The sequence below is a fragment of the Pseudoalteromonas sp. BSi20495 genome, from assembly GCF_000241185.1.
Taxonomy (GTDB): Bacteria; Pseudomonadota; Gammaproteobacteria; order Enterobacterales; family Alteromonadaceae; genus Pseudoalteromonas; species Pseudoalteromonas fuliginea.
On sequence record NZ_BADY01000024.1, the window covers coordinates 57,672 to 109,175 of the forward strand.

The following is a 51,504-nucleotide window of genomic DNA, read 5'->3' on the forward strand; positions in this document are numbered from 1 at the left end:
TGCCCGGCATTTCATTACTTAGTAAATACGCTACAAAACGGTTTGGTTTAAGTGCAAATTCGCTATTATTATTAGCAATGGTGAAATCAAGCTGCAGCTGTTTTACATCTTCATTTGGTGCATAAAACACGCGTTTTCCGCCAGCGTTATCAAAATCAAGCTTTGCAGTCACTGTAGGTTTTTCGATGTTTTTATTTTTTATATCAGCAAAGTATTTTTGCGCTTTTTGTTCCATTTCAACAATAGGTAAATTAGAAATAAGCGCAACTTTCATAATATTTGAAGAGTAGTATTTATTATAAAAATCGACGGTTTCCTTATGCAGCGAGCTGCTTTCTTTATCGCCAAGCGTTTCAAGGTTCCCGATTAAAAAACGATTAGCGGGGTGATCGCCCATCATTTTACGCGCGAGTTTAAACTGACCAAAAAAGTCCATTTCGCGGCGCATTGACCACTCTGCGTTCACTGCATTTTTTTCTTTGTCTGTGTATTCTGGGTATAGCTTTGGCGCTTTGAAAAAATCGGCAAAACGATCTAATCCTTCATCAAACGCGTCGTTATTAATTTTAAACATGTAATTGGTAATATCGAGCCACGTATACGCGTTGTGCGCGCCACCATTTTTGGTCATAAAATCAGAATACCCTTTTGTATCTGGGTAACGATCTGTGCCTAAAAACAGCATGTGCTCTAAATAATGCGCCATACCTTGCTGCGACATCGGGTCGTGCAGTAAACCAACACCAACGCTTAGTGCCGCTGCTGATTTTTCAGCCCCCGGATCAGACACTAAAATAACTTCAATGTCGTTTGCCAGCTTAAGTGTTTTATATTCGCGGTTATCGTTAGGACTTACGACTAACGTATCTGATAGTAAAGAGGCCTGAGGCGCCACTGAAACCGAAGCCGTATTTGAACAACCACTTAAAACTGCAAGTGCGATGGCACTAAAACCAATAATCTTTTTCATTTTTGTTTTCCATTAAAAAGTATTGCGCAAAATAGCGTGCGCCAATTCAAAGCAATATAGTTAAGCTAAACTAACATTTTCAATTAATAACTTTCTACAAAATAACGCTATTTTGTGTAACACATTGTGAAAAATGACTTCATAATCGAATATTAGATTGGGAATCTGAAAACCTTGTGAGATTAAAAATCATTCAATATCAAAAGATACACAAACTCTAAATAATAATAAGGAAAAATAATGGAAAAAATCATCATACTTGCCATGTTCACACAAGTTACACTTTCACTGGTTGTTATGCTCATTATGGGTAAAAGGCGCTTTGCAGCAGCTAAAAATAAACAACTAGATTTAAGCGATTTTAAAACAATGCAGTTAGATAAGGCTGGCGACACTATTAGGGTTGCAGATAGGAACTTTTCGAATCAGTTTGAAATACCTGTACTTTTTTACGCGGGATGTTTACTTGCACTACAACTAAGTAGCGCCAGTACACTTGTGGCTATATTGGCCTGTTTATTTGTAGCAACACGAATTGTGCATAGTGTTATTCATTTAGGTAAAAATAACGTACGCGCACGTTTTAACGTGTTTTTACTGGGTTGTATTTGTGTGTTTTCAATTTGGCTTGCGATGGTTTGGCGAATATTATTTTAAATAGCAAAGTTTAATAATAGTAATGTGGACGGCTGGTTTACGCCATCCACATTACCGTTAATTTTAATTATTTAGCACGTTTTAAACGAGGTATCGCAAGTAAGAAAGCACCTAAAAGCCAAATTAACCCGCCGCCAGAGCTACTACCTGAATCTGTTGATGTGTCAGCGTCAATTAACGTATTTGCAGTGACTGTAAGCCCTGCTGAAGAATTCGGGTCATCATCCATTACAGTTACGCTTTGAATAGTCACTAAATTAGCACTGCTAATCGTTACGTCATTGCTTGAACATTGTTCAGCAGTAATATCAACAACTGGAGTTTCACCACAGTGCACCAAAGCTGCAATTTTATCTAAAGTAGATTGACTCGCTGCAGTAATTTGTCCGAACACAGTAAAACCACCATTTTGCGTATCAAGTGCAGCACTGTTATCGGTGATATTGAAAAACCACTGGCTTGTCGCGCTATTAGCATCACCTGATAATTTAGCCATAGCAATTGTACCCTTAACATTAGAAAAAACCGGCTCATTTATTACAGTAGGCTTTGTCGTAATCGCATCTAATGAATCAGAAAATGTAAATCCACCACCTTGAATAACGAAATTACTGACAGAGCGGTGAATCACTGTTTCGTTATATGAATCATCTTGAACATAACTTAAAAAATTTTCGACTGTTTTAGGTGTTTGTTGATCAAAAAGATTAATTTCTATCACACCTTGGCTCGTGTTCATTTCGACAATAGTAGCGGTGCTAGTAAAACTTGCTGCAGCGAGTACTGAGCCAAGTAAAAGTTTTTTCATGTTACATTCCTGTTGTTATATTTTTTAGATAAGTAGTTAATACGTTAACACATTAATACCATAGGCGATTAAAATCGATTCTAAAGTGCGAGTTGATACAAATTAGACCGTGTTGATAACAAATTAATTACATACATCATTATTTATATGCTTTTTAGCTATATAAATTTAATTATTTACAAATAAATCATCTAAAAAGCGTGACTACTTTTTGTTACTTTAAAAAAACACAAACAACAGGATCTAACAATGCCACACACTAAACAAACGATTTGCGACTTTGGTTTACACAAAGGTGAACCATACACAAAACTACCGGCGAGCTTTTTAACATGGATGATAGGTACTAATCACAGCAAGCGGGAATATGCGAATACCGAATTAAGGCGTCGTGAACGTGCTGCCATAAATCAATTAACTGCACCTTCTAAATAAAATGTAAATAAGTACGTTTTTTTAGGATTAAACTAGTTTAAACTACCCGCTCAATAAATTAAGTAGACCTTAATCCATAGGTATTTTATGCGTATTATTATTTTATTCTCAATTATTCTTAGTGTACTTGGTTGCACTTCATCATCAACTAGTAGTCCCTCAACTCAATACTTAACTGTTCTACATACAAATGATAACCATGGACGTTTTTGGCACAATGAAAAAGGCGAATACGGCATGGCTGCACGTAAAACGCTTATTGATTCGCTTCGAGCTGAAGCGAACAAACAAGGTCATGCCGTTTTACTACTCTCTGGTGGTGATATTAATACGGGTATTCCTGAGTCAGACTTACAAAAAGCAGAACCTGACTTTAAAGGAATGTCGCTGATTGGTTACGATGCAATGGCATTGGGTAATCACGAATTCGACAACCCTATTGATGTTTTAAAGCAACAGCAAAAATGGGTGAACTTTCCTTTTTTATCAGCCAATATATTTGAAAAAGAATCAGGCGAGCACGCGTTTGATAGCTATAAAATATTCAAAAAAAATGGCTTAACTATTGCCGTTATTGGATTAACAACAACCGACACAGCTAAAATTGGTAATCCTCAGTATATTGGGCACTTAGAGTTTAAAGACCCTGTTGACGTTACCGCAAAACTAGCTAAAGAAATAAAAGCTAAATACAATCCTGACATTACAATCGCCCTGACTCATATGGGTCATTATGTTGATGCTAGCTTTGGTATTAACGCACCCGGTGATGTAACACTTGCTCGCTCACTTCCTGCAAACACGCTAGATATGATCATTGGTGGCCACTCTCAAGAACCTGTATGTATGAGCGATACAAATGTAAATGACGATAACTTTAAACCAGGTCTTGCCTGTAAACCAGACCAACAAAACGGTACTTACATTATGCAAGCCCATGAATGGGGTAAGTATGTGGGTAAAGCTGAGTTTAAACTTGAAAATGGAAAATTAACGTTACTAGACTACAAATTGATGCCAGTTAATTTGTATGTAGATAAAGTACAAGCTGATGGCTCAACTAAAGAAGTATTAGCGAACGAGTACATTAAACCAGACTCAAAACTTGAATCTTATTTAGCGGTATACCAAGCTAAAGGCGCTAAACAAATTGAAGGTACCATTGGTGAAGTAGATGCTCGTTTAGAAGGTGACAGAAACAAAGTCCGCTATCAGCAAACTAATCTTGCTCGCGTAATTATTCAAGCGCAAATGGATGTAGTGGGTGCAGACTTTGGACTGATAAGTGGTGGTGGCATTCGCAGCTCAATTGATGCTGGTGAAGTAAGCTATAAAGATATTTTAAAAGTACATCCTTTTAAAAATCGCATTACTTATATGGATTGGCAAGGCAGTGATTTATGGGATTATTTAAATACAGTAACGAGCTTCCCACCGGATGCAGGTGCTTATTTGCAATACCATAAACTCTCGTTTGAGCGTAAAGATGGACAGCTAGTTAATGTGCTTATTAATGGCCAGCCTTTTAATAAACATAATACGTATAGAATGAGTCTAAATAGCTATAACGCATCAGGCGGTGATGGCTACCCTGCGCTTACAAATAAAAAGGGGTTTGTTAGTACAGATGAAACAGATGCCCAAGCCCTTCAAGACTTTATATCAAAAAACAGCCCTCTTAAAACGGCTGAGTTTGCTCCTAAGTAAATAAAGATAATAAGAGGAAAATAGCTAAGCTACTTTCCTCTTATTTCGATATTGCCTTTTCTAATATTTGCCAGCCCATAACTATGCAGACGAGAGCGAGAGCCCTCACCATACGCTTTTGGTGGATAATATAATTCTTTCTTTTCAGGACATTCGTTAAGTACTTCATCTAGTGCCGCACGTATTTCACTCAACGTTTTTTCAAGACTATTATTAAAGTTAGGCCTTTTTCTAACCGTGTGACCAAGTTGGACTAACCTATAAAAATACTTGTTAGCAAGCTCTAGCAGCTCCTCTGGTACATCTTTATTATGACTAAGTGCTACATCATCGTTATTTGTACAATACTCTACAAGTGCTAAATAAAAGCACAATGGCTTATTGGCTAAACATATTTTTTGTTCTGGGTTACAACTACTAGATAATGTTTTATCGTTAAGATCAACAATAAGTATCAGCGGCGTAGGCTCTGCAATTGATTGATGCTTTGCATTATTAAACTGCTTATTGCTTTGTTTAATAAACGCAAACTTTACCCAAAAACTAATCAACACACTTAATACCAAAAATATAAAATAATAAATAAAATGACTCAGCGGAAAGTGAATGTGTTTAACACTAAAAACAACTAGTACGAGTCCGTTATTTGTGCTCAAATTACGTATTATTTGGCTTGAGTTTATAGGTGTTGCCATTTCGCTTTTTGGTGCAATAGCAACAACTTTAAGCCCACTCATATTAATGTAGCTATTTAAGATTTTGATATAGCTGTTAACTGCATCTTTATTACCTGAATGCTTAAGCAGCTCATTTGGTAAATCAAGTAATGGTAAATCTAGTGCTATTTGCCTTTCTATCTGCGTTATTTTTTGTTTAGTTACTTGCTGGTTTTTTTGAGTTACAGAAATATAAAAGACAGACGATAAAGTTAAAAACAAGCAAAGTAAAACAAGCAGTTGTTTATATTTACTCATCACTAACTTCCTCTTTTAAGTTTACTGAACTAGTACCGCAACTCCAAAATGGCTGGACGTTTTGATAGTAATGCAAACTTTGATCTTTAGACATATCAAGCAAATTTGCTTGCACTGCACACAATAAATCAGTATTGTTTTGCTGCATTTTTAAGTACCATCTTGTTCCTGAAATGTTATTACTCAATGGTGTAATATAGTTTTTCGAAAAACGTTTTTCGTCGCTCTCTTTCCAAAACGAGGCAATAATATCTACTTTCCCGTCGGCGAGTAAATCACGTAATTCGTTATGAGAGCTAGCATAAGTGATTTTCAAATTAGCTAAATTTATATCCAACTCTTTAAACGTCTGCTTTGGTAAAATATGCCCTGAGCGGCTGGTCGGATAATCAAGCAAACCTATGCGCTTATCTAAAAAGTATTGTTTTGTGATTCGAGGCTTTTCTTTAGAAGATATAAAAAAAGCCGTGTAGTCAGAAAAGCCAACAACAGGCTGGTAGTTATAGGTCGACTCTGCTTTAAAGGCTGCCATAATATTATTTTTAGCCAAAATTAAATCAGCAATACCTTTACCAACAAACTCAAAGCTGTCAGCCGTTCTATACCCCCAATATCCTTTTACAGAGCCATACTGCTTAGACACTACGTTATCAGAACACAAATTTTGTGTTAATAACTTGGCTATTTTTTTTGATTGCGTAAAAACAATCAATTGGCTTTTATTACTTGTTGCTGTTGTTTGACACTCTGTTGAGGTTTCGATCATAACTGGGAAATGCAAATCATCGTTATACACACTAACTTGTCCACAAACCCACGTAACGACCAATAAAACAAACAAAAATGTAACAATTAACGTTTTATGTAACACGATATTTTTCAAATTCAACGCAGTGCCACTCAAAAATAAATCATATATTGTATTTGAACAACTTTACTTACTTATTACAACAAGTAATTTTACCTGTTAATTATAAGTTATTGATTTTAATCACAAGTGAATAAGAAAGTATGAATTTTAATAAGTCCTTCCTATCAACATTAAAAGTGAGGACAATTGACCGCATTAGCTTATAGCAACCCCATGAAATATTCATTTAGGAAGTTCTAATGCATAACAATATAAAATACTCGATATCTTCTGTGCTTTTGATTAGTGCAATATTCACAAGCACTAACTCATACGCTTGGGGTCAAAATGGCCATCGTATTGTAGGGAAGATTGCAGAATCTCATATAAGCGAAACAACAAAAACGGCAATACAACCCTACCTTGATGGTGAGTCACTTGCGCAAATATCAACGTGGCCTGATGAAATGCGCTCTGCTCCTGGCGACTTTTGGCAAAAGAAATCATCTCGTTGGCATTACATTAACGCAGCCCCAGGAAAATCTTTCAGCTTCAATCACGATCACACTAAAAACAAAGAATCTGTAAGTAATATCCTAGAAGGCATTCACTATTCAATGCAAACGCTCACTGATAAAAATAGCACCTTGGATGCTAAACAGTTCAGTTTACGTTTTTTAGTACATTTGGTGGGCGATAGCCATCAGCCCTTTCATGCGGGTCGAGGTGAAGACAGAGGTGGTAACCGTATCAAGGTTTCATTTTTTAACGAAGAAACAAACCTTCACAGCCTTTGGGATACAAAGTTAGTTGAGAACGAGAATTTATCGTTTACTGAGTACGCACAATTTATTGATACAAATAACAGCGAGTTAATTGCTGAGTATTTACAAAGCTCACCTATGACATGGGTTGAAGAATCTCATAATTTAGCCACAAAAATTTATAAATATACTAACAACGAAATTGGTTATAGCTACATATATAACAATACTCCAATTATAAAGACGCGCTTACAACAAGCGGGTATTCGATTAGCTGGACTATTAAACGCCTTATTTGACCCTTCTGCAAAAGAGTTAGAAACGGCACTAAAAGTGACAACTGACAAATAAACAGTATTAAATTTATATAACCTACACACGGGAAATCAACATTATGACTAAGCTTCGCCTTTCGAAATTAACTGGAGCGGTAATTTTAGCTCTAGGTGTTTCTACAAGCGCAATGGCTGCTGATACTTCATCTGCAATGCGTGGTAAAATCACAACGCCTTCAGGTGGCAGTGCTGCAAACGTTAAAATCAAAGTAGTTCACCAACCAACGGGAACTATTAGCGAGCTCACTACAAACGAAAGTGGTACGTTTATCGCTAATGGTTTACGTGTAGGTGGTCCTTACATGGTGATCATCGATTCTGATACGTTTAACGACACAACGGTTGAAAATATCTACTTAAACCTTGGTGAAACTTACCGTTTAAGCTCACAGCTAGCTCCGCTAAACATCGAAAAGATTGAAGTGTCTGGTTATAAGATTGTTCAACAATCAGGTGGCTCAAGCAGCTCTTTTGGATCTGATACCATTGAAAATATGCCAAGCTTTAATCGCGACATTAAAGATATTGCGCGCTTAAACCCACTTGCCAGTATTAATGGTAATGGCGAGCTAACGTTTGCAGGTAGTAACCCTCGTACCAACGGTTTAACCGTTGACGGTATTGGTCAAAATGATGACTTTGGCTTGAACTTTGGTGGCTACCCTACTTCTCAGCCTCCTGTAGCACTTGATGCTATTGAACAAGTCTCTGTTGATGTATCGCCATTTTCGGCTTCTAAAGGTAACTTTGGTGGCGGTACTATTAATGCAGTAACAAAATCTGGTACAAATGAGTTCAAGTTTTCTGGCTTTTACGAAATATCTACTCCTGAGATAGCTGGCGATGTTGATAATATTGTACAAGAAGACGATCTTGATGAGCTAGGTCATAAAACTTACTCTACAAATAAAGTAGAGCCGATTAAAACTGAAGAAAGATTTGGTTTTAACGTTGGTGGAGCGATTATTGCTGATGAACTGTTTTACTTTGTTAACTATGCAGAATGGTCAAGTGAATTAGATCTAGATTACGGCTTTGACGGCTCTGGTGCTTCAAATGAATTTAATACTTCTGAAGCTAACTATAATCGTTTTATCTCTATCTTAAATAATGAATACGGCTTAACTGATTCATTAGCCGGTGCGCCAGAAGATACAAACAAAAACTTGCTTGTTAAATTAAGCTGGAACGCAAGTGATGACCATCGTTTAGATTTCACTTATCAATGGCAAGACGACCAAGATGAGCGTAACTCTAGCACTGGCGGTGATAATATAGCATTAGTTTCAAGCACTTATGCATACGTAACTAAGTTTAATAACTTTTCATCTAAACTTTACTCTGATTGGTCTGAAAACTTTTCAACAGAAATTGGTGTGTCGTATAAAGATGTTACCTCTGATAGCGCAACTCGCTCTAACTTAGGAAGCATTACTGTTGAGGAAGACGGTAGAAATGGTCCTTCTTACAACTTTGGTACAGATCAATACCGCCATGCAAACCGTTCAGAAACACAAAATCTAACTTTTACGTTAGACGCTACGTATTTAATGGATGAGCATGAAATAAACTTTGGGGCTCAGTACGAGTCACTTCGTTTATATAACTTGTTTGCTCAAAACTCTCTTGGAACGTGGAAGTTTGATAGCTTAGAAAATTTTGAAAACCGTGAAATTGGTTCTTATGATTTCTCTTATCAAAATGCTTACACTAATGATTCAGCTGATACAGCATATGATGTAAGACGTAACCAGCTAGCGCTTTACATAGAAGATACTTTTTATGTAGGTGATGATTTAGAAGTTACAGCAGGTGTTCGTTATGAGCGCTTATCATCAGATGATAAACCAACTCTAAATGAAAACTTTGCTAATACGTATGGCTTTACTAATCAAGAAAATCTTGATGGTCTAGACATTATACTTCCTCGTGTTGGCTTTAAGTACTACGTAACAGAAGCGCTTACTATTAATGGTGGTATTGGTCGTTTCCAAGGCGGCATCCCAAATGTTTGGTATAACAATTCATTTCAAAGTGATGGCATTACTTTAGTATCAGCACAAAACGATGTAATTAATGACTACTATGCAAATAACACTGCCGATATTACTCAGGTGCCTGATGAAATAAAAAATACATTAAAGCAAGGTGCTGGTAGCGTTGCGTATATCGACCCTGACTTTAAATTGCCTTCAAGCATTCGTACTCAAATAGGTTTTGAATATGAGTTTGATTCTGAACTATTAGGTGATGGCTTTAAATGGCAAGCAGAAATTGCTTACCATAAAAAAGAGAATGAAGCAGTATGGCATAACTCGTCTATTAACCCAGTAGGCTTAGCAGCCGACGGCGAACGTGTTATCAATCAAAGTATTTACAGTGGCGATAATGTTGACATAGAAATGACGAATTCATCGGATGATGGTCGTTCAATTATTATTTCAACGGGTATTGCTAAACAATGGGACAATGGCCTGTTTGTATCGGCAAGCTATGCTCACCAAGATGTTACAGAATCATCAGCAGGTTCAGCCTCTCAGGCAGAAGGTAACTATAAGCACAATATTACAGTAAATCGTAATGAAGATATTGCAGCACGTGGCTTTTACGAAGTTGAGCACAGCTTTAAAATTAACTTAGCATATAACACTGAGTTTTTTGAAGGCTATGCAACCAAGTTCAATGTTTATTTTGAACGTCGCTCGGGTCGCCCATTTAGTTATACTATGAATATGTATAAAAAAGGTGATTTAGGCGATACAAGCTCTTTATTCTCTAATGGTGCCTACTTACCTTATATTCCTACAGGTGCTGATGATCCGAATGTAAATTGGGCTGATTCTAAAATGACTTGGGCTGAGTTAGAACCGTTATTAGAGCGTGCTGGTATATCTCAACGTGGTGGTATTTTAGGTAAAAACACAGCAACTCAGCCTTGGGTAACAACCATGGATGTAAGCATCAAGCAAGAAATACCTGGCTTTGCACAAGGTCACAGTGGTGAGGTTTACTTTATGATTGATAACTTCGCAAACCTTTTAAACAGTGACTGGGGTATAGAAAAGCGCTTAGGTTACTCTAACCAAACTATTTATGACTTTGGTGGTCTTGATGATCAAGGCAGATATAAAATAGACAACAGTTTTGGCGGTGCGGATGTGCGTAATTACTCGCAAATCAGTTCATCGTCATCAGCTTGGCAGGCTAAAGTTGGTATCAGCTACAAATTTTAAGCCTTAAAAACAATACAAATAACGTGTTAAGTTATTTGTAAATCACAATAAACCCATTGCAATTTGTAATGGGTTTTTTCATATTCCTCCCTATAATTTCACATGTTTGTCATAAAGCCCGCGTAATATACACCCCGATATAGAGTTATTGCTCAAAAAAACACTCAAATAGACAAAAATAGTACTATTTATTAAAAATATATTGCAGTTGTATTTTATTTGTAACGAATAAATGAGGTACACTAGTAACGGATTTTGAATAAATGAACTTCGACTGTTTATTTTTCAAAATTTAAAATAAAAATATAAAAATTTAATTATTAACTACACGGGAAAATTAAATGAAAACTCAATTACGCAAAACAGCTCTTTCACTTGCTATTGCAGCATGTGTTGGTGTAAGTGGCGCAGCAATGGCTAACGAAACGACCTCTGCAATTAAAGGTCAAGTAATGGGGCCTAATGGCAACCCAGCAGCCGGCACTAAAGTAACAATTTTACACGTGCCTTCTGGATCAGTAAAAACAACTGAAGTAAATGACGCTGGTTATTTCACAGCCAAAGGCCTACGTGTTGGCGGTCCTTATAAAGTAATTGTTGATTCTGATGTATATGCAGACCAAGAATTCAATAACATTATTCTTAATATTGGTAACGACTACCCAGTAAACGTTTCTCTTGAGTCACAATCAAGCATGGAACAAATTGTAGTTTCTGGCGCGCCAATTAGCTCTATGTCTGGTGGTACTGGTCCGGCGTCTACATTTACGCTAACTGATCTTGAAAATACGCCAGCTATTAACCGTGATTTAAAAGACATTATCCGTATTGACCCTCGTATCACAATTGATGATAGCCGTGGTTCAATTAACTGTGGTGGTGGTAACCCTCGCTACAACAGCTTAACGCTAGACGGCGTTCGTATGAACGATAACTTCGGCTTAAGCTCAAATGGTTACCCAACTATTCGCGCCCCTTTTTCTTTCGATTCAATTGAACAAGTTTCAGCTGAACTTGCACCGTTTGATGTTCAATACGGTGGTTTTACATCGTGTAACATCAACGCAGTAACCAAATCTGGTGGCAATGATGTTCATGGCGCTGTTTTCTATGATTACACTAGCGACTCTTTCAAGGGTGATAAAATTGAAGGTGATGACGTTGATAACGGTAACTATACTGAAAAACGTTACGGCTTCAACGTAGGTCTTCCACTAATTGAAGATAAACTATTTTTATTCACTTCATATGAAAAACTTGAAGGCGTTCAACAGTTTAACTACGATGGTTTAAGCAGCGGTAGTGTAACTGCTGATGATATTTCTCGAATTCAGAGCATTTCTCAATCTGTTTACGGTTATGATGCCGGTGGTATGCCTTCAAGTATGCCTGTTGAAGATGAAAAAATCTTAGTTAAGCTAGATTGGAACATCAACGAAGATCACCGCGCAAACTTAATCTATAACTACAACGATGGTAATACTGTTTCACAGTCTGATACTGGTTCTAGCCGTGTATCACTATCTAACCACTTTTATGACCAAAGTGCAGAATTCACTTCAATTATTGCATCTGTTTACTCTGATTGGTCAGATGACTTTTCTACTGAAGTTCGCATTGGTAAATCTGAGCTTGATGCAACAGTACAATCACTAGATGCAGCAAGCAGCTTTGGTGAAATGCAAATTCGTACCGACGATGGTGGTACAGTTTATATTGGTCCAGATGACTCACGCCAATCAAATGACTTAGATTACGATACAACTACATTTAAAGTTGCAGGTACTTACTACCTTGATCAACATACAATTACTGCTGGTTATGAGTTCGAAGAGTTAGATGTATTTAACTTATTCGTTCAGCATACTGAAGGTGAATATCGTTTTGACTCAATAAATAATTTTGAGGCAGGTCTTGCCGACCGTATCTACTACAATAATGCGGCAGGTACGAATGATCCAATTGATGCTGCTGCGAGCTTTTCATACGCTCAACATACATTTTACGTGCAAGACGAGTACTCGTTCACTGATTTAGATGCAAACATCACGTTTGGTCTACGTTATGATAAATACACCAGTGATGATGCACCTAACTTAAATCAAAACTTTACTGATCGCTATGGCTACAGCAACCAAAGTACATTTGATGGTATTGATTTAATTCAACCTCGTGTAGGCTTCCAATGGTACGCTACAGACGCACTTGAAGTACGTGCAGGCGTTGGCTTGTTCTCAGGCGGTAATCCTAACGTTTGGTTATCAAATTCATATTCGAATGATGGTATAACAAACATTGGTACATTACTTCGCGATGACGATAATAAAATTGATTTATTCAATACAGCTAATGTAAATGCTGGTAAACCAGGTTTTGAAGTTCCTCAGCAATTATTTGATGAGGTTGGTAATACTGTAATCGGCTCAGGTGATTCAGCAACAAACGCTGTTGACCCAGACTTCGAAATTCCTTCAGAATGGAAGTATTCACTTGGTGCAACATACACAACTGAAAACGAGTATGTTATTTCACTTGATTACTTATACTCTAAGAAAAGAGACGCTGCATTAACGCGTGACATCGCTCTTCAAGATAGCGGCGAAAATACTTTTGACGGTCGCCCTATCTACGAGTCAATTGAAGGTCGCAAGGAGGAATACCTTCTTACAAATGTAACTGGTGATAGCGGTGATTCATCGGTTATTTCATTAGCAGTTAGCAAAATGTTTGATAATGGTGTGAGCGTAAACTTTGGTTATGCATACACAGATTCTGATGATGTTAACCCAATGACTAGCTCTACAGCAGGTTCTAACTACGGTAATATTGCGCTAACAGATCCAGGTAACCCAGGTGTTGCTTCATCTGATTACGAAATCCCACATCGTTTTACTATGACTCTTGGTTATAGTCATGAGTTTGTTGATGGATTTGCTACTCGCTTTAACCTATTCGGTGAAGCATATAAAGGCTTACCTTACAGCTACACATTTGATGGCAGTGATAGCAAATTCGGTGACTCAAACTGGAATGGCAACCGCCAGCTATTGTATGTTCCACTAGAAAACGATCCTAACGTTGTTTACGACATGAGTGCTGCTGATATCAATGAATTCAATGAATTTATTGCATCAAATGGTTTAAAACGTGGTCAAACGACTAGCCGTAACGCAGAGAACTCTGATTGGTTTGTTAAGTTTAACTTTAAAGTGACACAAGAGCTTCCAGGTTTTATGGAAGGTCACAAAGGTGAAGCATTCTTCGTAATTGATAACCTTACAAATCTGTTAAACGATGATTGGGGCGTACTTAAGAAAGGTCCTTTCGTAGGCGCTAGCATGATTTCAACATCAATTGATGAAGAAGGCCGCTACGTATACTCAGACTTTAACAAAAACAACGCAAATACATCAGTACAATCTGATGCGTCTTTATGGCAAATGCGTGTAGGTGTTCGTTACACTTTCTAATTTAGAATTGTAAACAAATACATTTTTTAAAAGCCCACTTTGTGGGCTTTTTTATGCTTTTAATTTATTATTTAACTTTTCAAAAATACTCACTAATACTCCGTATTCTTCGTTGGTTAAAGTGCTCAGTAATTGTTTTTCCCAATTCAGTGCATCGGGCGCTATATTTTCATATAAGCTTTGCCCTGCTTTGCTCAGTACAAGTAAGGCCGCGCGTTTGTCTTGTGCATTTAACTCACTTTTCACTAAACCTTTATCTATTAAAACTTTTACCGCACGCGACACTGTCGACTTATCCATGTTTGCTTGCGTGCATAAATCCTTTGCGTTGCTCTGGCCATACTGCGCTAAATTAGCAAGTATTCGCCACTGGGGAATATTTAAACCGTACTTAGTTTGATAAACCTCGGCAAAGTCGTTACTTACACGTGTTGCAATATTGGTTAATTGATAAGGTAAAAACGTTGCTAAATCAATTTTCATTTTTGGTTATCCCAGCTTTATAAGGTTTACTTTGGTGTTCATTAATATTTACGCATGTGCGTAGTTGCACATTTGATATTAGTCTCACTTGAGAGTATCTTAACTGAAATAAAAATAATATTAAACCAACCCCCCTCTCACAGGAGTCAGTAATGGCGACACAATTAAGTTATATGACAGGTTTTGGTAATGAATTTGAAACACAAGCGCTACCCGGTGCACTGCCAATAGGACAATTTAGCCCACAAAAGGTTAAATACAATTTATACACCGAGCAATTTAGTTCGACTGCATTTACGGCTCCTCGCGCTTCAAATCGTCGCACTTGGTTTTACCGCCTTCGTCCGTCTGTAGTGCAAGGTGATTACCAAGCAATTGATAACGGCCTAATAAGAACAGCCCCAATCACTGAAGCCATAACACCACCAACAATGCTACGTTGGAATCCTATTGATATGCCTTCACAGCCTACTGATTTTATTGATGGCTTGGTAACAATGGCCGCTAATGGCAGTGCCAATGAGCAATCTGGTATTGGCATTCATGTATATGTCGCTAATCAGTCAATGCAAGGGCGTTACTTTTATAATGCCGATGGCGAAATGTTGTTTGTCCCTCAGCAAGGTGAGTTATTAATTCACACCGAGTGCGGTAAGTTAAGCATTAAGCCAGGTGAAATTGCTGTAATTCCCAGAGGAATTAAGTTCTCTGTTGATTTAATTGACGATACAGCCCGTGGTTATATTTGTGAAAATTATGGTCATGCGTTAGAGCTTGCAGAGCGAGGGCCTGTTGGTGCAAACGGTTATGCCAACGACAGAGACTTTCAATACCCCGTTGCTGCCTTTGAAGATAAAGAAGGTGACTTTGAGCTTGTTTCTAAATTTAACGGTAATTTATTTAGCTGTGAAATTAAGCACTCTCCTTTTGATGTGGTTGCATGGACGGGTAACAGCTCCCCCTATAAATACGACTTATCGCGTTTTAATGTAATGAATACAGTGAGCTTTGATCACCCCGACCCATCTATATTCACTGTGCTAACCTCTCCTTCTGCTACTGAGGGTATGGCAAATGTCGATTTTGTGATATTTCCACCACGTTGGATGGTAGCCGAAAATACATTTCGCCCGCCTTATTATCACCGCAATATTATGAGTGAATTTATGGGCTTGATTGAAGGTGTGTATGATGCAAAAGAGCATGGTTTTGTACCTGGTGGCGCAAGTTTACACAATTGTATGTCGCCACATGGACCTGAAGCCGACGTATTTGAAAAAGCCTCAAACGCTGAGCTTACACCACAAAAATACGAAAACACATTGGCCTTTATGTTTGAGTCGCGCTATATAATTTCACCGACAAAATATGCATTAGAAGGTAAAGAGCGCCAACTAAACTACACCGATTGCTGGCGTACTATTAAAAAACAATTTACAGGTTCACAGGATTAATTATGAAATTATACAGCTACTTTCGCTCATCAGCGGCTTATAGAGTGCGTATAGCGCTTAACTTAAAAGCAATCGATCATGAACTTGCTATTGTTAACCTTTTAAAATCGGAGCAGCTTGGGGAAGAATACTTAGCGACTAATCCGCAAGGGTTACTACCTGCACTTGAAACCGATAATGGTGTTTTAGCACAATCGCTTGCAATACTGGAATGGCTAGATGAAACTTATCCGCAATCGCCATTAATTACAGGGACTACGTGGCAAAAGGCGCAAATAAGAAACTTAAGCTTTGCCATTGCTTGCGATATTCATCCTGTTAATAATTTACGCGTGCTGAAGTATTTATCAAACGAATTAGGTGTTGATGACGAGGCTAAAAATAAATGGTATCGACATTGGATAGAAGTTGGTTTCGAAAAAATAGAACTGATGCTAAACGAAAATGATGGCTACTGCTTTGGTGACCAACCAACACTTGCTGACATTTGTTTAGTGCCGCAAGTATTTAATGCAATTCGTTTTAACGTAGATATGAGCGCTTATCCAAAAATTGCAGCCATTTACGAACACTGTAATAAATTAGCTGCATTTAATGACGCTGCACCGCAAAATCAACCCGATGCAAATTAAGCCAATTTAGATTAACTTTGTAGCGCGCTATGAATAACCGTAACGTGCTCAATTAAATCTAAGCCCAGATCAGTTAAATATCCGCCATCTGGGCTATCTATAATCCCTTTTTCAAATAAACGTTGCGCTGCGCTAAGTAAGCTTGGCTCTGCGTCTGAATGTAATTTAATACCTTGCATTTTACTGTCGCGAGGGAATTTTGCTAATAGTGTGAATTCTTCGATCATTGTTTGATTAAATTGCATTGTGTGCACCTTTTTATTGTTCTGTGAATAACTAAGTTTATAATTAAATCACTTTGTGTACTTTACACTAGCACGTTTTTTAGCTTAATGTATTATTTTTACCCCCTATTTAGAGGCCTCTAATGCGTAACTTTTTAATTCTATGTTTTTGTTTTAGCAGCTTATCGTATTCAATACTTAGTGAAGCAACAACGCTTAAAACCCATTCAATTATTGATGCAAACCAGTTTGTAAATGAAGAATCAAACTGTTGGTATGACAACAAACGCTATAGCGAAGGGGCGTTAATACAAATTCACTCATTTACACTTTTATGCGGTGCTAAAACACCCCAGCACAGTAACAGCCAACTCATTTGGCTTAAAATAGATAAACAAGGTAATGCTATTTACCCAACAGCTCCTAAAACAATCACTGTGAATTAGCGCTAAAAGCTGATTTGAGCTACAATGCACGCAGTTTAAATAAGTAGTATGGCTATGGATAATCAACCTAAAAACCCTTTACATGGGGTAACGTTAGAACAAATACTTGTTGAGTTAGAACAGCGACTTGGCTGGAGAACACTTGGCGAGCAAGTAAAAATAAAATGCTTTATTGATCAACCGAGCATTAAATCGAGTTTAAAGTTTTTGCGTAAAACGCCTTGGGCTCGCGATAAAGTGGAAGCACTTTATATTCACACTATAAATAACAAACCTATTCGTAGACCAAAAAGTGCACCAAGAGAAACATCTTCTCAAGCACCAGATACAACAGGGTTTGTTTGGCCATCAATTAAAAAATGATGTAAAAAAGGAGCTGATTTAGCTCCTTTTTTGATTGTAGCAAGCGCGATTTATTGCTCTTTACAAATCACATTTAATGAGGCTGGTTCAATAGTAATAACCAGTTTTTGAGCTGTTTTAACCTCACCGTCAAGTACGTACTTAAGCTCTCCTTCGCCTGTAACCTCGACCCTTTTAGCATTTGTATGGTGCGAATTTATTGCTAAATGTGTTTGCGTTAAACTACTAAACATCAATTCTGCAATACTTAGTACTGTAGTTGAATCTTCATTATTTGGTGTTAACCAATTTACATCGAGTAGTCCGTCACTATGATCAGGTTGCCCGCCACCTTGCGCCAATAACGTTGTAAAAGGCGCAGCATTAGCCACAATAAAGCTATTGGTGCAAATTTCTTGAGGTTCATTGTCATCAAGCTTTACGTTAAGTAACAATGATTTTTGCTCGTTAAAGGCTTGAAAAAATCCGTTCAAATAAGCAAGTTGCCCTGATTTATTTTTGGATTTTCTATCTGCTTTTTCAATCATTGACTGCTCAAAGCCAATACCCGCAAGCAACAATACCAATTCATTATTGCAATAAGCAGTATCTATTAGGCTTGTTTGACCATCTATAATTAAATCACAAGCTTGTTCTACAGGAATAAATTTAGAGCTAATACCCATTAATACATGGGCTAGTGCATTCGCTGTACCCATTGGGATGATACCTAGTTTACATTGTGTATTTACAAGTACGCTTGCAACTTCGGCCACGGTACCATCGCCACCACACGCTATTATAATATCTGGATTTTGCGCAATTGCCTGTTTAGCAAGCTCAATACCATTAACCTCTTTTGAAGTAGTAAGCACTTTCAAATCGTAATAAGCCGATAGCCGCGCAACAATTAAATGCTCTTTTTCTTGCCATAATCGTGTACCAGATACAGGGTTTGCAATTAAAACGGCTTTGTTTTTAATCAGCAGTTCGCCTTTTTTATGGCGTTTAGCAAGATGACGAAGCTGATGCTTATTTAAGTTTGCGGTTTCGCGGGTTTCTTTTATTTGTGCAAGCACTTCATGTACATCTGCATTTTTATTTTGACTCAATAAATAAGCCGCCATAACAAAAACTGAACGCCCACGCCCTAAAGCGCAATGTACAACAACGCGATGATTTTCTTTAATATGGTGATGTATCCAATTAATAGCCTGATTTAACTGCGAATGGGTAGGAATACTATGATCGAGTACCGGAATATTTAAGTAATCAATACTTTCTTGCGTAGAGCTCCATTCGAGGCCGTCAAATTCACACGTTACATCTAAAATAGCCGTGATCCCGTTACTTTTTAATGTATCTATATCTGAGGGGAATAATCGGCAAGCTAAAAATAGATTTTCGTTTATTTGTTGAATGGGCGGTACTTTATCGCGCTTACGTGACCAAGCATTATAGATTTGTACACCAAGCAGAAATGGCACAAACGCCCAGCGTATATAAAAAGGGATCACCCCATTTTCACGTTTTCTAAATATTTTTGCAGTATTAAAAATATATGCGGTACTCACTAATAAAAGTGACAGTGCAGTCCAATAAAAAATAATAGCAAAATAAACAGAGTCCACTTCCCAACCAATAAAAATAAGCAGTAGTGCTAAAAGTGAATAACCAATTGCAGCCCACATAATTTCTCCTTGTTATAAATAATCCCGTTTTTTAATCTTAATTTAAACGGCTGTATAAATTCTTTTGCAAGTATCACGCCATATAAAAAACACTTAAAACTCAAAAATATATCTTAACCAACTGATATTTAAAATAATAAAATACACTCCCTCAAGTATCCTCATTCTTTGTGCACTTTTTACAGACATGTGAATAAATTATACCTACATGTTTAGTTTCAATATCTTAACGGTTGTCGCTTGTATTAACGTATAACTCAGCCAGTATAAATAACTTGAACTCTGGAAAATAAATATGGTTCAATACGTTAGTAATTCTCTTAACCAAAGTTCAAGTTGAATAGCAATTTTTGCCTCCAAATCACCATTTCAACCGTTTACTCAATGATAATAAGAAAACACAGGACCACTGTGGATAACGGTAACCAACGCCCTCTTTTTAGCGCAAAAGAGCAAGGAGATACTAATGGACAAATTTGTGGGCTAAAATAAAAAAGCTAGCCAAGGTATTGGCTAGCTTACTTTTAGTTATCTATTTTTAACGTTACTGGGCTTTATCAAATGGCATCAGTAATGTTTTCATCGCAGGGCGAAGCGCTATTAGTACCGTTTCTTCGGTTAGTTCAGGGTAAAGTAACTTTCTGAGTAATAACCCTGCCATCATCGAAAAAATAACATTAATTCGGCTTTCAAGTTCAAGCTCATCAATGTCTTTGAGCGCACTTCGCTCGCTTGTTAAAAGCTGCCTCATGCGCCCTCTTGCTTGAATATCAGTTTCGCGCAAAAGAGTAGCGACTTTCATATTACGACCTGCTTCTGCCATCATGTCTAAATCAATAACACACGAGCCCGTATCCATGTGTCGTTGCACACCAATATTTAAGCCATCTAAAAGAGCTGCTAAAACATCACCGGGGTGATCTTCAAACTTTTGAAAGATAGAGAACATTTCTTCCATATCTTTTTCAATAATGCTTTCTATAATGGCTTCTTTGCTTTCAAAGTAATTATAAATATGGCCTGCACTCATCCCTGCCGTTTTAGATATTTCTGCCATACCTGCACCGTGGTAACCTTTTCGGCGAAAACACTCTGCAGCAGCCGCTAATATTTGCTCACGCCTAGCCAGTGCTATCGCGGGATCAGTTTGCCTTTTGGTTTTAGGCTTCATGTTCAACTCCACTACCAAGTTATAAGCTCAGTAAAGCAAGAGCTATAAATAGTCTCGCCATATAACTTGTAATGCGGCTTTAAAAAGCCGCATATATTATTTCTCTTCCTGAGTTATTTCACTGGTTACGTTCCATCCGCCACCAAGCGCTTTGTACAAGTTAATTTGACTCGCAAGATAAGCTTGCTGACCCGCAATTAACTGCTGTTGTGCGCCGTACCATGTACGCTGAGCATCAAGTACTTGCAAGTAGCTATCTGCACCTTTTTCGTAACGCATTTTTGATAAATCAAACGTGATTTGTCGGCTACTTATAAGCATATCAAGTGCACTTAATTGCTCTTGGTAGCCCTCTCTATCGGCAAGTGCATCAGCAACTTCGCGAAACGCATTTTGAATTTTCTGCTGATACGTTGCTACCGCAATTTCTTGATCTGCTTTTGCTACATCAAGATTTGCTTGGTTACGTCCCATATTAAAAATAGGTAAGCTAATTGACGGCACAAAACTCCATGTACCCGAGCCTGAATCAAACAAGCCACTTAAATCACTTGAAGCAGAGCCGGCATTGGCTGTTAAGCTAATGCTTGGATAAAAAGCTGCACGTGCAATACCAATATTGGCATTTGCAGCAAGCATTAAATGCTCAGCGGCTTTAATATCAGGGCGCTGCGATAACAAGTCAGACGGTAAACCAACGGGTACTTCTGGCATGCTAATCAAGTTAGTCAAGTCTTTATTTGGCAGTAAATCAGCTGAAACAGATTTACCAACTAATAAATCTAGGGCACTTTTATCACGCTTTAACAAACGCTTGTACGTTGCTATGTCTACTTTTGCTGTAGCAACTGTACTTCTAAGCTGCTCAAGGGTAATTGAAGAAGCTGCACCTAAATCAAAGCTTTTTTGCGTAAGCGATAATGACTCTTGCTGAGAGGTGAGCGTTTCTTTTGCAAGCTCTAGCAGTTGTAAATCCGTCGCGTAATTGAGCCATGCATTTGCCAACTCTGAAATTAACGACACTTGCGTGCTGTATTGGCTAAGCTCTGTAGAGTATAAATTTTGCAGGGCTTGCGCTGATTGGTTACGCACTTTGCCCCAAATATCTAACTCGTAGGAGGTAATACCCACTGTTGCACTGTACTGCGAGCTAATAGTAGCATCGCCAGTCCCCGCTAAATCAGCAGGTAAGCGCTGACGCGTACCTGATGCGTTTAAATCAAGAGACGGATACAAAGCAGAGTCTTCAATTTGATACAAACCACGCACACGCTGCACATTAAGCACTGCAATTTGCATGTCTTTATTATGCTCAAGGCTTTGGCTAATTAACGTTTGTAGTTTTTCATCATTAAAAAACTGCTGCCAATTTAATTGCTGCGCAGCGCTTTGCGCAGTATCTGATGCATAAGCATCAGATACTGGTAGCACAAGGTCTTTTTGCTCTGGCGCTAATTGACAACCGCTTAGCACCAATAAAGCAATTGCACTTAGGCTGAATGTTTTAATGCTCATTCTGCGCTCTCCTTTGTTGTTTCGTTAGTTTTACCAGGAAATATACGGCGAACTAACACAAAGAATAACGGTACAAATACAACAACTAATATTGATGATGCGAGTGTGCCGCCAATAATCGAAATACCTAACGCATTTTGCGCACCAGAACCAGCACTTGAGGCTATTGCTAGTGGTAAAACACCACAAATAAAGGCCATCGAAGTCATGAGTATTGGGCGCAAACGTAAGCGTACAGCTGCAATAGCAGCATCAACTAAACCAAGCCCTTCTTCCATTTTATGAATCGCAAACTCAACAATAAGTATCGCATTTTTAGATGCCAAACCAATGGTGGTCAACAAGCCTACCTGCAAGTAAATATCGTTAGATAAACCACCAGCGAGTGCCGCCATAATCGCACCAAATATACCCAGTGGTACAATCATCATTACCGCAAATGGTACCGACCAACTTTCATAAAGCGCGGCTAAACATAAAAATACAAACAACAGCGATAAGCCATATAATAAGGGTGCTTGACCACTACTTGAGCGCTCTTGGAATGAAATACCGGTCCACTCAGACGAAATACCATTAGGCAGCTGTTTAACTAACCGCTCCATTTCATCCATTGCTTGTCCCGTGCTGTAACCAGGCGCTGCACTACCTTGAATTTCCATTGCTGAAAAACCATTGTAACGCTCTAAGCGTGGTGAACCGTATGTCCAAAACGAGCTAGCAAAAGCTGAAAACGGCACCATGTCGCCATTATCATTGCGCACATACCACTTGTTTAGATCCTCAGGCACCATACGCGATTGCGCATCACCTTGTAGGTATACTTTCTTCACGCGACCACGGTCTATAAAGTCATTTACATAACTACTACCCCAAGCAGTGGCAAGCGTGCTGTTTATATCGCCTTGTGAAACACCAAGTGCTTCAGCTTTAGCTAAATCTACATCAAGTTGAAGTTCTGGCATGTCTTCTTGTCCATTTGGACGTACGCCCGCTAAAATTGGGCTTTGGCTCGCCATACCTAATAATTGGTTTCTTGCCGCTAATAAATCATCATGTCCAAGGCCAACACGGTCTTGTAAAAAGAGAGTAAAGCCATTGGCCGTACCCAGCTCAACAATTGCCGGTGGTGGAAATGCAAAAACAAAGGCTTCTTTTATTGTTGAAAAGTAGCCCATTGCTTTACCTGCAACCGCTTTAACAGATAAATCATCTCGCTGACGCTCATCCCAATGCTTAAAGTTAACAAACGCAATCGCTGAGTTTTGGCCAGAACCTGCAAAACTAAAACCAGTCACGGTAAAAATACCGTTTACTGCTTCGGATTGATCATTTAAGAAATGGTTTTCTACTTTTTTAACAACCTCAAGTGTTTCTTGTGTTGTAGAGCCTGCCGGTAATGACACTTGGTTAAACAAAATACCTTGGTCTTCGTCAGGCAAAAATGCCGTTGGTAAGCTTGAGAATACATAAACCATGCCGCCCACAATCACGCCATAAATAAGCAGATAGCGCTTAGAGTGCGTAAGCATACGGCCCACAAAACTTTGTGCACCTGAGTTTGTTTTATCAAAACCACGGTTAAAGCCTGTAAAAAATCGGCCAAATAACGTGTTATTGTTATGTACATGGCTTGGTTTTAAAAGCGTTGCACACAATGCAGGTGTTAAAATTAGGGCCACTAAAACCGATAACCCCATCGCAGATACCAGTGTTATAGAAAATTGACGATAAATAATCCCAGTAGAGCCGCTAAAGAACGCCATTGGTATAAATACCGCAGAAAGTACCATGGCAATACCGACCAACGCGCCTTTAATTTCATCCATAGATTTACGCGTTGCTTCAAGTGCCGATAGCTTCTCTTCGGTCATTAAGCGCTCAACGTTTTCGACTACAACAATCGCATCATCCACAAGTAAGCCTATGGCAAGTACCATCGCGAACATGGTTAACGTATTGATTGAATAACCAAATACGTACAAAATACCAAACGTACCAAGCAATACCACAGGTACGGCAATGGTCGGAATAAGCGTTGCACGGAAGTTTTGTAAAAACAAATACATGACGACAAACACTAAAATAACCGCTTCAATAAGCGTATGAACTACTTTTTCAATTGATAAAGATACAAATGGTGTGGTGTCATAGGGTACAACTACGTCTAACCCTTCAGGAAAATAAGGTTTTAACTCTTCAATGGCGGCTTTAACGCCTGCCGCTGCATCAAGTGCATTCGCGCCACTGGCCAATTTAATACCTAAACCCGAAGCAGGTTGTCCATCGTAGCGTGCTACAACACGGTAGCTTTCGCCACCCAACTCTACGCGTGCAACATCCTCAAGGCGTACAAAAGAGCCATCAGGATTTGTTTTTACTAAAATATTCTCAAACTGCTCGGCCGTTTGTAAACGACTTTGCGCTGTCACCGTTGCATTAAGTTGCTGACCATCAACGGCAGGCATACCGCCAAGTTGACCAGCAGATACTTGTGCATTTTGCGCGCTAATTGAGGCGCTAATATCCGCTGGCGTTAGTTTGTAATTTTGCAGTTTTGAAGGGTCTAACCAAATTCGCATAGCGTATTGTGAGCCAAATAATTGCACTTCACCTATACCTTCAACACGTGAAATAATATCTTGCACGTTTGATGATACATAATCACCAATATCGATGTTGGTCATACTGCCATCTTTAGACACAAAACCTAATACCATCAAGAAGTTACGAGCAGACTTTGCAACAACGACACCTTGCCTTTGTACTTCTTCAGGTAAAAGTGGTGTTGCAGTCGCTAATTTATTTTGCACTTGAACTTGTGCAATATCAGGGTCTGTTTCGGCACTAAATGAAAGAGTAAGCGTTGCTGAACCGCTCGATTCAGACGTTGATGACATATAAAGTAAGCCATCAAGCCCCTTCATTTTTTGCTCTATAACTTGCGTAACCGTATCTTCAAGCGTGCGTGCAGATGCACCAGGGTACGTTGCCGTAATACTAATTGCTGGCGGTGCAATTGACGGATACTGTGCAATTGGCAAGCTTTGTATAGCCAAAATACCTGCTAGCATAACTACTATTGCCAGTACCCATGCAAAAATGGGCCTGTCGATAAAAAATCGTGACATTACAACTCTCCGTTATTGCGCTTTATCAGCTTTTGTAGATGACTGAATTTCAGAAGGACTCACTGGCGCACCCGGGCGAATTTTTTGTAAGCCTTCTACAATTAATTTATCGCCATCACTTAGGCCATCAGTAACAAGCCAATCTGAACCAACGGTTCTATCCACTTTTAACACGCGACTTTCTACTTTATTGTCTTTACTGACAACCATTGCTGTTGGCTCGCCTTTGTTGTTACGGCTTACACCGCGTTGCGGTACTAAAATCGCATCCGCTTTAACGCCTTCAACAATAGATGCACGTGCATACATGCCTGGTAATAATAGCTTTTCAGGGTTAGGGAATTTAGCGCGCAAAGTTACAGAGCCGGTACTTGGGTCAACAGTCACTTCTGAGAACTGCAACGTTCCTTTGTGAGAATACGCCGAGCCATCTTCCATTATTAATTCAACATCTGTTTGGCTGTTTGCATCAATACCTAAACGGCCAGATGCAATCGCTTTTTTAAGTTGCGTCAACTCATTGCTCGATTGTGTTAAATCAATATAAATTGGGTCTAATTGAGTCACTGTAGCAAGTGCTGTACTTTGATTTGCACTTACTAGTGCACCCACTGTTACGCTTGATTTACTAATTTGGCCACTAATAGGGGAAGATACATGGCTGTAATCAAGGTTAATTTGCGCTGATTTTAACTGGGCTTTAGCCGTTAATAATTCAGCATTTGCTTGTTTGTACGCAGCATCCGCTTCGTCAAAATCTTGTTGACTCACTGCTTTGATTTTTAAGAGTTCGCCGTAACGTGATGCTTTTGATTTAGAGCTGGCGATGCTTGCCTCTGCGCGTGCAACGCTCGCTTCACTTGCTGCAAGGTCTGCTTCAAATGTAGCTGGGTCTATTTGATACAGTGCTTGGCCTTGCTTAACCTCTTTACCTTCGACAAATAAACGAGATTGCACAATACCACTTACTTGTGGGCGAATTTCAGCAATTTGAAATGCACTGATACGCCCAGGAAGTTCTTTTTTGAGAGTAAGCGCTTGGCTTTTTAATGTCAGTACACCCACTGGCACAGCTTGAGGAGCTGAAGCTTGTGATTGCTCAGTTGCTTGGTCACAACCAGTTAAAGCAACAGAACCTACGAGGGCGGACAATACAAATAAAGCGATGCGGGAACGCTGCATGTTAAATACCTTTTAGTTTAGAGTGAACGATCATTCTAAATTAAAACGCGCTGAGAATGAATCTTAATTAGAAGAAATTTACACAAACTTACACTCCTCAGTACAATATACGTCTTAGGTTGCATTTAATGTTAATTAGATGAAAATAGAATCAAGACTGTATGAAAATAAAACAACTGAACATATTGAAATAATATCTCATTTTAGAAACGAAGTGTTTAACAGACACAAAAAAGCCAAGCAAATACAGCTTGGCTATTTATATAAAAACTAAAGCGCACCTTATTTTAAAGGATATTAGCACTGTGCTAAGTAATAACTCTTGAAACTAATAACTGCTCTACCCTAATGCCCTCTACATCAACCACTTCGAATTTAAAGCCTGAAAAAGTTAAATGTTCCGCACGCTTGGGTATTCGCTTCATATTGTAAATTAAAAAGCCTGCAACGGTTTCATAGTGCATTTGCTCAGGAAACTCTTCTATGTCCAGCAGTTTTGCTAAATCGCTAATCGGAGTTAAACCATCAACTAACCAAGAGTCTTGATCGCGTTCTATAATTAATTCATCGCCTTGGTGAGTTATTAAATCCCCCATAAAGCCTTTCATTAAGTCTTTTACCGTAACGATACCGACCGATAAAGCGTATTCATTAACAACAACGGCAAACGGTTTGGCTGCACTTTTAAAGGCATTTAATGCTTCTGATAGGCTTAATGTCTCGGGTAAATAAAAAACATCTTTATCAATCAACTCATCATTTATATTGGCTGCTTCACCTTTTAATACTTGTCGTAAAATATCTTTTGATTCAACAGAGCCATGTAACTTATCTAAGCTCCCTGACACCACTAAAAAGTGATTATGAGGATGATCAATAATTTTAGTCGCAATATCATGACTCGATTCGTTTAAATCAAAATAGACAATTTGGTCGCGTGGCGTCATTACACTTGATAAAAACCGCGCTTCTAAATCAAACACATTGCCTATTAATTCATACTCTTGCTTTTGCAAGCTTCCGTATGCAGCACCTGCATCCATCATCGCAACAATATCTTCAGTTGTTACATTGTCTTCCCGCTCTGCAGGTACTTTAAATAAGCGCAGTACAAAGTTAGTTACACCATTAAAAAACATCACTAACGGGGTTAAGGCAAAGGTCACCCAACGCATTATAGTCACCACTCTCACAGCGACTGCTTCTGGCATGATCATCGCTAAGCGTTTGGGCATTAAATCGGCGAACAATATAAACAAAGACGTAATAGTAAAAAACGAAAATAAAAAGCTAATTTTCTCTACATGTGCGCCTTGATAAAATAGTACCAACACGCTTTCAACATAAGGAGATAAAGCCTGCTCGCCCACAATACCACCCAATATCGCAATCGCGTTGAGTGCTATTTGGATCATGGCAAAAAAAGCCCCTGGATTTTCTTGTAGCTTTAATACCGCTGCTGCTTTTATATTTCCTTCATCTGCCATTACTCGCAGTTTTATTTTACGCGACGCCGCAATTGCTATTTCTGACATAGCAAACAACGCACTGATCAAGATCAATAAGCTAATCCCGATTAAATCACCCATTTAACGCTCCAAAAAAGTTAGTGCTTTTGAAACAAAAGCAGCTGATTATAGTCGGTTTTTTAAACGCAGCAATTTAAATTTAAAAAATATATTAAAGTAATTATATTTCATGGTGTTATATTAATAAAACCACTTATTTTACTGTTCTAATATTTTTAAATGCAGCTTTTAATTGCGTAACTAAGGCAGGATCCATATTAATATTGCAAGCAAAGTACAAAGGGGATTGTGTTGTATTCAAACTGAGAACAGGTTCAAGTAATTTAAGCCTTGGCTCAGCTTGAATTCGATAGTCAAATTGCTTTTTACTAAGCACAACAAAATCTAGAATATCGTCGCGAGTACTAATAAGTTTATCTATTTTGTCTAGGCTATCTATAAGTAATAAATGCTTACTTTCGCTAAAGCCACGCTCTAACAAATAATGATGACTAAAGTTATCACGCAGTACTGCTATTTTATACTTTTTGGCATCATTGAGAGTATTTAACTTTATACCTCTGGACTTAAGCCCATATATAGCAGAGTCAAAGCTTTCTAGCTCGCCTATCCAAGTAAACTTATTCTCTCTATTAGGGAGTCGCACTATCGAAAATATACAGGTGTTTTTATCACGTAATGTTGCGTTGTACGATATGGCCCAACTATAGGCTAACATAGTGTAATTTATACCTGACCCTTCTAGCGCTTTATGAACTTTATCGACAGAGCGGCCAATGAGTTTGTTATCTTCATTGATGTACTGAAAGTCCGGAAATACTTCCGTTACTATTGTAATTTCAGTGGCGTTAACCTTAATACAGATAACGCACAGTAAAAAGATAAACCACTTCATTTAACTGAGCCCCATGATAAGTATATTAATAAATATAGCTGAGGCTCTGCGAACTGCTAGTTTTTAGTAGTGTATAAGCACGACCAATTTACTTGTTCATTGCGTTGATTAAAAAGGCCGATATTTTAGCGCCTTCTCTGAGCGTTGTTTCAGAACTAGACTGGCCGACAAGCGAACTGTCGGTGAATGGCGCTATTTCCATCATATCAGCCCCCGTAATTGGAAACTCATCCGCAATGGCTGATAAAATATCAAGCGCATGCTTTGGTGTTAAACCATTATGTTCTGGCGTACCTGTGGCAGATGCAAACTCGGCATCAAGCGCATCAATATCAAAGCTTACATATACTTCATCAACGTTATCGGCTTTTAATTGTGCAATAGCGTCGGCAGCAACCGCTGCTGCGCCGCGCTCAATGATTTCATGTGCCCAATGTTGCTTAACGCCAAAGGTACTTTCCCAGTGCGCTTTAGGCTTGCCACTAGAGCGTATACCAAATTGTATTAAATGATGCGGTGCCGGTAAAAACTCTAATATATGTGTACACCACGAGCCAAAACATAAATCAATACCTAAGCGCTCCACAAGTAAATCGGTATGCGCGTCAAAATGAATAATAGCCGTGCGCTTACCTTGCTCACGTTTTGCTTTTAAGTACGCTTTAGTAAGTGGGTAACTAATTGAGTGATCGCCACCAATACCAAATAATCCTTTATCTTTAAACGTTGCGTAAAAACTGTCGCAGACATCTTCAGTGATTGATAATGGGCTTACGTAATAATCGTTATCTTCATCACCATATAAAGCTTTTTGGCAATTAGAAATGGTTGCATCATTTAAGTATTTGTCATGAAGTAAATGTGGGATTACACGTACATCGCCTAAATCAAACGAATGACACTGCGGTTGCTGATCAATTAATGCTGAGCGCACAAACAATGGCCCCCAGTTTGCGCCGCGTAAAATTCCACCGCCACAGTCTGAACTAATACCTAACATAACGGCTTTATGTGGTGAGCTTGGTAATTCGTTTAAAGACTCGCGCCACAAGTTATCAACGTTTTCAGTTTGTCCGTAAAGTTTATTACGCAGTGCGGCTTTGCGCTCTTTTGCAGTATTTACTGTGTATACGCCATCGCCCGGTGCGCACAAACAGTGCTCAACTTTGTTTTTAAATGCTTCAAATTGTGTGCTCATAATAAACTCCTTCGGTTTTTATTCTGTACGTAGCTAATTAGTTTTGATTACTTTTGATTAGTTATGCAAAAATCACTAAAAGTGCCTAAACTTCAAATAAATGTCACTTTGCTAAATAAGTCAGTGCTTAATATAAGTAAACACGTTAGTTTTTACGTGTTCACTACAAGATTAAGCCATTGAATTTATTTGATATTAATGAAACCTTGTAATCATCCATTTAATCGTAGTTACGCGCTTGAGTGATACTTATTATGTCTGCTTGAACATGTCAACAGCGCAACAAGGCTACGTATATAAGTACTTGAGTGAATATTCATTGTTGGTGAATAAATCAAATTAGCCCTTAAAATTATTAAGGCTTTATTGGAAGAGTTAAGATAAAACGGACAATCGTCCTGTACTTAATAAACGTTTCTAGCAATGATGCTAGATTGACAACAAATTATTATAAAAGGCTTAGCTATGGAAAAGGTATTTCACTTAGGACTATGTATTGACGATCTTAAAGGTGCAAAACTTGCGATTGTACCGGGCGATCCAGATCGTGCAGCACGTATTTCACAATTCCTAGACAACCCAACCTGCCTTGCTCAAACTCGCGAGTTTCATGTTTATTTAGGTCAATTAAACGGCCACTCTGTGGTTATATGTTCTACAGGTATTGGTGGTCCATCTACGTCGATTGCAGTAGAAGAATTAGCACAACTTGGCGTGCGTAAATTTTTACGTATTGGTACAACCGGTGCAATTCAGCCACACATTAACGAAGGCGAAATTTTAATTAGCCAAGCGTCTGTACGTTTAGACGGTGCAAGCCAACATTTTGCACCACTTAGCTACCCTGCTGTATCTGACTTTTATGCAACACAAGCTATGGTACAAGCATGTAAAAACTTAAATATCGATTTCCATATTGGTATTACTGCATCAAGCGATACATTCTACCCAGGGCAAGAGCGTTACGATACGCACTCTGGTTACGTTCCTAAATCACTACAAGGTAGCTGCGAAGAGTGGCAAAAATTGGGCGTGATGAACTACGAAATGGAATCGGCAACATTATTTACTATGTGTGCAGCCCTTGGATTACAAGCAGCATGTGTAGCAGGCGTACTTGTTAACCGTACTCGCCAAGAAATACCAAATGTAGACCACGGTGAAATTGAGCGTAAATCTGTAGCAGTCGTATTAGAAGCAGCTAAAGTATTACTTGATTAATACAGATTATAGCAGTTAGTGAGTGAGTTATTTAATTCGATAGAGTGACTCGCTTTAATAAAGCACAGCTCCGGCTGTGCTTTATTGTATGCAAGCCACTATTTAAGTGGTGCGCTAATTACTTCTATTGCCGGTAGATTTTTAAAACTTGCAAGTACAGCACGTGCTACACCCGCTTGGTTTTCATGGCCTGCGGTTTCTAAAAGTGTAATTGATTTTACTGTACTTTCGTTAAAGCTAAGCCCCGCTAAAAAGAACTGACTTAGTGCACTTTGTAGTGGCGATAAACTTGGACTGTAAGCTGCATTTTCGGCGTAACTTCCGTAAAAATCACCATCACTAAATGTACTTATTTTTACGGCGCTAAAGTTTTGGCTGTAAGGCACGTACGCATTAAGTGCAAAACGCGCAAGGGTTTCATCAAGGCCATCAAAGCTAAAATTACCTTGCTGTGGTTTTGGGTTAAATAAGCTAAATTCGTTACCTAAATCGGTAGGTCCAAATGAATGCGGCAGTAATTCAGCAAGTTTAAATTGCTGATCAGGAAGTAAAATATCAAACTCTTTCGCATCAGCTAGTTCGTTCATAAACTGGCGACAATACCCACAAGGCGCATCGCTAATCGCAATTTTAACTATTTTTTTAGCGCCGTTTAACCATGCGTTATTTATAGCCGATTGCTCTGCATGAACCACTAAACTCAATGCTTGATGATCAAACTCTACATTTGCACCAAAGTAAAAGTTTACCTCACCCTTTTCATCAAGTGCTTTAACAATTGCGCCTACATGAAAATCTGACACTGGCGCAACGGCATATTCAGAAGCTAAAGGTACTAAACCTTGTAATAATGCATCATCAGACACACTGAGTTGAGCGCATAACGCTTTAATATTACTAGAATTTAATATGCCACGTTGTGATTTTAATTGACTACGTAATGACGCTGTTTGCGCTACGTTTAATGTGATGTGCGAATTTGTAAGTGCTGTATCTTGCTGTACAGTAAAAGTTGCTGAAGCCATAACATTTTTTAATTATTCAATGGCTACGTAGTTTAAAAGTTTAGGATGCGAAATACCAGCCTATTCAACGTAAAAAAAGGGAGCACATCGCGTGCCCCCTTTAATTTTAACTGGTATACCCAACAAAATAATTAATTGGTATACCTAACAAATAGCACGTTAGCCGGTATTACGCATACCTGCAGCTATACCTGTCATCGTGATCATTAACGCATTATCAATGTCACCTTCGTTTCGTTTTTCCTCTGAGCGAGCACGGCGTAAAAGCTCAACCTGTAGTAAGTTAAGTGGATCGGTGTACGGATTACGTAAGCTAATCGACTCCTTAATCCAAGGTTGTTCGGCTAGTAGGCTTTTTTGTGGGCTAAGTGATTGCACCAAGCTAATAGCTTCTTGAAGCTCTTTACGAAGTGTTACACCCAGTGGTTTGTACATATCTTCCACCAGCGCATTGTCGTAATGCTCACTCAACCAGCAATCTGCTTTACTAAATACCATTTCTAGCATTTCTAGGCGCGATCTAAAGAACGGCCACTGTAAGCTCATTTCGTTGAGTGTTTCTGCGCCGTACTTATTAAGCGCAGCTTTTAAGCCTGTTAACGCACCTAACCATGCCGGAAGCATTAAACGGTTTTGACTCCAAGCAAAAATCCATGGAATAGCACGCAGGCTTTCAACACCACCATTAGGATTACGTTTTGCAGGACGCGAGCCAAGCGGTAACTTAGACAACTCAAGCTCAGGTGTTGCCATTCTAAAGTAAGGTACAAAGTTTTCATCGTGGCGAACTACATTACGGTAGTGTTCACACGACTCCTCACTTATTAGCTTCATTACTTCGCGCCACTGCGGTTTTGGCTCCGGCGGCGGTAATAAGTTACTTTGTAGTACCGCGCCTGCGTAAATATTTAAGCTTTGCAGTGCTACATCGGGTAAACCAAATTTAAAGCGGATCATCTCGCCTTGCTCGGTTACACGCAACCCCCCTTTTAACGAACCTGGCGGTTGTGAATGCAGCGCTTGTGCGGCAGGTGCACCGCCACGCCCTACTGTGCCACCTCGTCCGTGGAATAAAATAAGTTCAATACCACGCTCATCAGCAAGTTGTACTAGTTTGTCCATTGCTTCGTACTGGGCCCAACCTGCTGCCATCATGCCGGCATCTTTAGCAGAATCAGAGTAACCAATCATTACATTTTGGGTGTTTTTAATGTGCCCGCGATACCAAACATTATCAAGTAATGTAGTAATTACATCACTGCCTGCGTTTAAATCGTCGAGTGTTTCAAACAACGGTGCTACTGGTAAATCAAAGCTACAGCCGCTTTCTTTTAGCAATAATTGTACTGCTAAAATGTCTGATGCTGTTCGCGCCATCGAAATAATATACAAGCCAAATGTTGCTTCGTCTTGCTTGGCAATAACATCAAAGGTGTCTAGCACTTCTTGAACATCAGGGCTTGGTTGCCAATGTTTTGGAATAAGCGGTCTGCGAGAGTTAAGCTCAGTAAGTAAAAAAGCTTGTTTGTCTTGCTCTTGCCATTGGTTGTAGTCGCCTAAACCTAAATAACGCGTCAGCTCTGAAAACACATCGCTGTGGCGAGACGAATCTTGGCGCACATCGAGTTTAGCTAAACGCAAGCCAAAGCTATTAATACGGTACAGTAAATCAAGCAATAAGCCATCAGCAACGACTTTCATATTACACTTTAATAACGAGCGATAGCAGACCTCTACAGGGTGTTTAAGCTGATTAATATCGGTAATTAAATCTTGTGAATCGCTACGCTTATTTTTAATTTTAGCGCCAAGATGAGCTACTGTTTCTGCAACTTGGTTTTTAAGCTTTTTGATCACCGCTCTGTATGGTTCAAAGTCTTGACCTGCCAACTCAATAAGCTCATCACTGGCATCTGACATAGAGAGTTCAGCGCATAACGTTTTTAAATCTTGAATATATAAGTTAAGCGCCATCCAACGACCATGGTCAAGCACTTCTGCTGTAACCTGCGATGTTACAAATGGATTTCCATCACGGTCTCCACCCATCCACGATGTGAACTCGATTGGGCTGTAATCTATTGGTAACTCTAAGCTCAACTGGTCTTTAACATTGGCTGAAAATTCACGTAAAAAGCGCGGAACAGCGTGCCATAGACTGTTTTCGATTACCGCATAACCCCATTTAGCTTCATCAACTGGCGTTGGGCGAGAGCGACGAATATCGTCGGTATGCCAAGCTTGGCTAATCAGCTGTTCAATACGATTTAAAATATTGTCCCGCTCTTGCACTAAGTTATCTTTTCGCTCTAATGACGCTAAGCAATCACTTAGTTCAACGTGTTTGTTAATAATAGTACGGCGCGTAACCTCGGTTGGGTGAGCGGTCAATACTAAGTTTATGTGGAGTTTTGAGAGTGTTTCGGCCAAATGATTACTATCTAGCTGGCCTTGTTCTGCTTTTGTAACTAACGTTTTTAATGTTTGAGTGAGAGGGTTTTGTTGACCAAGGCCAACGTCATTAAAACGCGAAACGGTATGAAATTGTTCTGCTACATTAGCAAGGTTTAAAAAATGATTAAATGAACGGGCAACCGGCAAAAGCTCTTCATCACTAAGCGCATGTAAAACATCTATTAGCGCTTGTCTGTCGTCTTCATTACCACTGCGAGATGATTTAGATAAAGCCCGAATTTCTTCTACTTTATCTAAAATAGCTTGGCCTTGAGCATCTTTAATTGTTTGTCCTAGAAGTTGCCCTAATAAATTTACATTACCTCGCAAGGCGGCGTATTGTTCACTCATTTCTCATTCTCCTTTATTTCGTAGGGCACTATTAATATCATCATGTAGGGATATTTAATAGATCCATTTGCAATGTCTTGTCGTAAAAAAATATATATAAAATAATCACAAAGCACCCACATGATAATTTTTTACGATGGTAACTGCCCCCTTTGCAGCACCGAAATGCAGCAACTAAAACACGCTGATTCTAAAAATCTAATTACGCTTGAAGATCTTAACGCGAGCGACTTTAGTGAGCGCTACTCGTATATTGATAAAGACCAAGCAATGACTTATCTGCAAGCTCAAAAGCTATCAGGTGAAATGATTTACGGGCTTGATGTAACGTACGAAGCATGGAAATTAGTGGGTAAACACGGCTGGTTGAAAATTTTTCGCTTGCCAATAATTCGCTTTTTCGCTGACTGCGGATACCTGTTATTTGCTAAGTATAGGCACCCCATCAGTCGCTTTTTAATGCCAAATACTCAGTGCAGTAACGGCCAATGTGGACTAAAAGCAAAAGGTGATAAATGAAAACCATTGTTTTATTCGGCGCAAGCAGTGCCATAGCAAATGCATATATAGAACATCTACAAATAAACACGCCTACTCATCAGATCGTTTGTATTAGTTCAAAAAGTATTGAATCTGACTCAAGTGTTGTCCACCTGCATACTGACTACACAAAACAAAGTTTAGCGCGCGTTACTAATTACCTAAAAGCGCAAAATGCCGATATACAACAAGTTATTATATTCAATGGTACACTGCACAACGAAACTCATATGCCCGAAAAAAAGCTGGAGGATTTAGACGCTGATTATTTTAGCCAACTTCTAAATTCAAACACCCTAACTCCCCTACTCTGCTTGCAGAGTATTTTGCCGCTTTTAACACATAAAACGCAGTGTACTATTACAGCACTCAGTGCGCGTGTGGGCAGCATTAACGACAATAAATTAGGCGGTTGGTATACGTATCGCGCCTCCAAGGCTGCGCTTAACATGCTATTTAAAACCGCAGCAATTGAGCTTGCACGCCGAGCTAAAAATACTAAGCTCGTTTTATTTCATCCAGGGACTACTGATACTGGGCTTTCAAAGCCATTTCAAAAAAACGTACCCGCTGGAAAACTGTTTACTGCTGAATTTGTAGCTAAGCAGCTTTTTACACTTACTTTTAATAACCCTCATTTAGAACACAATGGTGAGCCTGCCTACTTAGATTGGCAAGGCGAAACTATACCGTGGTAAGGACCTTTAATGCATTTTACTAAAGAGCGCATAAACGCACTTGAAAAACACACCCGTACTCATTTAATTAATTCGCTTTCGGGTTTTAAAAGCGCCAACTTAATTGGCACGCAAGACTTACTCGGCAATACCAACTTGTCGATTGTAAGTTCGGTTATTCACCTTGGGGCTAACCCACCGTTAGTCGCAATGATTATGCGCCCTCACAGTGTGCCGCGTCATACGTTTGAAAATATTTTACAAACGGGCACTTACACCATTAATCAAGTGAATAAGTCGATTTATAAACAAGCTCATCAAACTTCAGCCCGTTACGATAAAGACAAGTCTGAGTTTGATGCTACAGGCTTAACACCTGAATACTTAAACGACTTTGCAGCCCCTTTTGTAAAAGAAAGCCGCTTAAAGTACTCGGTTAAATTTGTAGAAAACCAACATTTAGCCATCAATGGCACAGAGCTTGTAATCGGTGAAATCACTGATGTGTATTTAGATGAAGTAGCACTTCAAAGTGATGGCTTTTTAGATTTACAGGCTATTGAAACGGTGGCAGTAACCGGGCTTGATAGCTACCACACAAGTAATAAACTCACGCGTTTACCTTACGCTAAAAAATAATATGCCATTTTAAGAGGCTATAAACTAATAGCCTCTTATCGCATAACATTGAATTTTACCTTGGTATTAATCACACTAGCTAAAAATCCAAGGAGAAAAACATGACCACCATAGGTATAGGTACACAATCAAGCGAGCAAGCGCTGGCAAGCCTAAGTAACATGACGCAAACGCTGACCCCTATCGCAGCTGACGAACATTTAGAGCGCATAGCCAAGGCGCAAGCGTATATGCTTGCAAACAACATAGATGCAATTTATTTAAACGCTGGCACCAACCTAACCTACTTTACAGGTATGAAATGGTACGCGAGCGAACGCATGGTTGGCGCAATATTACCCGCCCTTGGTGAAGTACAATACATTGCGCCTTATTTCGAAATTGGTTCACTAAACGGGTTTAAAGTAATAGAGGGGCCTATTCATGGGTGGCAAGAACACGAAAACCCTTATACACTTTTTGTTGAAGTACTAAAAAAACTAAACATTAATGAAAACGCAACCATTGGCATTGATGAAAGCGCACAATTTTTTATATTCGACGGCATTAATAAAGCGCAAACGGGTTTAACACTCATAAATGCACAGCCTGTAACGGCGCATTGCCGCATGCATAAATCAGTTCATGAACTTAGCTTAATGCAACGCGCGATGGACATGACCTTAGCCGTACATCAAGCCACAGCAAGTATGCTTTATGAGGGAATAACCACCACCGAAGTAGAAGCCTTTATTAAGCAAGCACACCAAAAAGTAGGTGCGCCAGGTAACTATTTTTGTATTGTTTTATTTGGTGTTGCAACGTCTTTCCCGCACGGTGTTAAAGATGCCCAAATACTTAAAAAAGGCGATATGGTACTAATTGATACCGGCTGTAAAGTACACGATTACCTATCAGATATAACCCGTACCTATGTATTTGGCGAACCAACAATGCGCCAGCGTATGTTTTGGGATCATGAAAAAGCTGCGCAAATGGCGGCATTTAATGCAGCTAAAATTGGTGCTACGTGCGAAGACGTTGACGCGGGCGCACGTAACTATTTAGCAGCGCAAGGGCTAGGCCCGCAGTACCAAACACCGGGTTGCCCACACCGAACGGGGCACGGCATTGGGCTAGATATTCACGAATGGCCATACTTAGTTGGCGGTGATAAAACCCCACTTGCCCCAGGCATGTGCTTTAGTAACGAGCCAATGTTAGTGATACCCGATGAATTTGGCGTGCGTTTAGAAGATCATTTTTACATGACCGACAACGGCCCTCATTGGTTTACACAACCAAGTTATAGCATTGACGACCCATTTGGGCTTAACGCTTAAAATTGAATACCTTCAAGAGCAGCTGTTTAGCTGCTCTTTTTAGTTTGGTATTGATAAAGTGCAGTTCATCCCAATATCCCCTGTTATACCAAAGCAATCCTCAAAAGGATAAATATGAAAAACTTTAAAATTGATATCGTCTCAGACGTAATGTGCCCTTGGTGTGTAGTGGGTTATAAAAACCTAGAAACTGCACTAGAGCAACTCAAAGACGAAATGAGCGCAGATATTACGTGGCATCCTTTTGAACTAAACCCAGATATGCCAATTGAAGGTCAAGACTTAAACGAACATTTAATGCAAAAGTACAACCTAAGTGAAGAGCAAGGCGACGAAAATCGTAAAAACATGTTCGAAGCCGGTCAGCGTGCTGGGTTTACCTTTAATTTTGATGGCAAACGCATCATGATCAACAGCTTTGATTTGCATCGTTTATTAATGTGGGCACGTGAAGAAGGTAAGCAAACCGAATTAAAACTCGCCTTTTTTGAAGCGCACTTCACAGATTTAAAATACTTAAACCAAGAAGAAGCGTTGCTCGACGTTGTTGAAAAAGTAGGTCTTGATAAAGAAACTGCGCGCGGTATTCTACATTCAGACAAATATGTACAAGACGTACGCCAAGAGCAAGACAACTTCAAACAGATGGGTATTACGTCAGTACCTACGTTTATCATAAACGATAAATATGCACTTACTGGCGGACAACCAAGCGACTCATTCATTCAAGCACTAAAACAAATTAGTGAAGAAGAAGCCAAGCAAGACGCTTAACGAGTAAATTGTTGCTTAACACTTAAAAAAGGCTGCACATTGCAGCTTTTTGTGTGTTTACAATACTACAGCTTATATTTACAATTGACTAATAACTAACGTCTTTAGTAGACACTCAAGGATGATATAAATGAAACAATTTAACCTAGCCATTAGCTTAATTACATTGTGCTTAGCCAGTACAGTTCATGCTAAGTGTGTTCAAAATAACAATACCGTTACGTTTACCGGTTTAGACGATGCTAATGGTACAATTTACGCATCTTTAAGAGATAGTAACAATAAGTGTAATTGTACTGAAGTGCGCTTTAAGCCTGAATATACAAATACAGAAATGGCGTTGAGTATTCTACTCACAGCAAAAATATCTAAAACTAAAGTGAGAGTAGACTTTCTTGAATAAAACTCATGTAACACAGCTTACAGGATATATTTAGAGTAATATTAACCGTATAAAAAGCAGCGCTAAAATTTACACACTATTTAGGCAGTAAGTCTAAGCGTGTAAGTACTGGCGAATTATGCTTAGGATCGCACGTATTAACCCAACCACTAACTTTACTGCTGGCATGATATGCAGCTAGCAATGAAGAATACATCTCCTGAAAGTGTTGATTATTTTTATTTAATACTAAAAAAATTTTTCGCTCGCAATCCTCTTTAGTAGTAATACCTTTATCTAGATAAACAAGAACCCGCCCCCAATCGTGCAAAATTATTTTAGTTACCTTTCCTTCTTCAAAGCTATTATTAGCATTTAAATTAAAAGAAAGTACTATTAAGAGTGTAGCTATAAAATGTTTTGGCATATATTTCTTTATAATAGTTAGCAATAGAATAGATAGTGGATAAAAGCAGTAAATTACTGCTTTTACATTTAGTAGAGCTTTATAGAGAGTAGATACCTATAAAATTCGCACCATAGCAGCTATCATTCTCGTAGTTATGAACTCTAACTTTTCGAGAAGAAGTTACCGCTGCTAGAGCGATAGAAAAAGCTTGATTATGAGATTCTTTAGATTGAGATTTAGCAGCAGGAAATATTATGGAGCCATTAGCGCATGGCCCGGTGCCACCTGATAGTTTAATGTAAAAAACATCCTTATTACTTGCACTACTTGCTACTTCTAAAATTGTAGCTCCCTTTACAAGCTCACCAGCAAAAGCTACTGAAGAAAAAATAAAAAGACCACTAATCGCAAGTGTTTTTGTTAACATTGAATTTCCTTTTTTATTTGTAGAACTGTCTTGTCCTGAAATGTGAAGCTACTTCTTGCATAGATCAAAATTTAACGAATAACCTATTAATATCGCAGCTGGTACTTTCATTATCAAAATTTATAGTCAACGCTTTGTTTGAAGAGCCAGCAAAAAGTGCAACCGACATAAAGTTAGCAATTGCTTCCTTAGTAACACCATTTTTACCTTCCAGCACATAATAATATTTTGGGTTACTGTCATTTTTACATGTTGCGTTATCAGTGTTGAAGGTCAAAACAAGGCCACCATCAGCCAGAGGGTAAACCTTTTCTACTTTGGCTGTATGCCAAGTGGGTGCGGCTATTAAATTTAACGAAATAAAAGCGGTAAAAATGATCAAATACTTTTTCATAAATATCCTTATTTTGGCTCTAAAACAATCAATTTTAATTTACATTCTTTCGAACTTAATCCGCTCCAATCTTGGCTCTCATCAGCATATATTTTTACTTTTGTATTACTATGATAAGCAGCAAGGGCAGTACTATACATGGCACTGTTTTTATCATTTGCTCCATCTAACCAAAAACCGGCAGGGCAAACACTTTGCGTTGATTCATTTTGACTTTTTAAAATAATTTTAAAGGTTCCCTGCACATAATCTCCCCACGAATAAATTTGGCTTATTTGATAGTACCCTCGCGTATCCATCGCTTTTGATGAAAACGTAATAAATAGAAGTAAAGTTAGTATGATTCTCATTTGATTGTCCTTATATAAATAGGGACAACAGTAATGCTCCCATTTATTTTTTTTGATGCCTGAAGTCAAGTTTTATCCCCTATAGCTCTGCACTAGTTCACAAGCAAAAGCTACTGAAAAAATAAAAAGACCAATAATCGAAAGTCTCTTTGACAACATTAAATTCCCTTTTAATTTTAAATAAATTATCTAATAACTGTTAAGTATCTAATAGTCTCTGAAACTGATTGATCTACACACTTTCTCTCAGTTTTGAATACAACTTCTTTTTGTGTAACAAAAGCCATCATAAGGAGGCTCAAATATTCTTTGGCCATAGGACGAGACATTCTAAATGATAAATAATCACCATTAGCACCATGGCAGGAAGGAGGGTTATCAACCCCTCCTTCAGGATATACATACACTAGATTTCCTTGCTCATACATAAGTATCTTTTCAATCTTAGCTGAGGTGTCTGCAACACCATCAAAAGCGAAAATTGTAAACAATAATCCGATTAAATATTTCATGACTTTCCTACTTCTTTTGTATTAGCTTAAAAAACATCTTCTTGTAAAGACACTAAATCGACTTCACATGAACTCTCTTCGCTATGCAATCGGATCTTCTTATTTGCAACATAAGCTGTTGTGATCAAACTCAACATTCTATCAATAATTTTGGGATCGTGTTTTGATGGTGAAATTACACCATATGCGCGTTGTTTCTCAACACAGTTTTCATCAATTAACGTAGCGTCAGAATTTAAAAATACTTTAATATTCTGGGTACTACTAAAATCATACTGTTTAATGCCGGCGACTTTACCAAAACCAATACTGCCCGCTTTAGAAGTTGATGAAAATATAGCGATGACGAGTAAAATAAATACAACTTTCATTTTTATCACTTTATTATTCCTATATATACAGGTGCAGGAGTGCTGCTATAAGTTGCTAACTCTTTACAGCTACCCTCATCAGGATAATAAAAAATTACCTTTTGTTCATTAACTTGGGCATTTTGCAGTAAGCTAGTCCACATTGCGCAAGTTAAAGGCTTAACACCTTTCCAATCGCTATTTAAGTTACAGATATTGGTAAAGTCACCACGCCCAGTATGTAAAATATTAATTCCCCCAGTTGCATACACAAGCACTCTTTGCACATCTACTGTACAGTGGAAGCTCGCTAATACGTTTGTGGAAAAAAACGAAAATATAAATAGACCTAGTATGTAAAAACTTTTCATTGTTATCCTTATTAAAAATCAACTTCAATTAACCTTATATTTAATTACTATACTAGCTATTTATTTTTATAGGTAATTGAAACCTTTTTCCGAAAACAATTAGTTTTAATTTCACTACAAAAAAATAAAGTAATCTTAAATATTAATTTAAGGGTATAAATACTGTAAATTTAACCAGAATTTTCACTTATATTTATAATATTTCATTTGGCTAACTCTACGGAGTAAAGCTGACAAACAGTAGCGCTAGATCCTTGCCATTTTTCATCTGTGTCCAAGCCAATTAATTTAACACTGCTATTTGCGTGATAAGCTGAAAGTAACATACTGTAATTAGCTTCAAAGCCTTGGTTTTCTTTATTTAGATAATAACCGTAATTACATATAGAGCCATTATTTTCAAGTGAGACAAATACATCACCACTTCCGTAATCAGAATAAGAAATAAATCGCTTTATAGTACTTTTAGGCGAAGTTTCATTAGCAATAACTTGCGATGTGAATAATAAAAAAATATAAAGCATCACCGTAGTTGTTATTATTTTCATTTACACTCCCTTCTAATTTAAAACAACTCAAAATTTATAATAATATACTGAATAAGCTGGCAGTCGTTTCAGGGCTAAATCGAAAAATGAGCAGTCAAATACATTTTAATATTTATGCAGTAAGTGCTAAATAGTAATTACAGCATTCACTTGTTTAATTCTCATTTATACACGGCCAACAGTGCAATATTCAGGCATTTTGTTAGCAGCAATTGAGCCAGAAAAAATAACTATTATGACAAAAAGGAAATAAGAAAGAGTTGCTCCCCTTTATTTTATTTCTTGATGTCTGAAGTCAAGATTTGACCCCTTTAATTTTCATAAGGATCAACTTGAATAACCCGGCAATAACCACTGCTATCTGCCGAGGTATAAACCGTTACACCGCGTTTTAATGTCCAAGCAGTCAGCGTCAATGAGGTCATTGCTGTATTTTCTTGCTTAATTTGCATCCACACTCGGCCACTTGTGCAATGTTCAGGTACTTCGTTGGCATTAATACGCACAAGCAACCCTGAACTAATACTGGTAATATTCGTGATTTTTCCACTAACATGGCCTTTTCCAACAGCTGCCATTGCATTAGCAGAAAATAAAACATTAATAAATATAAACACTCTTAAAAACATTTTATTTAAAATCCTTATTAAAAATAACTATCATGGCAAAAGGGAATACCTTTTTACACTATATTCTTGTTAATTTCTTCTTTACTACTTCATTAAGCTTTTTAATTTCATAATCGTTCTTCTTATACAAATCCAGTAAATCATCTGGCAATATTAAACAACTTTTTGTCGCATATATTAAATCATTTAAACTTAGATTTAAAAAAACTAAGATTTCGTTCTCTTTTGAGTATTCAACTACAGTTACTAAATAAGCAATGCCAAATCCATAATCTTTTTTATAAGTTTCGACAAGGTAATCTTTATAACTAAATCTACTAATAAAACTTGTATCGAACATACCGACAACCCACTCTTTATTGGATAATTCATCACTAAAAATAGTACTTTGCCTTGTTACCGTTAAACTATGTTTTTTGTCAATTTTTTCAAAATAACCGTTTCCATCTTCATTTTCAGAGTAAGCTGTTGGTATATACCACCCACACCCTAAACTATCCAAGGCTTTACCATAAGTAGTAAACGAAGAAAATAGAACAGTGAGCAAAGCTAATCGCATTAACTTATTAATTTCCATCTACTATTACCCCTGAATTACATATATTTGTGCATTTGTAATAAAACTTAGCATTTATATTATCATCAATCCCCAAAAAACCTGAAATGACTGGGGCTAAAGACCATGCGGTTCCAGCGGCCCCAAAAGAGGCACCTAATGAACGATATCCTAAATCAGAAAGAGCCAGGCCGGTTACATTTAGACTGTTAGGTAGACTTAACCCTGTATTATTACCAGCTATATATCCCATTGCTTGAACTTTATATAAACTTAGACTATTTATCATACTAGCTTTATAAATATTCAACATATTAGCACTTCGTAGTTTAGTAACGTCAACATTCAAGCTGATTAGCATTTTCCTTAACTCTTCCCTGTTCATGCCATTTATCCGATCAATTTCCTTATCTATAGCTCCAGCATATTGACCTGCTTCTCTTTCATTATTGAAACTGCAGCCTCCTGACAAACACTGATTAAACAAATACTGATAAGTAGCAGTCCTAGCGCCATTGGCAAATTTCCCACCGGAAATAACAGATGCAGTACCACCGATAACGGCTGAAGCAACAGTTCCTTGAACAATTTGACTTGCGGTTAAATCATTGCCTCCGGGTAAGAAACGGCCTCCTGCCCCTTTAGTTACACCCGCAGCAAAAAATCCATGACCAAATTTACCACCTTGTAAATCCGCTATAACCCCACCAGCAACTGCATGGGCAGTGATTTGTCCTGCTATTTGTCCTCCGGTCAGGGAAAGCCCTCCAAAATCATAGGTTGTAGAGCCGACGCCATGTTTTGCTGCTAATAGATTATCACCTGATAAACCTTTAAAATACTGCCCAATCCCATAAAATACTGCAGCAGTAGCGCCAGCCGTTAAACCTGCTTGCAACGCCATGCTAGTACTACCTGTTTTATAATAGGTTAAATGTGATGTAGCAAGTGCGGTAAAACCAATGCTGCATGGCCCGCACACAATAGAAGTAAAAACACCTACAGCTCCAATTGTTAACTGAGTTAATGTTTGGCTGTTTGAAATCCATTTACTAGCTTGGTGAGCAACAAGACCACCAAGAAATCCACCCGCAATAAAACCAGCAATTTTAGTTAGAGCTTTTATAAAATACCCACTCGGGTCGGTATAACTCAACGGATTATTTAAAACATAACTATACGCGTTGTAGTTTTGTAAATTACTCGGCGCTTGTACGACGGGATCTGCTTGCATCATTCGGCCGGTGCCGGCGTCGTAAATACGGCCATTCATGTGGATCACTCGGTTGTCACCATCAAGCATCACTTGTTCGTGACCTGTATAACCACGGGTATTGCTGGTAATGGCATTAAATGCACTTAAACGACTTGGCAGAGCATAATATAACTCAGCTTCAAGTGCAGTGGGGGCAATCTCTGATTGCTGACCAAATACATCGTAGGCAAAGCGCTTAAGTAACTTAAAACTGTCATCAGTAATGGCGGTAATAGAGCCTTGATGATCGGTAAACAGCCACTTTATGCTGGCATTACCATTAGCGTAATAGGTTTGCATGGCGTCATTACCAATATAACGCTTGATATATTGATCATTATTGAGCGTGTGATTAACCGTTAGCTCTAACGCACCTACATAATAAATCGTTTGCTCTGCATCGACACGTTTATAGCGGCGGTTATTAGCATCATAGTTAAAGTAAGCCGATTTACCATTAATACTAATTTCTGTCGCTTTATTACGGCCACTGTAGGTCACTTCTCGCCAGTTAGTGCCGTTTTTCTTCGCCCAAGTTTGGTTACCGTTTTCATCATAACCAAAGGTTTCGGTCATGGTGCCTTTACTGCGGCTGGTTATGCCATGAATCGGTGAATTTGCCGTTTCGTTATAGCGCTGCTCCCAACCGTCTTTAAGCTCTAAATTACCGTTATCAGCATAGCTATAAACATCTTGGCCATCGACCGTAGTAACACGGTTAAGGTTATCGTAAGCAAAGGTTTGTTGTTGCGATGCGCTTAAATGACGAGAGGTTAAATTACCCATACCATCAAAGCTATAACTGTCGGCTTGAATATAGTCGGTGCCTGTACTAATGCCTGATACATGCCCTGCGTCGTCGTAGCTAACGGTCATCAACTCTTGGCCCTTATTGTAGCCAATTACTTGGCCACGATCGTTAAGAGCATTTACTTGGTAATACACTCGGCCAAAGTTTACGCCTTCGCGGGCTTCTTGGCGTTTAAGTACTTGGCCGTTTTGATAAGTGGTGAGTATTCCGCGTGCTTCTGTATATTCACCCGCAGTATTACGGCGATAATCATCAAAACTAAGCAAAGGTCTGCCAAACTCATCGTAGTTTGTTTGTTGTATTACACAACGACTAGTGAGTGGGTCGTTAAGGCGTGTATCTGTGTAACGTAAATCGTTACTACGGGTGTTAAAGGCCACCATACTCGTACAATTAAGGGCACTTTCAACATTGGTTAAACTGGCTACCCCACGGCCAAAGTTATCGTAGTAGTAATTTTTTTGCCATTCATTGCCAATACTCTCAGATACTAAACGATGGGCGTTAGTGCCTGTACCGAACAACCATTGACTAGTTTGCTCACCCGTGACCGTTTGATTTGTTTTTCGACCAAGGATGTCGTAGGTATTAGTTGTAACAACACCTCGCGCATCGGTTTGTGTTTTAAGCTCACCAAAGACGGTATAGGTGTATCGCCAGTTACCACGGTCTTTATCATTCATTGATTGTTTACGACCTAGCGTGTCGTATTCAATTGTTGATAATATTTGATTATCGGCCGATGAATGCACGGTTTTTAAATTACCTAACACATCGTAGGTATAAGTTAATATATTACCTGCGTTATCGGTAACCGAAACTTTTTGCCCAAGTGCGTTATTCACTGTCGTTTTAATTTGCGTACTCTGTGGTATATCGCCAGTTAAGGTGACAGTTTCTGTCAATCCTGACAGCTCATACGTAGTGGTAATATTTGAGTTTGGATCATCAATTTGTGTTGGCCTATCAAACACATCATAGCGGCTGGTAATTGCCTGCATACCTGGTGATGTTTGGCTAAGTGAACGACCGTATTTATCATAGTGGGTAGAGGCGGTTAACCAATCACCCAAGACAGTAATTTTACTGGCCGCGGTGGTGCGCCCAGCTTTATCAATATATTGCTTTTCAACTAACTCACCATTAACCAACTTATTAACTTGTGCAATACAGTTACTGCTATCGCATTCACTCATATACGTACTGGTTTGTGCGCCTGTTGCACTGTAACTCGATACTTTGCTACCAAATACATCATATTGAAAGAACGCTTTGGTGCCATTAACATCGGTTACTTCAGTAGGCTGTCCAAATTCGTTACGAGTATTAACTGTTTGCTCGATGAATAAAGTATTTTCGGTAGATATTGCATAACGCCCTTCATTATCAAAGGTAGAGGTTTTACTGCGTGTTTGATACTTTTGACCCGCTACGCCATCACAACTTGGAGAGTTTGCTGTTTGTATTGCAGTTTCATTACCTAGTGAATCATAGATATGGGTTGTTTTTAGATAGCTATCGCATCCGCTTTGCGGCATAACGATTTCATCTTTAAGCATTCCTTTGTTTTTATGGTTACTTGGGTAGTAAGTAAATTCAGTATTACGGTTGACTGGCGCATGGTCTGGCTGACTATGCGTAACCGTAGTAGCACTAAGGCGACCAAAACGTTTATCAAAATCACTTGTCCCATATGTGTTTACTGTAGCTACAGATGAAAGTGAAACGCCAGAACTAAGCGACTCTAGGAATCCGGTACTTTGCTCATATTTATTTACTGTTAATTCAGATACATTGGCATGTTCATCTTGCACTGTTGTTGTAACGGTACAGTTATAACTGCTCACGGTTAAATCGGTGTCTATACGTGCTGAACACTCTTTAGTATTTGCGTTATACACTTGATAACTAAGTAAGTTGTTTGAATTAGTAGATGTCACATTTGTATAAGTATTAGACGCTGAGCTTAATAATGTTCGGCTGCTGCCAGACACCATATACTTTTCAGTTTTATCTGGCATACCTACAAATGGAAATGCTTGGCGATAATAAGTGTTTGTTTCAAATGTGTAACCGTCTTTTTCGGTTTCAGTCGTGAGCTTTCTAAAGCCCAGCCAACCACGACCACCAAATTGTAACCTAGCACCTGCATATTGATAATCTACTGATAACGTTTCACCAGGTGAAGATGTACTGGGACTGTCTGTAGTTACAGTTTTAACTAGTGGCGATGCACTGATTAGATCGCTAACATTTAGATATTGTTCATCATATAGAGCCCTATCAGCAGCGGCTGATTCGTTTTCGCTTGCCGTTGGGTATTGCTCTGCATTTTCTAAATTATATTTGCTGTATACCTGAGGGTCTGTCATTAACCCATAGTCTATAACCGTTTTACTGTCATAACCTTGGCTTATTTCACTAAGCATACCTTGGCTAAATACTTCGTTTAAGTTGTATTTAACTTCTATTGTATGGCCGTTTTTAAAGAAAATATCAGGCACCGCATCGTGGTTATAATCTGAAAAATAAGCATAATCACCTTTTTCGTAATCAATACCAGCGGTACTGAATCCCAACTCAGTATTACGAACGAAAGATTTAAGTGATGGGTCCCATTGGTATGCAGTCCACGAGCTTGTATCATCTTCTTTAAAGAATAACTCGAGCTTACCATCGCGATTAATATCAATACTAAGAGGCGCAATATGTTCGCTCATACCTCCTAACCTAAACACTTGGGTAAATGTAAGCTCTTGACTACCCTCATTAAGTAGGATTTTCCAGTTGTCGTCGTTTATATCATAAAATAACAAATCAACTAAACCATCGCCGTTAAAATCGTTAGGCTGTAGATGCTTGGCCTTACCGTTTCGGATTATTACTTGCTCTAAGTCGCTGCCATTATTGGTATTTTTATAAGCTAAAATCTGGTCTACTTCACTGTTGCCATCACACTTATGGCTGCTACAGCCTAGTGTTAGTATATCTGCTAAGCCATCAAAGTTCAGATCCAGCATATACCACGGTGTGTCGTCTTCAACTAAGTTACGCTGATAGCTTATTGTTCTACCAATACGCTCATTGTTATGGGTTATTACTCCTAAGCCAACTTTAACCGAATAGCTTTGTGTGTCCTGATCCCAATAACGTGCATAAAGTTTTTCGTCATCACTGCCCTTTTTGTGAATAATATCAGCATAGCCATCACCATCTAAATCGCCAAGCCTAATATCTGTCATGTATCTATCTGTGCCTGTTAATGGCAATGAACTGTAATCTAATGCATTATTACCCTCAGTAAAATTGTATTGATTCCAGTAATAGTCGGTGTCACGCGCATGTTTATCACGCATATTGACCCAAAGCGCTTGTTTACCATCGCTTTGCGGATCAACCGCCATCATTTGTACAATGTCTGCTCCATGGGCCCGATGGATTGTTTTACAAATTTCAGAGTTAGTACCGTCAGTGAATGTTAAACATAATAAGTACTCTTCACCATTAACTCGCTCTAATGTTGCTAGTTCTGGCTTACCGTCACCTTGTGTGTCTATTTGAGTTACGGCTGCAAGTTTGTTGCCAGAGCTTGCATAAAATACACTTTCACGGGCATCAAAATTTAAATTGTTGTTAAAATCATTGTATGTAAATTCAATAGGCTTTTTACAAATATCGCTAGCACACTGCGCAACGCTTTTGAGTAAGCGTACGCCATTCTCAGCACTTTCAAACGTTAAAGCATAATCAAATAATAACTTGTCGTTATGATTGTATACATTAATAGCATTAAGTTGCGCGCGAGATGTAAATTCGCTGCCACCTACGTATGCTTGGCTTCTTATATCACCTGACTCGTATTTAAATTCAATACGGTTACCACTATAGTTAATTTCCTTTAATGCCTTTTCTCCTGCTCCAAACTCATCATGATCAGAATAGCTATAGTAAATTGCAGTATTGTCGTTTTCTAAATTATCGTAAACTTTACGGATATTCCAGGTTAGTATTTCATGCTCTGAAATTGACACTTCAGAGTTTGTTGTACCACCATAATATTTTTTACTGCCATCTTTACCTTCAACAACAAACATTTTTTTGTTGTTTGCTGAGTTATTCACAATAGTAATTAATAGTTGATTGTCTATCTCAGTTTTATAGATAGCGCCTACTTCGCCTTCAGCATAGTTATCATTCGATAAAATAAGTCTTTGCCCATCTAAGCAGTATCTATCTGTATCTGTAAATGTTAACCCCGTAAATTGACCATCTTGCGCCACAGTTTGACGACACCGGCTAATTGAAGAGCCAGCACTGATGCCCCAACCCAGGCCTATTGATGTCTCAGGTGTCTGCGAGTCATATGTAAGAGCAACTTCAGGTTGAACTCCTGCAATCCCCGAAGGTAACGAAATAGGTATTGTATAATTAGCGGTGCCATTTTCTGTTACTCTAAAGCTGCCTAATGTAGGTGAAAGCATGGCTGATGCATTAAGTACATCGTCATCGGGCCAATTTTTAGCAGCTATTGACTCATTCAATGCGACTTGAATTGGGAGCTCTTGTACACTGTTTTCAACTAATATGGACACAGGATCTGAACTGTATGAACATTGTTTTGTGACTTGACCTGTTCTGAGCGTAACTTCAATACATGCTTTAACCCAAAATTGGTACTCGCCATTAGCCAAATTGATAGCATACTTATTACCAGTAACCGACGCTAATAAACGTTCACTTTGCGAGTTTGTTGATTGGCTTAACTCATAGAAAGAAGTATTGGCAGGGTAGTTAAAATTAAGTTCATATTGTCCTAAAGTGAGATCTGAATAGCCTAGGCTTGGTTTGCCGTTTAACCCATCTCTTGGATCAAGGGGATTTTGCCCTAATAAAATTTCCACTTCGTCAGATAAATTATCACCATCAGAATCAGTTTCATATTGGCAGTTACGTGAGCTTAAACAAAAATCATAAAAGTAAAAAACTGTATTATGCGCAATTATATCAAAACGATTAGCTGAAGAAATAAGCTCATTAATTAAGGCGGCACGAGTTAAACCTTGATTTAACTCAGCTAACCACTGCTCTTTAGTTTTAAAATTAACGATAGGGCTTTCACTATCAAATAACAGTGTATACAACTTATTTATAAATAAAGTATTAGTGTCCGTTAACGGTAAGTGTACTAAGCCTTCATCTGAACTTAAAAAAGCGTTAATAAGCTCAATATTTTCTACGCCTAATTGTTGCGCATAAGCAAAAAATGTTAATTCCGCTTTTGTTGGTGCACGTTGTAACAGCGCATAAAATAATTTGGTTAACTGAATAACACTATGGCTTTCTTGTGATGGCTCCCAACCACCAGGTTCGTTATTTAATAAAGTTTTTATAAGGGAGCTGTCTATATCCTC

At 38.5% G+C, this 51,504-nt stretch carries 44 protein-coding genes (1 of these 44 cut by a window edge); 17 read left to right on the forward strand and 27 right to left on the reverse strand.

Going from position 1 to position 51,504, the window contains the following annotated elements; genetic code table 11:
- A protein-coding gene (locus tag P20495_RS16460; RefSeq protein WP_008134347.1) for an insulinase family protein crosses the window boundary here: on the reverse strand, positions 1-970 show its 5' end (the start). The gene continues 1,913 nt to the left of window position 1, outside the view; only the first 970 of its 2,883 coding nucleotides appear in the window; its start codon is at positions 968-970; its stop codon lies off the left edge, out of view.
- A gap of 240 nt (positions 971-1,210) precedes the next feature.
- Here P20495_RS16460 and P20495_RS16455 point away from each other — a divergent pair, with 240 nt between their 5' ends.
- Positions 1,211-1,627 (forward strand): MAPEG family protein, encoded by a 417-nt coding sequence (locus P20495_RS16455; protein ID WP_007375539.1) that lies wholly within the window; start codon positions 1,211-1,213, stop codon positions 1,625-1,627.
- Positions 1,628-1,694: 67 nt separating this feature from the next.
- On the opposite strand, the gene P20495_RS16450 is transcribed toward P20495_RS16455, so the two are convergent.
- Entirely contained in the window at positions 1,695-2,435 is a 741-nt protein-coding gene (locus tag P20495_RS16450; RefSeq protein WP_008134350.1) for a peptidylprolyl isomerase, read from the reverse strand.
- A gap of 249 nt (positions 2,436-2,684) precedes the next feature.
- On the opposite strand from P20495_RS16450, the gene P20495_RS16445 reads away from it, so the two are divergent.
- Together P20495_RS16445 and ushA are read left to right on the forward strand one after the other, a co-directional pair.
- Positions 2,685-2,870 carry a hypothetical protein gene (locus P20495_RS16445; protein WP_008134351.1) on the forward strand — a complete coding sequence of 62 codons (186 nt, stop codon included), beginning with the start codon at positions 2,685-2,687 and terminating at the stop codon, positions 2,868-2,870.
- A gap of 87 nt (positions 2,871-2,957) precedes the next feature.
- Entirely contained in the window at positions 2,958-4,577 is a 1,620-nt protein-coding gene (gene ushA, locus P20495_RS16440; RefSeq protein ID WP_008134352.1) for a bifunctional UDP-sugar hydrolase/5'-nucleotidase UshA, read from the forward strand.
- A 29-nt stretch (positions 4,578-4,606) separates the two neighbouring features.
- Here the strand turns inward: ushA and P20495_RS16435 are convergent, their stop codons facing one another.
- Both P20495_RS16435 and P20495_RS16430 read right to left on the reverse strand, forming a co-directional pair.
- On the reverse strand, positions 4,607-5,551 hold the full coding sequence (locus tag P20495_RS16435) for a hypothetical protein (protein WP_008134353.1): 945 nt from the start codon (positions 5,549-5,551) through the stop codon (positions 4,607-4,609).
- Entirely contained in the window at positions 5,544-6,440 is an 897-nt protein-coding gene (locus tag P20495_RS16430; RefSeq protein WP_188085299.1) for a hypothetical protein, read from the reverse strand. Before P20495_RS16430 ends, P20495_RS16435 begins: the two co-directional genes overlap by 8 nt.
- 221 nt (positions 6,441-6,661) lie before the next feature.
- Here P20495_RS16430 and P20495_RS16425 point away from each other — a divergent pair, with 221 nt between their 5' ends.
- The 3 genes from P20495_RS16425 to P20495_RS16415 all read left to right on the forward strand — a co-directional run bounded on the left by P20495_RS16425 (position 6,662) and on the right by P20495_RS16415 (position 14,203).
- Positions 6,662-7,516 (forward strand): S1/P1 nuclease, encoded by an 855-nt coding sequence (locus P20495_RS16425; protein WP_008134354.1) that lies wholly within the window; start codon positions 6,662-6,664, stop codon positions 7,514-7,516.
- A 43-nt stretch (positions 7,517-7,559) separates the two neighbouring features.
- Positions 7,560-10,733, forward strand: a complete 3,174-nt coding sequence (locus tag P20495_RS16420) for a TonB-dependent receptor (RefSeq protein WP_008134355.1) — start codon at positions 7,560-7,562, stop codon at positions 10,731-10,733.
- 341 nt (positions 10,734-11,074) lie between these two features.
- Positions 11,075-14,203 carry a TonB-dependent receptor gene (locus P20495_RS16415; RefSeq protein WP_008134356.1) on the forward strand — a complete coding sequence of 1,043 codons (3,129 nt, stop codon included), beginning with the start codon at positions 11,075-11,077 and terminating at the stop codon, positions 14,201-14,203.
- A gap of 51 nt (positions 14,204-14,254) precedes the next feature.
- Here P20495_RS16415 and P20495_RS16410 read toward each other — a convergent pair whose 3' ends face one another.
- Positions 14,255-14,686, reverse strand: a complete 432-nt coding sequence (locus P20495_RS16410; protein WP_008134357.1) for a MarR family winged helix-turn-helix transcriptional regulator — start codon at positions 14,684-14,686, stop codon at positions 14,255-14,257.
- Positions 14,687-14,838: 152 nt separating this feature from the next.
- Here P20495_RS16410 and hmgA point away from each other — a divergent pair, with 152 nt between their 5' ends.
- Positions 14,839-16,140 carry a homogentisate 1,2-dioxygenase gene (gene hmgA, locus P20495_RS16405; RefSeq protein ID WP_008134358.1) on the forward strand — a complete coding sequence of 434 codons (1,302 nt, stop codon included), beginning with the start codon at positions 14,839-14,841 and terminating at the stop codon, positions 16,138-16,140.
- 2 nt (positions 16,141-16,142) lie between these two features.
- Entirely contained in the window at positions 16,143-16,772 is a 630-nt protein-coding gene (maiA, locus tag P20495_RS16400; RefSeq protein ID WP_008134359.1) for a maleylacetoacetate isomerase, read from the forward strand.
- 11 nt (positions 16,773-16,783) lie between these two features.
- Here maiA and P20495_RS16395 read toward each other — a convergent pair whose 3' ends face one another.
- Positions 16,784-17,017: a TIGR02647 family protein gene (locus tag P20495_RS16395; protein ID WP_007375551.1), complete on the reverse strand. Its 234-nt coding sequence runs from the start codon at positions 17,015-17,017 to the stop codon at positions 16,784-16,786.
- A 122-nt stretch (positions 17,018-17,139) separates the two neighbouring features.
- Here P20495_RS16395 and P20495_RS16390 point away from each other — a divergent pair, with 122 nt between their 5' ends.
- Both P20495_RS16390 and P20495_RS16385 read left to right on the forward strand, forming a co-directional pair.
- The gene (locus P20495_RS16390; protein WP_008134362.1) at positions 17,140-17,442 is read left to right on the forward strand and encodes a DUF1496 domain-containing protein; all 303 of its coding nucleotides are present in this window, start codon (positions 17,140-17,142) and stop codon (positions 17,440-17,442) included.
- Between the two features lie 54 nt (positions 17,443-17,496).
- Complete coding sequence (locus tag P20495_RS16385; RefSeq protein ID WP_033015124.1) at positions 17,497-17,805, forward strand: VF530 family DNA-binding protein; 309 nt, start codon at positions 17,497-17,499, stop codon at positions 17,803-17,805.
- A gap of 50 nt (positions 17,806-17,855) precedes the next feature.
- Here P20495_RS16385 and P20495_RS16380 read toward each other — a convergent pair whose 3' ends face one another.
- The 8 genes from P20495_RS16380 to P20495_RS16345 form a co-directional block, all read right to left on the reverse strand.
- The gene (locus tag P20495_RS16380; RefSeq protein ID WP_008134365.1) at positions 17,856-19,475 is read right to left on the reverse strand and encodes a diacylglycerol kinase family protein; all 1,620 of its coding nucleotides are present in this window, start codon (positions 19,473-19,475) and stop codon (positions 17,856-17,858) included.
- A 544-nt stretch (positions 19,476-20,019) separates the two neighbouring features.
- A complete protein-coding gene (locus P20495_RS16375; RefSeq protein WP_007375555.1) occupies positions 20,020-20,646 on the reverse strand; it encodes a TetR/AcrR family transcriptional regulator in 627 nt (208 codons plus the stop codon).
- A gap of 96 nt (positions 20,647-20,742) precedes the next feature.
- Positions 20,743-22,161, reverse strand: a complete 1,419-nt coding sequence (locus P20495_RS16370; protein ID WP_007375556.1) for an efflux transporter outer membrane subunit — start codon at positions 22,159-22,161, stop codon at positions 20,743-20,745.
- The gene (locus P20495_RS16365) at positions 22,158-25,292 is read right to left on the reverse strand and encodes an efflux RND transporter permease subunit (protein ID WP_008134366.1); all 3,135 of its coding nucleotides are present in this window, start codon (positions 25,290-25,292) and stop codon (positions 22,158-22,160) included. The genes P20495_RS16370 and P20495_RS16365 overlap by 4 nt, the downstream gene beginning before the upstream one ends.
- 12 nt (positions 25,293-25,304) lie before the next feature.
- Positions 25,305-26,474, reverse strand: coding sequence for an efflux RND transporter periplasmic adaptor subunit (locus P20495_RS16360; RefSeq protein ID WP_007375558.1), 1,170 nt, complete (start codon positions 26,472-26,474; stop codon positions 25,305-25,307).
- 308 nt (positions 26,475-26,782) lie between these two features.
- Entirely contained in the window at positions 26,783-28,063 is a 1,281-nt protein-coding gene (locus P20495_RS16355) for a hemolysin family protein (RefSeq protein ID WP_008134367.1), read from the reverse strand.
- A 133-nt stretch (positions 28,064-28,196) separates the two neighbouring features.
- Positions 28,197-28,898 carry an ABC transporter substrate-binding protein gene (locus P20495_RS16350; protein WP_008134368.1) on the reverse strand — a complete coding sequence of 234 codons (702 nt, stop codon included), beginning with the start codon at positions 28,896-28,898 and terminating at the stop codon, positions 28,197-28,199.
- Between the two features lie 88 nt (positions 28,899-28,986).
- Complete coding sequence (locus P20495_RS16345) at positions 28,987-30,096, reverse strand: arginase family protein (RefSeq protein ID WP_008134369.1); 1,110 nt, start codon at positions 30,094-30,096, stop codon at positions 28,987-28,989.
- A gap of 465 nt (positions 30,097-30,561) precedes the next feature.
- On the opposite strand from P20495_RS16345, the gene udp reads away from it, so the two are divergent.
- On the forward strand, positions 30,562-31,317 hold the full coding sequence (gene udp / locus P20495_RS16340; protein WP_007375563.1) for a uridine phosphorylase: 756 nt from the start codon (positions 30,562-30,564) through the stop codon (positions 31,315-31,317).
- Positions 31,318-31,415: 98 nt separating this feature from the next.
- Here the strand turns inward: udp and cdd are convergent, their stop codons facing one another.
- The gene (gene cdd, locus P20495_RS16335; RefSeq protein WP_008134372.1) at positions 31,416-32,342 is read right to left on the reverse strand and encodes a cytidine deaminase; all 927 of its coding nucleotides are present in this window, start codon (positions 32,340-32,342) and stop codon (positions 31,416-31,418) included.
- Positions 32,343-32,501: 159 nt separating this feature from the next.
- A complete protein-coding gene (gene ppc, locus P20495_RS16330) occupies positions 32,502-35,147 on the reverse strand; it encodes a phosphoenolpyruvate carboxylase (protein ID WP_008134374.1) in 2,646 nt (881 codons plus the stop codon).
- 120 nt (positions 35,148-35,267) lie between these two features.
- Here ppc and P20495_RS16325 point away from each other — a divergent pair, with 120 nt between their 5' ends.
- From P20495_RS16325 to P20495_RS16300, 6 genes are all read left to right on the forward strand, one after another.
- Complete coding sequence (locus P20495_RS16325) at positions 35,268-35,666, forward strand: thiol-disulfide oxidoreductase DCC family protein (RefSeq protein WP_007375566.1); 399 nt, start codon at positions 35,268-35,270, stop codon at positions 35,664-35,666.
- Positions 35,663-36,385 (forward strand): SDR family NAD(P)-dependent oxidoreductase, encoded by a 723-nt coding sequence (locus tag P20495_RS16320; protein WP_008134376.1) that lies wholly within the window; start codon positions 35,663-35,665, stop codon positions 36,383-36,385. The genes P20495_RS16325 and P20495_RS16320 overlap by 4 nt, the downstream gene beginning before the upstream one ends.
- Before the next feature lie 9 nt (positions 36,386-36,394).
- Positions 36,395-37,003 (forward strand): flavin reductase family protein, encoded by a 609-nt coding sequence (locus P20495_RS16315; RefSeq protein ID WP_008134377.1) that lies wholly within the window; start codon positions 36,395-36,397, stop codon positions 37,001-37,003.
- 101 nt (positions 37,004-37,104) lie between these two features.
- A complete protein-coding gene (locus P20495_RS16310; RefSeq protein WP_008134378.1) occupies positions 37,105-38,325 on the forward strand; it encodes a Xaa-Pro peptidase family protein in 1,221 nt (406 codons plus the stop codon).
- A 114-nt stretch (positions 38,326-38,439) separates the two neighbouring features.
- Complete coding sequence (locus tag P20495_RS16305; RefSeq protein WP_008134379.1) at positions 38,440-39,099, forward strand: DsbA family oxidoreductase; 660 nt, start codon at positions 38,440-38,442, stop codon at positions 39,097-39,099.
- Positions 39,100-39,229: 130 nt separating this feature from the next.
- Entirely contained in the window at positions 39,230-39,502 is a 273-nt protein-coding gene (locus P20495_RS16300) for a hypothetical protein (protein WP_008134380.1), read from the forward strand.
- A gap of 76 nt (positions 39,503-39,578) precedes the next feature.
- Here P20495_RS16300 and P20495_RS16295 read toward each other — a convergent pair whose 3' ends face one another.
- The 11 genes from P20495_RS16295 to P20495_RS16265 form a co-directional block, all read right to left on the reverse strand.
- Positions 39,579-39,908: a hypothetical protein gene (locus tag P20495_RS16295; RefSeq protein ID WP_008134381.1), complete on the reverse strand. Its 330-nt coding sequence runs from the start codon at positions 39,906-39,908 to the stop codon at positions 39,579-39,581.
- 79 nt (positions 39,909-39,987) lie between these two features.
- Positions 39,988-40,317 (reverse strand): DUF5992 family protein, encoded by a 330-nt coding sequence (locus P20495_RS20180; RefSeq protein WP_033015125.1) that lies wholly within the window; start codon positions 40,315-40,317, stop codon positions 39,988-39,990.
- A 64-nt stretch (positions 40,318-40,381) separates the two neighbouring features.
- Positions 40,382-40,711: a hypothetical protein gene (locus P20495_RS16290; RefSeq protein ID WP_008134382.1), complete on the reverse strand. Its 330-nt coding sequence runs from the start codon at positions 40,709-40,711 to the stop codon at positions 40,382-40,384.
- An 8-nt stretch (positions 40,712-40,719) separates the two neighbouring features.
- Complete coding sequence (locus P20495_RS16285; protein WP_008134383.1) at positions 40,720-41,061, reverse strand: hypothetical protein; 342 nt, start codon at positions 41,059-41,061, stop codon at positions 40,720-40,722.
- Positions 41,062-41,246: 185 nt separating this feature from the next.
- A complete protein-coding gene (locus P20495_RS20185; protein WP_033015126.1) occupies positions 41,247-41,573 on the reverse strand; it encodes a hypothetical protein in 327 nt (108 codons plus the stop codon).
- A 26-nt stretch (positions 41,574-41,599) separates the two neighbouring features.
- Entirely contained in the window at positions 41,600-41,944 is a 345-nt protein-coding gene (locus P20495_RS16280; protein WP_008134384.1) for a hypothetical protein, read from the reverse strand.
- 5 nt (positions 41,945-41,949) lie between these two features.
- Positions 41,950-42,294, reverse strand: a complete 345-nt coding sequence (locus P20495_RS20190; protein ID WP_033015128.1) for a hypothetical protein — start codon at positions 42,292-42,294, stop codon at positions 41,950-41,952.
- Between the two features lie 203 nt (positions 42,295-42,497).
- Positions 42,498-42,842: a hypothetical protein gene (locus P20495_RS16275; RefSeq protein ID WP_008134387.1), complete on the reverse strand. Its 345-nt coding sequence runs from the start codon at positions 42,840-42,842 to the stop codon at positions 42,498-42,500.
- A gap of 311 nt (positions 42,843-43,153) precedes the next feature.
- A complete protein-coding gene (locus P20495_RS20195) occupies positions 43,154-43,471 on the reverse strand; it encodes a hypothetical protein (protein ID WP_008134389.1) in 318 nt (105 codons plus the stop codon).
- Positions 43,472-43,529: 58 nt separating this feature from the next.
- Positions 43,530-44,048: a hypothetical protein gene (locus P20495_RS16270; protein WP_008134391.1), complete on the reverse strand. Its 519-nt coding sequence runs from the start codon at positions 44,046-44,048 to the stop codon at positions 43,530-43,532.
- Positions 44,038-51,504, reverse strand: a 7,467-nt coding sequence (locus P20495_RS16265; protein ID WP_033015130.1) for an FG-GAP-like repeat-containing protein, incomplete at its 5' end; no start/stop codon positions are given. The genes P20495_RS16270 and P20495_RS16265, both read right to left, overlap by 11 nt.

Excerpts from the sequence above, each read along its gene's own strand:
- P20495_RS16305 (WP_008134379.1), top strand. The coding sequence starts at position 38,440 with ATGAAAAACTTTAAAATTGATATCGTCTCAGACGTAATGTGCCCTTGG.
- P20495_RS16315 (WP_008134377.1), top strand. The coding sequence starts at position 36,395 with ATGCATTTTACTAAAGAGCGCATAAACGCACTTGAAAAACACACCCGT.
- P20495_RS16270 (WP_008134391.1), bottom strand. The coding sequence starts at position 44,048 with ATGGAAATTAATAAGTTAATGCGATTAGCTTTGCTCACTGTTCTATTT.
- P20495_RS16360 (WP_007375558.1), bottom strand. The coding sequence starts at position 26,474 with ATGCAGCGTTCCCGCATCGCTTTATTTGTATTGTCCGCCCTCGTAGGT.
- hmgA (WP_008134358.1), top strand. The coding sequence starts at position 14,839 with ATGGCGACACAATTAAGTTATATGACAGGTTTTGGTAATGAATTTGAA.
- ushA (WP_008134352.1), top strand. The coding sequence starts at position 2,958 with ATGCGTATTATTATTTTATTCTCAATTATTCTTAGTGTACTTGGTTGC.
- P20495_RS16350 (WP_008134368.1), bottom strand. The coding sequence starts at position 28,898 with ATGAAGTGGTTTATCTTTTTACTGTGCGTTATCTGTATTAAGGTTAAC.
- P20495_RS16325 (WP_007375566.1), top strand. The coding sequence starts at position 35,268 with ATGATAATTTTTTACGATGGTAACTGCCCCCTTTGCAGCACCGAAATG.
- ppc (WP_008134374.1), bottom strand. The coding sequence starts at position 35,147 with ATGAGTGAACAATACGCCGCCTTGCGAGGTAATGTAAATTTATTAGGG.
- P20495_RS16445 (WP_008134351.1), top strand. The coding sequence starts at position 2,685 with ATGCCACACACTAAACAAACGATTTGCGACTTTGGTTTACACAAAGGT.
- P20495_RS16310 (WP_008134378.1), top strand. The coding sequence starts at position 37,105 with ATGACCACCATAGGTATAGGTACACAATCAAGCGAGCAAGCGCTGGCA.
- udp (WP_007375563.1), top strand. The coding sequence starts at position 30,562 with ATGGAAAAGGTATTTCACTTAGGACTATGTATTGACGATCTTAAAGGT.
- P20495_RS16415 (WP_008134356.1), top strand. The coding sequence starts at position 11,075 with ATGAAAACTCAATTACGCAAAACAGCTCTTTCACTTGCTATTGCAGCA.
- P20495_RS16395 (WP_007375551.1), bottom strand. The coding sequence starts at position 17,017 with ATGCAATTTAATCAAACAATGATCGAAGAATTCACACTATTAGCAAAA.
- P20495_RS16385 (WP_033015124.1), top strand. The coding sequence starts at position 17,497 with ATGGATAATCAACCTAAAAACCCTTTACATGGGGTAACGTTAGAACAA.
- P20495_RS16420 (WP_008134355.1), top strand. The coding sequence starts at position 7,560 with ATGACTAAGCTTCGCCTTTCGAAATTAACTGGAGCGGTAATTTTAGCT.
- P20495_RS16295 (WP_008134381.1), bottom strand. The coding sequence starts at position 39,908 with ATGCCAAAACATTTTATAGCTACACTCTTAATAGTACTTTCTTTTAAT.
- P20495_RS16345 (WP_008134369.1), bottom strand. The coding sequence starts at position 30,096 with ATGAGCACACAATTTGAAGCATTTAAAAACAAAGTTGAGCACTGTTTG.
- P20495_RS16275 (WP_008134387.1), bottom strand. The coding sequence starts at position 42,842 with ATGAAAATAATAACAACTACGGTGATGCTTTATATTTTTTTATTATTC.
- P20495_RS16365 (WP_008134366.1), bottom strand. The coding sequence starts at position 25,292 with ATGTCACGATTTTTTATCGACAGGCCCATTTTTGCATGGGTACTGGCA.
- P20495_RS16355 (WP_008134367.1), bottom strand. The coding sequence starts at position 28,063 with ATGGGTGATTTAATCGGGATTAGCTTATTGATCTTGATCAGTGCGTTG.
- maiA (WP_008134359.1), top strand. The coding sequence starts at position 16,143 with ATGAAATTATACAGCTACTTTCGCTCATCAGCGGCTTATAGAGTGCGT.
- P20495_RS16285 (WP_008134383.1), bottom strand. The coding sequence starts at position 41,061 with ATGAGAATCATACTAACTTTACTTCTATTTATTACGTTTTCATCAAAA.
- cdd (WP_008134372.1), bottom strand. The coding sequence starts at position 32,342 with ATGGCTTCAGCAACTTTTACTGTACAGCAAGATACAGCACTTACAAAT.
- P20495_RS16390 (WP_008134362.1), top strand. The coding sequence starts at position 17,140 with ATGCGTAACTTTTTAATTCTATGTTTTTGTTTTAGCAGCTTATCGTAT.
- P20495_RS16455 (WP_007375539.1), top strand. The coding sequence starts at position 1,211 with ATGGAAAAAATCATCATACTTGCCATGTTCACACAAGTTACACTTTCA.
- P20495_RS20180 (WP_033015125.1), bottom strand. The coding sequence starts at position 40,317 with ATGTTAACAAAAACACTTGCGATTAGTGGTCTTTTTATTTTTTCTTCA.
- P20495_RS16380 (WP_008134365.1), bottom strand. The coding sequence starts at position 19,475 with ATGTGGGCTGCAATTGGTTATTCACTTTTAGCACTACTGCTTATTTTT.
- P20495_RS16290 (WP_008134382.1), bottom strand. The coding sequence starts at position 40,711 with ATGAAAAAGTATTTGATCATTTTTACCGCTTTTATTTCGTTAAATTTA.
- P20495_RS16300 (WP_008134380.1), top strand. The coding sequence starts at position 39,230 with ATGAAACAATTTAACCTAGCCATTAGCTTAATTACATTGTGCTTAGCC.
- P20495_RS20195 (WP_008134389.1), bottom strand. The coding sequence starts at position 43,471 with ATGTTTTTAAGAGTGTTTATATTTATTAATGTTTTATTTTCTGCTAAT.
- P20495_RS16370 (WP_007375556.1), bottom strand. The coding sequence starts at position 22,161 with ATGAGCATTAAAACATTCAGCCTAAGTGCAATTGCTTTATTGGTGCTA.
- P20495_RS16450 (WP_008134350.1), bottom strand. The coding sequence starts at position 2,435 with ATGAAAAAACTTTTACTTGGCTCAGTACTCGCTGCAGCAAGTTTTACT.
- P20495_RS16435 (WP_008134353.1), bottom strand. The coding sequence starts at position 5,551 with ATGAGTAAATATAAACAACTGCTTGTTTTACTTTGCTTGTTTTTAACT.
- P20495_RS16280 (WP_008134384.1), bottom strand. The coding sequence starts at position 41,944 with ATGAAAGTTGTATTTATTTTACTCGTCATCGCTATATTTTCATCAACT.
- P20495_RS16320 (WP_008134376.1), top strand. The coding sequence starts at position 35,663 with ATGAAAACCATTGTTTTATTCGGCGCAAGCAGTGCCATAGCAAATGCA.
- P20495_RS16375 (WP_007375555.1), bottom strand. The coding sequence starts at position 20,646 with ATGAAGCCTAAAACCAAAAGGCAAACTGATCCCGCGATAGCACTGGCT.
- P20495_RS16425 (WP_008134354.1), top strand. The coding sequence starts at position 6,662 with ATGCATAACAATATAAAATACTCGATATCTTCTGTGCTTTTGATTAGT.
- P20495_RS20185 (WP_033015126.1), bottom strand. The coding sequence starts at position 41,573 with ATGAAATATTTAATCGGATTATTGTTTACAATTTTCGCTTTTGATGGT.
- P20495_RS16410 (WP_008134357.1), bottom strand. The coding sequence starts at position 14,686 with ATGAAAATTGATTTAGCAACGTTTTTACCTTATCAATTAACCAATATT.
- P20495_RS20190 (WP_033015128.1), bottom strand. The coding sequence starts at position 42,294 with ATGAAAAGTTTTTACATACTAGGTCTATTTATATTTTCGTTTTTTTCC.